The organism is Parvibaculum sp. (genome assembly GCF_045863935.1).
Taxonomy (GTDB): Bacteria; Pseudomonadota; Alphaproteobacteria; order Parvibaculales; family Parvibaculaceae; genus Parvibaculum.
On sequence record NZ_BTVP01000001.1, the window covers coordinates 78,620 to 134,025 of the forward strand.

53 protein-coding genes and 1 tRNA gene (1 of these 54 cut by a window edge) are annotated in these 55,406 nt (G+C 64.1%); 18 read left to right on the forward strand and 36 right to left on the reverse strand.

Going from position 1 to position 55,406, the window contains the following annotated elements; all coding sequences use genetic code 11:
- Nucleotides 1–495: YggS family pyridoxal phosphate enzyme (locus ACKUUH_RS00430; protein ID WP_407947866.1), on the forward strand; the 495-nt coding region annotated here is incomplete at its 5' end.
- Here the strand turns inward: ACKUUH_RS00430 and ACKUUH_RS00435 are convergent.
- Together ACKUUH_RS00435 and ACKUUH_RS00440 are read right to left on the reverse strand one after the other, a co-directional pair.
- Nucleotides 492–1,040, reverse strand: a complete 549-nt coding sequence (locus tag ACKUUH_RS00435; RefSeq protein ID WP_407947867.1) for a L,D-transpeptidase — start codon at nucleotides 1,038–1,040, stop codon at nucleotides 492–494. The genes ACKUUH_RS00430 and ACKUUH_RS00435 overlap by 4 nt on opposite strands.
- Before the next feature lie 53 nt (nucleotides 1,041–1,093).
- Entirely contained in the window at nucleotides 1,094–1,774 is a 681-nt protein-coding gene (locus tag ACKUUH_RS00440; RefSeq protein ID WP_407947868.1) for a hypothetical protein, read from the reverse strand.
- 234 nt (nucleotides 1,775–2,008) lie between these two features.
- On the opposite strand from ACKUUH_RS00440, the gene ACKUUH_RS00445 reads away from it, so the two are divergent.
- Nucleotides 2,009–3,892: a tetratricopeptide repeat-containing sulfotransferase family protein gene (locus ACKUUH_RS00445; RefSeq protein ID WP_407947869.1), complete on the forward strand. Its 1,884-nt coding sequence runs from the start codon at nucleotides 2,009–2,011 to the stop codon at nucleotides 3,890–3,892.
- Between the two features lie 7 nt (nucleotides 3,893–3,899).
- Nucleotides 3,900–4,586 (forward strand): response regulator transcription factor, encoded by a 687-nt coding sequence (locus ACKUUH_RS00450; RefSeq protein ID WP_407947870.1) that lies wholly within the window; start codon nucleotides 3,900–3,902, stop codon nucleotides 4,584–4,586.
- Nucleotides 4,587–4,596: 10 nt separating this feature from the next.
- Here the strand turns inward: ACKUUH_RS00450 and ACKUUH_RS00455 are convergent, their stop codons facing one another.
- Both ACKUUH_RS00455 and ACKUUH_RS00460 read right to left on the reverse strand, forming a co-directional pair.
- A complete protein-coding gene (locus ACKUUH_RS00455; RefSeq protein WP_407947871.1) occupies nucleotides 4,597–4,761 on the reverse strand; it encodes a hypothetical protein in 165 nt (54 codons plus the stop codon).
- An 89-nt stretch (nucleotides 4,762–4,850) separates the two neighbouring features.
- The gene (locus ACKUUH_RS00460) at nucleotides 4,851–5,315 is read right to left on the reverse strand and encodes an acyl-CoA thioesterase (RefSeq protein ID WP_407947872.1); all 465 of its coding nucleotides are present in this window, start codon (nucleotides 5,313–5,315) and stop codon (nucleotides 4,851–4,853) included.
- 105 nt (nucleotides 5,316–5,420) lie between these two features.
- Here ACKUUH_RS00460 and ACKUUH_RS00465 point away from each other — a divergent pair, with 105 nt between their 5' ends.
- Together ACKUUH_RS00465 and ACKUUH_RS00470 are read left to right on the forward strand one after the other, a co-directional pair.
- The gene (locus ACKUUH_RS00465) at nucleotides 5,421–5,906 is read left to right on the forward strand and encodes a Crp/Fnr family transcriptional regulator (protein ID WP_407947873.1); all 486 of its coding nucleotides are present in this window, start codon (nucleotides 5,421–5,423) and stop codon (nucleotides 5,904–5,906) included.
- Entirely contained in the window at nucleotides 5,903–6,373 is a 471-nt protein-coding gene (locus tag ACKUUH_RS00470; protein WP_407947874.1) for a PaaI family thioesterase, read from the forward strand. Before ACKUUH_RS00465 ends, ACKUUH_RS00470 begins: the two co-directional genes overlap by 4 nt.
- On the opposite strand, the gene ACKUUH_RS00475 is transcribed toward ACKUUH_RS00470, so the two are convergent.
- The 13 genes from ACKUUH_RS00475 to ACKUUH_RS00535 form a co-directional block, all read right to left on the reverse strand.
- Nucleotides 6,364–6,987, reverse strand: a complete 624-nt coding sequence (locus ACKUUH_RS00475; RefSeq protein WP_407947875.1) for a TetR/AcrR family transcriptional regulator — start codon at nucleotides 6,985–6,987, stop codon at nucleotides 6,364–6,366. The genes ACKUUH_RS00470 and ACKUUH_RS00475 overlap by 10 nt on opposite strands.
- Nucleotides 6,988–7,251: 264 nt before the next feature.
- The gene (gene xth / locus ACKUUH_RS00480) at nucleotides 7,252–8,058 is read right to left on the reverse strand and encodes an exodeoxyribonuclease III (RefSeq protein ID WP_407947876.1); all 807 of its coding nucleotides are present in this window, start codon (nucleotides 8,056–8,058) and stop codon (nucleotides 7,252–7,254) included.
- A 35-nt stretch (nucleotides 8,059–8,093) separates the two neighbouring features.
- Nucleotides 8,094–8,717 carry a hypothetical protein gene (locus ACKUUH_RS00485; RefSeq protein ID WP_407947877.1) on the reverse strand — a complete coding sequence of 208 codons (624 nt, stop codon included), beginning with the start codon at nucleotides 8,715–8,717 and terminating at the stop codon, nucleotides 8,094–8,096.
- 450 nt (nucleotides 8,718–9,167) lie between these two features.
- Nucleotides 9,168–10,550, reverse strand: coding sequence for an aspartate aminotransferase family protein (locus ACKUUH_RS00490; RefSeq protein WP_407947878.1), 1,383 nt, complete (start codon nucleotides 10,548–10,550; stop codon nucleotides 9,168–9,170).
- Between the two features lie 206 nt (nucleotides 10,551–10,756).
- Complete coding sequence (locus ACKUUH_RS00495; RefSeq protein WP_407947879.1) at nucleotides 10,757–12,139, reverse strand: glutamine synthetase family protein; 1,383 nt, start codon at nucleotides 12,137–12,139, stop codon at nucleotides 10,757–10,759.
- Nucleotides 12,075–12,959, reverse strand: coding sequence for a gamma-glutamyl-gamma-aminobutyrate hydrolase family protein (locus tag ACKUUH_RS00500; RefSeq protein ID WP_407947880.1), 885 nt, complete (start codon nucleotides 12,957–12,959; stop codon nucleotides 12,075–12,077). Before ACKUUH_RS00500 ends, ACKUUH_RS00495 begins: the two co-directional genes overlap by 65 nt.
- Before the next feature lie 112 nt (nucleotides 12,960–13,071).
- Complete coding sequence (locus tag ACKUUH_RS00505; protein ID WP_407947881.1) at nucleotides 13,072–13,752, reverse strand: LolA family protein; 681 nt, start codon at nucleotides 13,750–13,752, stop codon at nucleotides 13,072–13,074.
- Nucleotides 13,753–13,853: 101 nt separating this feature from the next.
- On the reverse strand, nucleotides 13,854–16,424 hold the full coding sequence (locus ACKUUH_RS00510) for a DNA translocase FtsK 4TM domain-containing protein (RefSeq protein ID WP_407947882.1): 2,571 nt from the start codon (nucleotides 16,422–16,424) through the stop codon (nucleotides 13,854–13,856).
- A gap of 116 nt (nucleotides 16,425–16,540) precedes the next feature.
- Nucleotides 16,541–17,770: an aminotransferase class I/II-fold pyridoxal phosphate-dependent enzyme gene (locus ACKUUH_RS00515; RefSeq protein WP_407947883.1), complete on the reverse strand. Its 1,230-nt coding sequence runs from the start codon at nucleotides 17,768–17,770 to the stop codon at nucleotides 16,541–16,543.
- Nucleotides 17,771–17,995: 225 nt separating this feature from the next.
- Nucleotides 17,996–19,252, reverse strand: coding sequence for an ammonium transporter (locus tag ACKUUH_RS00520; RefSeq protein ID WP_407947884.1), 1,257 nt, complete (start codon nucleotides 19,250–19,252; stop codon nucleotides 17,996–17,998).
- Nucleotides 19,253–19,708: 456 nt separating this feature from the next.
- Nucleotides 19,709–21,052 (reverse strand): ammonium transporter, encoded by a 1,344-nt coding sequence (locus tag ACKUUH_RS00525; protein WP_407947885.1) that lies wholly within the window; start codon nucleotides 21,050–21,052, stop codon nucleotides 19,709–19,711.
- Between the two features lie 63 nt (nucleotides 21,053–21,115).
- Complete coding sequence (locus ACKUUH_RS00530) at nucleotides 21,116–21,454, reverse strand: P-II family nitrogen regulator (RefSeq protein ID WP_407947886.1); 339 nt, start codon at nucleotides 21,452–21,454, stop codon at nucleotides 21,116–21,118.
- A 431-nt stretch (nucleotides 21,455–21,885) separates the two neighbouring features.
- On the reverse strand, nucleotides 21,886–23,220 hold the full coding sequence (locus ACKUUH_RS00535) for an ammonium transporter (protein ID WP_407947887.1): 1,335 nt from the start codon (nucleotides 23,218–23,220) through the stop codon (nucleotides 21,886–21,888).
- Nucleotides 23,221–23,631: 411 nt separating this feature from the next.
- On the opposite strand from ACKUUH_RS00535, the gene ACKUUH_RS00540 reads away from it, so the two are divergent.
- The gene (locus ACKUUH_RS00540; RefSeq protein ID WP_407947888.1) at nucleotides 23,632–25,857 is read left to right on the forward strand and encodes a PQQ-dependent dehydrogenase, methanol/ethanol family; all 2,226 of its coding nucleotides are present in this window, start codon (nucleotides 23,632–23,634) and stop codon (nucleotides 25,855–25,857) included.
- 62 nt (nucleotides 25,858–25,919) lie between these two features.
- Here ACKUUH_RS00540 and ACKUUH_RS00545 read toward each other — a convergent pair whose 3' ends face one another.
- The gene (locus tag ACKUUH_RS00545) at nucleotides 25,920–27,275 is read right to left on the reverse strand and encodes an amidase (RefSeq protein WP_407947889.1); all 1,356 of its coding nucleotides are present in this window, start codon (nucleotides 27,273–27,275) and stop codon (nucleotides 25,920–25,922) included.
- 95 nt (nucleotides 27,276–27,370) lie between these two features.
- Between ACKUUH_RS00545 and ACKUUH_RS00550 the strand changes: the two genes are divergently transcribed.
- A complete protein-coding gene (locus ACKUUH_RS00550; RefSeq protein ID WP_407947890.1) occupies nucleotides 27,371–28,600 on the forward strand; it encodes an FAD-dependent monooxygenase in 1,230 nt (409 codons plus the stop codon).
- A complete protein-coding gene (locus ACKUUH_RS00555; protein ID WP_407947891.1) occupies nucleotides 28,600–28,899 on the forward strand; it encodes a helix-turn-helix domain-containing protein in 300 nt (99 codons plus the stop codon). The genes ACKUUH_RS00550 and ACKUUH_RS00555 overlap by 1 nt, the downstream gene beginning before the upstream one ends.
- 3 nt (nucleotides 28,900–28,902) lie before the next feature.
- Here the strand turns inward: ACKUUH_RS00555 and ACKUUH_RS00560 are convergent, their stop codons facing one another.
- The 5 genes from ACKUUH_RS00560 to ACKUUH_RS00580 form a co-directional block, all read right to left on the reverse strand.
- The gene (locus ACKUUH_RS00560) at nucleotides 28,903–29,265 is read right to left on the reverse strand and encodes a gamma-butyrobetaine hydroxylase-like domain-containing protein (protein ID WP_407947892.1); all 363 of its coding nucleotides are present in this window, start codon (nucleotides 29,263–29,265) and stop codon (nucleotides 28,903–28,905) included.
- A gap of 6 nt (nucleotides 29,266–29,271) precedes the next feature.
- Complete coding sequence (locus ACKUUH_RS00565; RefSeq protein WP_407947893.1) at nucleotides 29,272–29,484, reverse strand: Trm112 family protein; 213 nt, start codon at nucleotides 29,482–29,484, stop codon at nucleotides 29,272–29,274.
- Nucleotides 29,485–29,503: 19 nt separating this feature from the next.
- On the reverse strand, nucleotides 29,504–30,187 hold the full coding sequence (locus ACKUUH_RS00570) for an LON peptidase substrate-binding domain-containing protein (protein WP_407947894.1): 684 nt from the start codon (nucleotides 30,185–30,187) through the stop codon (nucleotides 29,504–29,506).
- Nucleotides 30,188–30,200: 13 nt separating this feature from the next.
- On the reverse strand, nucleotides 30,201–31,112 hold the full coding sequence (trxA, locus tag ACKUUH_RS00575) for a thioredoxin (protein ID WP_407947895.1): 912 nt from the start codon (nucleotides 31,110–31,112) through the stop codon (nucleotides 30,201–30,203).
- Nucleotides 31,113–31,227: 115 nt separating this feature from the next.
- Complete coding sequence (locus ACKUUH_RS00580; protein WP_407947896.1) at nucleotides 31,228–31,761, reverse strand: prolyl-tRNA synthetase associated domain-containing protein; 534 nt, start codon at nucleotides 31,759–31,761, stop codon at nucleotides 31,228–31,230.
- A gap of 156 nt (nucleotides 31,762–31,917) precedes the next feature.
- Between ACKUUH_RS00580 and ACKUUH_RS00585 the strand changes: the two genes are divergently transcribed.
- From ACKUUH_RS00585 to ACKUUH_RS00605, 5 genes are all read left to right on the forward strand, one after another.
- Nucleotides 31,918–31,992: transfer RNA gene (locus tag ACKUUH_RS00585), tRNA-Gly, on the forward strand.
- Between the two features lie 56 nt (nucleotides 31,993–32,048).
- Nucleotides 32,049–32,546 (forward strand): YchJ family protein, encoded by a 498-nt coding sequence (locus tag ACKUUH_RS00590; protein WP_407947897.1) that lies wholly within the window; start codon nucleotides 32,049–32,051, stop codon nucleotides 32,544–32,546.
- Between the two features lie 498 nt (nucleotides 32,547–33,044).
- The gene (locus tag ACKUUH_RS00595; RefSeq protein ID WP_407947898.1) at nucleotides 33,045–33,296 is read left to right on the forward strand and encodes a hypothetical protein; all 252 of its coding nucleotides are present in this window, start codon (nucleotides 33,045–33,047) and stop codon (nucleotides 33,294–33,296) included.
- 299 nt (nucleotides 33,297–33,595) lie between these two features.
- Nucleotides 33,596–35,068 carry an MFS transporter gene (locus tag ACKUUH_RS00600; protein WP_407947899.1) on the forward strand — a complete coding sequence of 491 codons (1,473 nt, stop codon included), beginning with the start codon at nucleotides 33,596–33,598 and terminating at the stop codon, nucleotides 35,066–35,068.
- Nucleotides 35,065–36,492 (forward strand): MFS transporter, encoded by a 1,428-nt coding sequence (locus ACKUUH_RS00605; protein WP_407947900.1) that lies wholly within the window; start codon nucleotides 35,065–35,067, stop codon nucleotides 36,490–36,492. Before ACKUUH_RS00600 ends, ACKUUH_RS00605 begins: the two co-directional genes overlap by 4 nt.
- Nucleotides 36,493–36,549: 57 nt before the next feature.
- On the opposite strand, the gene purH is transcribed toward ACKUUH_RS00605, so the two are convergent.
- Nucleotides 36,550–38,163 carry a bifunctional phosphoribosylaminoimidazolecarboxamide formyltransferase/IMP cyclohydrolase gene (gene purH / locus ACKUUH_RS00610; protein WP_407947901.1) on the reverse strand — a complete coding sequence of 538 codons (1,614 nt, stop codon included), beginning with the start codon at nucleotides 38,161–38,163 and terminating at the stop codon, nucleotides 36,550–36,552.
- Between the two features lie 182 nt (nucleotides 38,164–38,345).
- Here purH and ACKUUH_RS00615 point away from each other — a divergent pair, with 182 nt between their 5' ends.
- Nucleotides 38,346–38,750, forward strand: a complete 405-nt coding sequence (locus tag ACKUUH_RS00615; protein ID WP_407947902.1) for a PaaI family thioesterase — start codon at nucleotides 38,346–38,348, stop codon at nucleotides 38,748–38,750.
- 1 nt (nucleotide 38,751) lies between these two features.
- On the opposite strand, the gene ACKUUH_RS00620 is transcribed toward ACKUUH_RS00615, so the two are convergent.
- From ACKUUH_RS00620 to htpX, 7 genes are all read right to left on the reverse strand, one after another.
- On the reverse strand, nucleotides 38,752–40,650 hold the full coding sequence (locus tag ACKUUH_RS00620; protein WP_407947903.1) for a heparinase II/III family protein: 1,899 nt from the start codon (nucleotides 40,648–40,650) through the stop codon (nucleotides 38,752–38,754).
- 54 nt (nucleotides 40,651–40,704) lie between these two features.
- On the reverse strand, nucleotides 40,705–41,367 hold the full coding sequence (gene rpe / locus ACKUUH_RS00625; RefSeq protein WP_407947904.1) for a ribulose-phosphate 3-epimerase: 663 nt from the start codon (nucleotides 41,365–41,367) through the stop codon (nucleotides 40,705–40,707).
- A 74-nt stretch (nucleotides 41,368–41,441) separates the two neighbouring features.
- Nucleotides 41,442–42,500, reverse strand: coding sequence for a glycosyltransferase family 9 protein (locus ACKUUH_RS00630; protein ID WP_407947905.1), 1,059 nt, complete (start codon nucleotides 42,498–42,500; stop codon nucleotides 41,442–41,444).
- The gene (locus ACKUUH_RS00635; RefSeq protein WP_407947906.1) at nucleotides 42,497–43,294 is read right to left on the reverse strand and encodes an O-methyltransferase; all 798 of its coding nucleotides are present in this window, start codon (nucleotides 43,292–43,294) and stop codon (nucleotides 42,497–42,499) included. The genes ACKUUH_RS00630 and ACKUUH_RS00635 overlap by 4 nt, the downstream gene beginning before the upstream one ends.
- Nucleotides 43,295–43,432: 138 nt before the next feature.
- Nucleotides 43,433–44,194, reverse strand: a complete 762-nt coding sequence (locus ACKUUH_RS00640; protein ID WP_407947907.1) for a class I SAM-dependent methyltransferase — start codon at nucleotides 44,192–44,194, stop codon at nucleotides 43,433–43,435.
- Nucleotides 44,195–44,238: 44 nt separating this feature from the next.
- The gene (locus tag ACKUUH_RS00645) at nucleotides 44,239–45,588 is read right to left on the reverse strand and encodes an RsmB/NOP family class I SAM-dependent RNA methyltransferase (RefSeq protein ID WP_407947908.1); all 1,350 of its coding nucleotides are present in this window, start codon (nucleotides 45,586–45,588) and stop codon (nucleotides 44,239–44,241) included.
- 56 nt (nucleotides 45,589–45,644) lie between these two features.
- Nucleotides 45,645–46,511, reverse strand: a complete 867-nt coding sequence (gene htpX, locus ACKUUH_RS00650; RefSeq protein ID WP_407947909.1) for a zinc metalloprotease HtpX — start codon at nucleotides 46,509–46,511, stop codon at nucleotides 45,645–45,647.
- Between the two features lie 124 nt (nucleotides 46,512–46,635).
- On the opposite strand from htpX, the gene ACKUUH_RS00655 reads away from it, so the two are divergent.
- The 3 genes from ACKUUH_RS00655 to ACKUUH_RS00665 all read left to right on the forward strand — a co-directional run bounded on the left by ACKUUH_RS00655 (nucleotide 46,636) and on the right by ACKUUH_RS00665 (nucleotide 48,147).
- A complete protein-coding gene (locus ACKUUH_RS00655) occupies nucleotides 46,636–46,854 on the forward strand; it encodes a DUF1674 domain-containing protein (RefSeq protein ID WP_407947910.1) in 219 nt (72 codons plus the stop codon).
- A gap of 39 nt (nucleotides 46,855–46,893) precedes the next feature.
- Nucleotides 46,894–47,628, forward strand: coding sequence for an extensin family protein (locus ACKUUH_RS00660; protein ID WP_407947911.1), 735 nt, complete (start codon nucleotides 46,894–46,896; stop codon nucleotides 47,626–47,628).
- An 81-nt stretch (nucleotides 47,629–47,709) separates the two neighbouring features.
- Complete coding sequence (locus ACKUUH_RS00665) at nucleotides 47,710–48,147, forward strand: thermonuclease family protein (RefSeq protein WP_407947912.1); 438 nt, start codon at nucleotides 47,710–47,712, stop codon at nucleotides 48,145–48,147.
- 161 nt (nucleotides 48,148–48,308) lie between these two features.
- Here the strand turns inward: ACKUUH_RS00665 and ACKUUH_RS00670 are convergent, their stop codons facing one another.
- From ACKUUH_RS00670 to ACKUUH_RS00690, 5 genes are all read right to left on the reverse strand, one after another.
- Nucleotides 48,309–49,169 carry an MBL fold metallo-hydrolase gene (locus ACKUUH_RS00670; protein ID WP_407947913.1) on the reverse strand — a complete coding sequence of 287 codons (861 nt, stop codon included), beginning with the start codon at nucleotides 49,167–49,169 and terminating at the stop codon, nucleotides 48,309–48,311.
- A 69-nt stretch (nucleotides 49,170–49,238) separates the two neighbouring features.
- A complete protein-coding gene (gene fic, locus ACKUUH_RS00675; RefSeq protein WP_407947914.1) occupies nucleotides 49,239–50,405 on the reverse strand; it encodes a protein adenylyltransferase Fic in 1,167 nt (388 codons plus the stop codon).
- A gap of 144 nt (nucleotides 50,406–50,549) precedes the next feature.
- A complete protein-coding gene (gene acs / locus ACKUUH_RS00680; protein ID WP_407947915.1) occupies nucleotides 50,550–52,493 on the reverse strand; it encodes an acetate--CoA ligase in 1,944 nt (647 codons plus the stop codon).
- Nucleotides 52,494–52,622: 129 nt separating this feature from the next.
- The gene (locus ACKUUH_RS00685; RefSeq protein WP_407947916.1) at nucleotides 52,623–53,900 is read right to left on the reverse strand and encodes a CaiB/BaiF CoA transferase family protein; all 1,278 of its coding nucleotides are present in this window, start codon (nucleotides 53,898–53,900) and stop codon (nucleotides 52,623–52,625) included.
- A gap of 44 nt (nucleotides 53,901–53,944) precedes the next feature.
- A complete protein-coding gene (locus ACKUUH_RS00690) occupies nucleotides 53,945–54,394 on the reverse strand; it encodes an N-acetyltransferase family protein (RefSeq protein WP_407947917.1) in 450 nt (149 codons plus the stop codon).
- Between the two features lie 766 nt (nucleotides 54,395–55,160).
- Here ACKUUH_RS00690 and ACKUUH_RS00695 point away from each other — a divergent pair.
- Nucleotides 55,161–55,406, forward strand: partial view of a creatininase family protein gene (locus ACKUUH_RS00695; protein WP_407947918.1) — the beginning only. Its footprint extends 501 nt past the window's final position; 246 of the gene's 747 nt are visible here — the first part of the coding sequence; the start codon lies at nucleotides 55,161–55,163; its stop codon lies beyond the right edge, outside the window.

Genomic DNA, 55,406 nt, shown 5'->3' on the forward strand with positions numbered 1-55,406 from the left:
CGCGCGCAGGAAGCAGCCCGGAAGTGGCCTGCATTGCGCGAACGATACGGCGACGTCGAGCTTCATCTGATCGGTCCCTTGCAGACGAACAAACTCGACGACGCGCTCGATCTCTTCGACGTCCTTCACACGCTGGACCGGCCAAAACTCGCGGAGGCGCTTGTCAAGGCGAGGGAGAAGGGGCGGACACTGCCCCGGCTCTTCGTGCAGGTGAATACGGGCGACGAACCGCAAAAGGCGGGCCTCGCGCCGAAGGACGTTGACGGGTTTCTCGGGCGGTGCCGCGAGGAGTGGGCACTCGAGGTCGAGGGGCTCATGTGCATTCCGCCGGTGGACGAAGAACCGGCGCTGCATTTCGCGCTGCTCGACAAGATCGCAAGGCGGAATGGTCTTGCCGGTCTTTCGATGGGCATGAGCGGCGATTTCGAAACGGCGGTGAAGCTTGGCGCCACGCATGTGCGCGTCGGCAGTGCGCTGTTTGGAACGCGGGCCTAGGCCTTCTCGATCCGCATCCGCGTTTCAGTTCCGCAGAGCGCAAGAACGCTCAGCATGTCGTCGAGCCGCAGGGCGACGCAACCCTCCGTCGGCTGCAACTCGCCCCTCTCTTCTCGCGCAAGATGAAAGAAGACGGCACTCCCGGCATAAGGAACGACGGGAGAATCATTGTGCCCAAGGACGACGACAAGGTCGTAGAGATGGTCCTCTCGCCACATGGTCTCGGCGCTTGCCGGATAAGGCAGGCGAACCGGACGGTTATAGGCGGGGTCTTCGGGCGCATCGCACCATCCGTCCATGGGCGAGATCGGAATGAGCGGCAGGGCCGTCGCGGGCGCTTGCACACGATCCTGACGGTATCTGAGTTCACGCAGAGGAAAAGTTCCAAGCGGCGTGCTGCCGTCGCCTTCCCGTTTTTTCGCGCTCACGCCGGTGCGGCCGAGGGCGCAGGGAAAGCGGAGATTGCCCACGCGCAATTCGCCGCAGGTGCTGCCAGGCGAGCCGGTCACGATGATTTCGGTGGCGATGTCTGCGGAAGAAGCCATGACCGCTACAGATTAGGGAGCGCGGCAGGCGGGGGCAATCGGGCGAAGCGGCCTTATCGCGCCGGTTCGGGGGTCTTCATGGCCTGATGCTTGTCGAGCGCGTCGAGCATGGCGCTGGCAAGATCGGCGGGCCGGCCGGTTTCGGTTTCGTCTGCCGTCGTCTCGACCTTGGCCGGATCGGCGAAGGAGCCGATCAAGGCCTGGAACGCCTCGGGGCTCAGCCGGGGGAGGGGGCTGGCGCCTTCGGATGCGGTCCCGTCCTGAGGGGGGAGCGCTGTTGGCACGATCGAAGCGGTCGTCAGCTCCGCGTCCGGCAGCGCCGGGGCGTCTTGCGATTTTTCCGCCACGCGCACGGCCGGTATCCCGGCAGGCTCTTCATCGCCGAACAGAGAGGCATAGATCCGATCGCCAATGCCGTCCTCGCCGTTGCCCGCGGCGGCGAGGCTCGCAACAGAGGCAACGAGGCCCAGGGGACCGCCCCAAAGGGTGCCGCCAGCGATGCGCGCATGGGCGCTGATGCCGTCCCCCGTCAGGCCCCGATAGACCTCGGAGACCAGCGGAATGTGCTGGAGGGGGTTCAGCGTATCGATGATGTCGCCGAAGGTGAGATTGCTGCCTTCGGGGGTCCGGCCTTCGGCGCGGGCCGTGCGCAGGGCATCGAAGGCCGCCGTGGCGAGATTTTGCTTGCCTGGGCGATGCTGAATGCCGATATGGGCTGCGGAAAAATCAGTCATGCTCCCTGAATGAGCAAGCATCGGGCCAGACAGGACATGGCGGTTTCCGGAGGCTCGTGATGCATATCAGGGGTCTCCGACGGCAGATTTTGCCGGGCCGGGGTGCCGGGGCGGCAAGGCTTGCGGTCCCTGTTGCAGTTCACTATCCCGTGCGTTGGTCGGCAGGGAGAGCTATGGCAAACTCCGCTCACACCGTTCCGGCGGCCATGACGGCCCCCTCATTGAAAGCGCAGCATGGCGAAAGACTTTCCTCCGAAAGGTCCGGCGAAACCGTTCAGTCCGGGCTTCGGGACGCAAGGTTCGTTCAAGCCGACGGTTGGCCTTCCGGCAAGCGCGGCTGCCGGCGGCTTTCGGCCAAGCGCAGGCCAGGTCGAGAAGGCCATAGGGCAGGACGACATCATCAAACTGCTTCGGCTTGGCGGCGGTCATCTCGCGGCAGGAAGACTCGAACATGCGAGTGCGGCGGCGGCAGGTGTGCTCAAGGCCGAACCCCGAAATCCCGATGCGCTTCATCTGATCGGGCTCGTTGCCCTGGGCCGAGGCGACGCTGAAAAGGCCGAGAAATTCATCGCCGCGGCTGCCGCGCTCATGCCCCGCCACCCCAATGTCTGGGTCAATCTCGGCAATGCGCAGAGAGATCAGGGGAAGGGGGAAGAAGCCCTTATTTCCTATCTTCGCGCCGAGGCGATCGATTCCGGCTATCCGGAGATTTATCTCAATCGCGGTCAGCTTTATCAGGACACGTCGCGCTATGAGGAAGCGATCGCTGACTTCGAACGGTTGATCGAATTGCGGCCCAACGAAGCCTCTTCCTATATGCGCGCTTCTGCGGCGGCGGCGGCGGCGGGCATGTTTCGTGAGGCGCTTTCCTTCGGCCAACGTGCGATGGCTGTGCTCGATACTGTGCCGCCGCAAATCAAGGCGATCGTCGCCACGACCCATGAGAGGCTTGGCGAACTTGACGAAGCCATCTCCCTTGCCAAGGAGGCGCTCGCTGGGGATCCGTCGAACGCGGCCGCGTTGCGGACCTGGTCGAAAGCGCGCCGCCGGCAGCGCAAGCATGATCACGCACTTCTGACCGAATTGAGGGAACGCCTGGAATCGCTGGATACCGGCGCTATCTCGCGGTCGGAAGCACGTCTTACTTATGCGGAACTGGCGCAGATTTGCGATGAGCAGGGCGATGCCGCGGCCGCATTTTCCTACTTCACCCGGATGAACGACGCGACGAGCCAGCTTCCGGAACTCAAACATGTGAACCTGCGCAAGTTCGCCGATGACGTTGAAAAGCTGATCGAGACGTTTGTGCCCGACTTTGTGAAAAGCTGGACGCCTGTCCCGGAAAACGGAAAGGAAGCAGGCCATGCTTCTGTGCCGGTTTTCCTTGTCGGGTTTCCAAGGTCCGGGACGACATTGCTGGATCAGATACTGGACGCTCATCCGGATGTGCAGGTATTCGAGGAGCGGCCGCTGCTCAGAGAGGTGCGAAATGCAATCGCGGGATATCCGCGAGGCATCGCGAAGCTGACGGAAACCGATCGGCAGGCTCTGCGCCAGGTATATTGGGAGGCCCTGCGCAAGGAAGGGGCGCTGCTCGAGCAAAAGACCGTCGTCAACAAGATGCCGCTCGACGCCATTCACGCCGGTCTTGTGCACCGCTTGTTTCCCGAGGCCCGCATCATCTTCGCGCTCCGTCATCCGGCAGATTGCGTGCTCTCCTGCTTCATGCAGGACTTCGTTCCGAACGGTGCCATGGTGAACTTCCTGACGCTCGAGGGGTCTGCGCGCTTCTACGACCGCGTGTTCACGCTCTGGCAGCGATATCGCGAATTGTTGCCGCTGAATGTTCAGGAGGTCCGCTACGAGAATCTCGTTGCCGATCTCAGGGCCGAGGTCGAGCCGGTGCTATCCTTTCTCGGACTCGATTGGAACGATGCTGTGAGCAATCCGGCAGCGCATGCGCTTGCGCGCGGAACGATCCGCACGCCCTCTTATTCGCAGGTGACGCAGCCGATCTATTCGACGGCGACCGAAAGGTGGCGCCGTTACGAAGAGCAGATGAAGCCGGTGCTTCCCATCCTGAAGCCGCATGTCGAGCGGCTTGGCTATTCCCTGTAGAGAGAGCATGAACGGAAAAAAGAAAATACTCGTTGTCGACGATGACGATACGCTGCGGGGATCGCTTGCCGAGCAACTTCAGCTTCACGAAGAATTTTCCTGTACCGCAGTAGCGACGGGAGCGGCTGGGCTCGATCATGTGCGGGCCAATCATGTCGATCTTGTGCTGCTCGATGTCAGCTTGCCGGACATGGACGGCCGGGAAGTTTGCCGGCTTATGCGCAAGGCGGGTGTGAAGGTGCCGATCATCATGCTGACGGGCGCCGACACCGACTCTGACACGATCCTCGGTCTCGATGCGGGCGCGAACGACTATGTCACCAAGCCGTTCCGCTTCGGCGTTCTGCTCGCTCGTCTCCGTGCACATCTGCGCAGCCACGAGCAGAGCGAGGACGCGGTCTTCAAGATCGGCCCATACTCCTTCCGGCCGAGCGCGAAAGTGCTGGTGGATGCTCAGGAAAAAAAGATAAGGCTGACGGAGAAGGAAACGTCGATCCTGAAATATCTCTATCGCGCGGGTTCCAAAGTGGTCGGGCGCGACACGCTTCTGGCGGAAGTGTGGGGCTACAATTCAGGTGTCACGACGCATACGCTCGAGACGCACATCTATCGCCTGCGGCAGAAGATCGAGCAGGACCCATCGAGCGCTGAAATTCTGGTGACGGAAGCGGGCGGCTACCGGCTCGTGCCGTAAGCGGGAAAGCTCACGCCCTTGCCGTCAGCGACAGGGTGACGACCGCGCCGAGCGTTAGCGGTGCCCCGATGAGTGCCGCGACAAGGAGGGCGCCCGGCCCCCAGACGATGACGGCGATCGCGAGCAGAAGCAGGATGTTGATAAGGAACAAGGTGGGGCCGTCTATGCGGTCCATTTGGGGCCTCTCGATCAGCACTGGAACGGACCATGTATCTGCCCCGCAAGCTGCCGCAATCCAAGCGGACCAAATGACGCAGCAGTGTCTCAGGCATCTCCTTCGACCGTTGCCGTAATCGTGTAGGTCGATACAAACTCGGGCGGCATTCGCGTCGCCCGGCCTGTCTCCACGTTGATGCAGACGAAATCGGTCAAACCGCGAAGCAGCGTCTCACCTGTATTTCCGTTGACCATCTGAAAGCGGCGTCTGAGCCTGAGCCGTCCGTCATTCCCCGTGATCCATGTTCCGACGAGAACCGTCTCGCCTTCGCGGCTGGCGGCAAGATATTCGAGTTCGTGGCGCCGGACGACCATGCCGCGGTTCAGCCGCGCATAGTTTGCGAAGTCCAGGCCGAGCGCTTTGGAGTGTTCCCAGGCGGTCTTCGCCATCCAGGTGAGGTAGACGACATTGTTCGTGTGCTGAAAATCGTCGATATGCTGGGGCTCGACCCTCGTCTCGAAGATGAACGGGTTCGGCCAATCCCAGGCGATCCCGGTATGCTTTCGTTCCATCGGACGCCACTCCCCGTTTTCAATCCGTCTGTTCTTAGCGTTCCCGGTGCCGCCGCGCAAACAGAGGGGTGGGACAGGTCGCTTTCCCTCCGCTATTCTCGGTTCATGAGTCTTGAACCCGCCGTCGCCCTTCTTCAACGCGTGGACCTTTTCGCCGGTCTCGACCCCGTGCGCCTCGAAGTTGTCGCCTTTACCTGTGAGCGGCGGGAATATGCGCCGGGCGATACGTTGTTCGATGTGGGCGAAGTGGCGGACTGCGCCTGGCTCATCCTTGAGGGCGAGGCGGCGATGCTGGCGGAGGGGGAGGGTGGTCCGCCGCGGGCGCTGCGGCTTGACACAGGCGATCTCATCGGCGAAACGGCGCTGTTCAATCCGGAGCGGCGGCGGACGCGCGTGAGAGCGGTGACGAGGCTGCTGACATTACGCATCGGGCGGGACATGTTTCAGCGGTTGCTTGGCGAGTTTCCGGAGATGGCTGGAGCGGTTGCCACGCGGCTTGCGAACCGGCTGGACGATGCCGGCGCCGATCTTCGGGTGCTTCAGGTGCAGTTTGGCCGCAATGGGAAAAAGGGCAAGGGACAGAAGGAATGAGCGATACGAAGCCGTCCGGCGACTGGCCGCCGAACATTCAGGCGGTGTTCAAGCGTATGGCGCCGGCGAGCCGCTATCTCGGACTTGAAATCCTTGAGGCCGACAAGGAAAGCCGCACGGTGAAAGTGGCCTTCAATGCCGGCCCCGATCTCTGCAACATGTGGGGCGGCATTCAGGGCGGCATGGTCGCGGCAATGCTCGACGATGTGATGAGCCTTGCCGTGGGGCTCGATCTCGAATGGGGTCAGATTTCGCCCACGCTCGAACTCAAGGTGTCGATGCTGAATGCCGCGCGCCCCGGCCGTATCATCGGGACGGGCCGCGTCATCAAGCGCGGAAAGTCGGTCGGATTTATCGAGGGGGAGCTCGCCGACGAAGAGGGGAGGCTTCTTGCAACGGGGAGTTCGACGGCGACTTTCGTGACGCTCAAGAAGAAGGTGCCGCAAGGCGAGCCTGCTCAGGCATAGCCGTTTCTGTCGAAATAGTGCCGCGCTTCCTTCGTCAGGTGTGTTTCGAAGAGCGCGAAGTGATGGCGGATACCGGCGTTCAGCGCCGCCTTGTCGAGCTTGAGCACGCGGCGCGTTTCGCGAAGAAAGCTCGGCCAGTAGCGAATCACCATCCAAACGTTGTCCGCAAGCGGAGCCAGTTCGTCCTCCGGCATATCGAGGTGCCGCGCTTCGATCATGTGACGGAAGAAGCGGATCAATATGCGCGTCGTCATGTCGTAGATCTGGTGGACGCGCTCCTCAAGTTCGGGCGATGCGCGGCCATATTCCGCCTGGTCGCGGTAGAGATACTGATAGGTCCAGACTTCCTCGAACATCATGCGATTGAGAAGCGCATAGTTCTCAAGCACCGTTTCCGGCGTGGAAGGAACAGAGAGGCGCTTGTCGATTAGCACGAAGAGCGCCAGCTGGTGTTCCCTCACAAGATCGCGTTTGGTGCGGAAGTGGTACCAGAGGTTGCCCTCCGAAATGCCGACCTCCTCCGAGATTCTGGCTGTCGTCACGGCGTCATAGCCGTTCTCGTTGAAGAGCCTGAGGCTCGCTGCCAGAATCCTGTCCTTGGTCTTGGGTGCCATGCCGTTTCGTTTCTTCGAGGGTTTTCTGCTTCGAGGGTATCCGCCGCTGCGCCAACGACAAAGGCCGCATCGGAGCGGCAAGGCCATCGAAGCGGCCAACCTGCCCCCTTGCGCGAATAGGGTCAACACCCTAATATGGGGTATCTACCCTAGCTAGAACCGACCACCGGAGGCCCCCAATTCCTCCGGATGGCGGCAGATATCGGTAGGAACCCCAGGAGCGGGCGGCGGGAGGCGTTCACCCCGAAAAGCTGGCCCCCCCAGCTAAAGCCTCAGCGTCGTGATTACCGGCGCATGATCCGACGCCCGCTCCCACCCCCTCGCATCCTTGCGGACCTTCATGGCGACAGGCGCATCAGAGAGCGCCGGCGTGACCCAGATGTGATCGAGCCGGCGGCCGCGATCGGCCGCTTCCCAATCCTTCGCGCGATAGCTCCACCATGAGTAGAGCTTCTCCGTGTCCGGCACGAAACGGCGCATCACGTCCACCCAGTCATGCGACGCGTAGAGTTCGTTCATGAGTTCCACTTCGACCGGCGTGTGGCTCACGACCTTCAGAAGTTGCTTGTGCGACCAGACGTCGTGTTCGAGCGGCGCGATGTTGAGATCGCCCAGCAGCATCATGCGATTCGCGGATTTCGATTTCTGCTTCTCGTAGAGGCGAATCATCTCGCGGAGGAAGGCGAGCTTGTGGGCGAACTTGTCGTTGATTGCCGGATCGGGCTCGTCGCCGCCCGCCGGAACGTAGAAATTGTGGATCTGCAAACCGCCCGGGACATCGAGGTCGGTCGCGATGTGACGGCAGTCACCCTTCTCGCAGAAATCCCGGCTCTCGATCTTCTTGAAAGGGATGCGGCTCAGCGTGGCGACGCCGTGATAACCCTTCTGGCCGTGAACGGCGATGTGCTCGTAACCCGCCTTCCGGATGTCCTTGAAGGGGAATGCATCGTTGATGCACTTGATCTCCTGAAGACAGAGTACGTCCGGGCTTTCTTCGGCGAGCAGCCGTTCGACCAGATTAATTCGTAGGCGGACGGAATTGATATTCCAGGTCGCGATCTTGAAATCCAACGTCTTGTCCGTTTCTTGTTTGATGTCGGGATGGGTCAGAAGATGTTGAAGGTGAGGCCCGCAATGCCGATCGGCCAGCGTCCCCGCGTGAAAAGCGCAAACTTGCGGCGGAAGGGATGATCGTCATCGCCGCCGGCGACAAGGGAAAGGGCGGCACCGTGAGCGGCATGAAGCGCGGCGCCCGCGGCGGCGTTCAACAGTTCCTCGTCCTCGACCTCCCAGAAATGCGCGGCGTCGTGGACCGCCATGCGCACGCGCTCACCGAGGAGCGCGGAGACGTGCGTCATGGCGATATTGAGCGCATCTTCGCTCAGATGATCGAGTGCATCGGTCACAAGTGCCGCGCGTAGCCCTTCCTCGGCTTCCCAATGCGCGGGGTCGATGTCGAGCGCCATGGCGGCGTCGGCCGCTTCCACCCAGTCGCGAAGGCGCGCGGGTTCGGCATCGGGAAAGCCAAGGCCGTCGAGATAGGAGCGCGCGAGCGCCTTGACCTCGCGGTCGAGAGGCCGCCCGAGCCGCGTGAACCAGGGCATGTTGACCGCTTCCTCGGCAAAGTGGCGCAGCCCGGCGAGAATGGGAATTTCCGCTTCCAGCGCATCGAGCTCCGCATCGGAGATCAGCATGTGCGGCTCGTTGCCGTCGTCGAAGAGGCGGGACATCGCGTTCTGGGCTCGCGCTTTTGCGGGGTGCGTGGAAGGGAGGCTGAGATTAGCCGCTTGGCGGGCCGGAGCGCAAAAAAGTTGCGCCCCAACCTTTAGTCCAAGGATGGCGGGGCGCAAAAAAAGTTGCGCCCCGCCGGGGGGAGGCGAGGCGCAACCGCGCGTCTTGCGCGTGGCGCCGGGAGGGGAAGACCGGCGCCGTAAGGGGGCTCAAGCACTGCCATGGGTGAGCGGGGGGCAGGTCACCCGGGCAGCTTCACGCTCGGCCCTCATGTCCAAGTAGATAGGTGCGACTTATCCCGGCTTCAATACGGTCTGTTTACAATCGTAAGCTGTAAATTAATGTCCCCGCATCTGACGGAAAACGAAGGAAAATCATCGGGTTAGAGATGGCCGTGCGGGGGGAGGGGCGCCTGCTGCGGCAAACCGCCGCAAGGCGCCCCGTCCCGTTCAGCTCACGCCCAGGTCCTTTGCCGTGAGGTCGATGCAGCGGCGGGCGAGGGAGAAGAGTTCGTCCATCTCGCTTTCGGTGATCGTCAAGGGCGGGCTCAGAACCATGGTGTCGCCGATCGCCCGCATCACAAGACCGTTCGAGAAGCAATGGTTCCGGCAGCGCGTGCCGACATCGAGCGTGTTGTCGAACTTCTGGCGCGTCTTCTTGTCCTTCACGAGCTCGATCGCGCCGATGACCCCGACGCCGCGGGTCCCGCCGACAAGCGGGTGGTCGCCAAGTTCGGCGAGCTTCTTCTGGAAATAGCTGCCGGTGGCGCCGCCCGCCTTCTCGACGAGCTTCTCCTTCTGCATGAGCTCGAGATTGGCGAGTGCGACGGCGGCCGCGACCGGGTGCCCGGAATAGGTGAAGCCGTGCGACCATTCATTGTCGGAGTTGAAGACGGCGTCGCCGACGCGTTTGCCGAGGCCCACGGCGGCGATCGGCTGATAGCCCGACGAGAGCCCCTTGGCCATGTTGATCATGTCGGGCTCGATGCCGAACGTGTCCGATCCGAACCAGTTGCCCGTGCGGCCGAAACCGCAAATCACTTCATCGACATGAAGCAGCACGTCGTATTTGCGGCAGATGCGCTGGATTTCTTCCCAGTAGCCCTTCGGCGGAATGATGAGGCCGCCCGCGCCCTGGATCGGTTCGGCAACGAAGGCCGCCACATTGTCGGCGCCCAGTTCGAGGATCTTTTCTTCAAGGCTTTGTGCGGTCTTGAGCCCATGCTCTTCGGGCGTCATGTCGCCGCCCTCGGCGAACCAGTCGGGGCAGTCGACATGGTGGAAGCCGGGCAGCGGCAGGTCGGCTTGCGGATGCATGTGGGTCAGGCCAGACAGCGAGGCCGCGACCATGGTGACCCCGTGATAGGCTTTCTTGCGGGCGATGAAGGCCTTCTTGTTCGGCTTTCCCTGAAGGTTCCAGAAATAGCGGATGATCTTCACCGCGCTGTCGTTTCCCTCCGAGCCTGAATTGGCAAAGAAGAAACGGTCGATCCCCTTCGGACAGACTTCCGAGAGCTTCTGCGAAAGTTCGGCGACATAGGGGTTCGTCGTCTGGAAGAAGCTGTTGTAGTAAGAAAGCTCCTTCAGCGCCTTGTAGCCGGCCTGTGCGAGTTCCTCGCGGCCGTAACCCACCTGCACGCACCAGAGGCCCGCCATGCCGTCGATCAGGCGGTTGCCCTCCGAGTCGTAGAGATAGACGCCCTCGGCATGGGTTATGACGCGGGCGCCTTTTTGCGCGAGGTCCTTGTGCGTGGTGAAGGGGTGGAGGTGATGGGCTGCGTCCATCTCCTGCCAGCGCTTGGTCTGATTTGAAATAGCGGCTGATTGCGACATTTCGCGTGCTCCGGTTCCGAATGAAAAAAGGCGGAAAAGCGCGGTCCCCGTGGACCACGCCGGAGCGGACTTACGGGTTGTAACCGATGCGCGCGCAGAGGATCAGCAACTCGCGCTTGGCGAGACGCATCCTTGCGGCAGGCGTGAAGGCGTCGCTGGTCATGGGACGATTATAGGGAACTCCCACCGATTTGCCAGTTTTGCGCTCACACGTTCAAGAGCAGGTGCTCCCGTTCCCAGGCGGAGATCACCTGCTGATAGGCTTCGTGCTCGGTCAGTTTCACGTCCATGTAGAGGGTGACGAAATCGGCGCCGAGCACTTCCTTCAGTTCGGACGCGGTGCGCAGATTGTCGAGCGCGTCGAGCAGGTGGCGTGGCAGCGCGTAGCGTTTGCTGTCATAGGCGTTGCCCGTCATCTCCTTGGTCGGCTTCAGGTCGTTCACCATGCCGATATAACCGCAGGCAAGCGAGGTTGCGATGGCGAGATAGGGGTTCGCATCGGCGCCCGGTACGCGGTTTTCCACACGCCGGCCCTGACGCTTCGCTTCGGGCACGCGCAAGCCCACTGTGCGGTTCTCGTGGCCCCAATGCGTGTTGATGGGGGCGGCGTGATCGCGAACGATGCGGCGGTAGGAATTGACGTTGGGCGCAATGAGCGCCATCGCGTCGGGCAGGAATTTCTGCAGGCCGGCGATATAGCCCAGAAACAGCTTCGTGTCCTTGCCCTGCTTCGTTGCGAAGAGATTGTCGCCCGTCTCCGCGCTCACGATCGACTGGTGGATATGCATGGCGCTGCCGGGCTCGCCCTCGTAAGGCTTGGCCATGAAGGTCGCATAGATGCCGTGGCGCAGCGCCGCCTGTCTCATGGTGCGTTTGAAGAGGAAGGCCTGGTCTGCGATCTCGAGCGGGTCGCCGTGGTCGAAATTGATTTCGACCTGTGCCGCGCCGGATTCGTGAATGAGCGTGTCGATGTCGAGGTTCTGCGCTTCACAGAAATCGTACATGTCCTCGAAGATCGGATCGAACTCGTTCACCGCATCGATGCCGTAGGATTGACGCGCCGTTTCCTGCCGGCCGTTCGCGCCGACCGGCGGTTCGAGCGGATAGTCGGGGTCGATATTCTTCGCCGCCAGATAGAATTCGATTTCCGGCGCGACGACGGGTACCCAGCCCTTCTCCTCGAAGAGCGCCACGACCTTTTTCAGCACGTTGCGCGGTGCAATGGGGACCGGTCGTTCGTCGCGATAGTTCGCGTCGCAGATGATCTGCGCCGTCGGCTCGTCGTACCAGGGAACCACGCGCACCGTCGCCGGATCGGGATCGAGAATGATGTCGGGTTCGATGTCGCCGAGGAAGTCGCTGTCGACATAGTCGCCGGTGACGGTCTGACCGAAGATCGACTCCGGGAGCTTCAATGAGCGATCGCTGAGCCCGGCGATGAACTTCCGGGTCGGAATGATTTTCCCGCGTGCGATGCCGGCCATGTCCGACACCATGCATTCGACTTCGGTAATGCGGCGGTCCTTAAGCCACTTGATCAGGTCGTCCGTGTTCTCGACCCTCTCGTCCTTCTCGCTGCCCATTGCCATGGGACACCACTCTTTCCTTTTCCGCGTTCGCGGCCGCTGCCTCGCGCACCGCGTCTCCAAAAGCCCGGAACAGCTTTTGCGATTCCGGGTTTTCCCAATACTTCCATTCCGGGTGCCACTGCACGCCGAGCGCGAAGCCCGTGGCGCCGCGCACATGAACGGCTTCCACCGTGCCGTCCGGCGCCCGGCCCTCCACCGCCAGGGCGTCCGCGAGCCGCGCCACGCCCTGCCCGTGCAGAGAATTTACCTCAATTGTCCGTGTGCCGAGCAGCTTTTCGAACATGCCGCCCTCCTCCAGCATGACGGCATGTGCCGGGCCATACTGCACATCCAGAGGATCGTTCTTGTCTTCACGATGATCGAGGCGGGGCTCGTAGCCGGGCTCCGAGGGGACCTCGTGGATGTGCTGATGCAGCGTGCCGCCATAGGCGACATTGAGCTCCTGGAAGCCGCGGCAGACCGCAAAGAGCGGCACGGCACGGTCCACGCAGGCGCGGATGAGCTTCAGCGTCAGCGCGTCGCGTTGGCGGTCCAGCAATACGCCCTCGCGCGGCGGTGTGCCGCCATATTCCTCCGGGTGCACGTTCGAATGCGAACCGGTGAGGAAGATGCCGTCGCAAAGGTCGAAGAGTTCTGCGAGGTGATCCCTTGCAGCGTCGAAGGGCTCGCGCGGAACAGGCAGGAGAATGGGCTGGCAGTCAGCGCCGCCATCGACGGCGGCGATGTACTTCTCGCCGGCCGCATGAAAGGGATGCGGTCCCAGCATCTTGACGTCGCAGGGGATGCCGACGATGGGACGCCGGCCTGATTTTCGGGTCATGCTCGTTCACAAGTACCACGCCGCCCCTGCCCGAGGTCAAGACAGGACGCGGCGCAACAAAAGAGATGTGTTGAGGATAATAGACGGGAAGCTCAGGCGCCAGCCACCGGGATCAGCGGTTTCCGCCGATTTCGGGGCGCTGGTCGTCCCGAAGGACGAAAAGCGAATTGTCGGCGCGGATGCCGGTCTCGACATTCCTCAGAGCGACCGTGGTCTGAAGGCCCTGCACATCGGTTACGACCCACTGGCGGAGCTGCATTTTCGGCCGGTCGAAGATCAGTGTGATCTGGCCCGGCGCCTCGCCGGAGCGATCGGCCAGCGCGATAAGGAGCGAGCCCGGTTGCTCCTCGACATTGAGCACGCGAGCTTTTTCCTCAAGGTTCACATTCTTCGCGAGAATGAGACCCAAGGGCGTCGAGGCGATCGGATAACGCTGCGCGGCGGCGGCGCTGTCCTTTACCGCAACCCAGGTGCCGTCCGCGACGACGAGGAGATTTTCCGGCGGCGCATATTCGAAACGCAGTCTGCCCGGGCGGCGGAGATAGAACCTGCCCTCGGCGACCGAACCGTCGGGACCCACCTGCAGGAAGTCGCCTTGCAGGTTCTCGAGAGACGAGAGATAGGCGCTCGCTTCCGCCAGCGCCACGCTGTCTTCCTCGTTGAGCGACGTCTCGGCCCGCGCCGACCGCCCCCCTGCCGTCAGGAAGGCCACAAAGAGGAGGCCAAGTCCGACAAGGGCTGCGGCGAGCAACATGCGCTGCCGGTAGCGGTGGTTCTGATCCAAGTCTCTCATGAGGGAAATCATGGCTGCTCTTTGTGGCGAAATATTGAGCCCCAAAGGGCCTTTTGGCGGCGTCCGGTTAGCGCGGCGTTAACGGCGGAATCGCTCTTTCTTCAGTGATCGCCGATGAGAACTTCGCGCTTTCCCTGATGATTTGGCGGGCTCACGACGCCTTGTTCTTCCATAAGCTCGATCAGGCGCGCAGCCCGGTTGTAGCCGATCTGGAGGCGACGCTGGATGTAGCTCGTCGAGGCGCGTTTGTCGCGCGCAACGATCGCGACAGCCTTGTCGTAGAGATCGTCGCCAGACCCGCCGCCGCCATCCAGCGCGAAGGGGTCGTCGCCCTGCTCTTCCTCGGCGGTAATTGCCTCGAGATATTCGGGCACGCCCTGCTTCTTGAGGAAGGTCACGACCTTCTCGACTTCCTCATCGGCGACGAAGGGACCGTGCACGCGGCGAATGCGGCCGCCGCCCGCCATGTAGAGCATGTCGCCCTGGCCGAGAAGCTGTTCGGCGCCCTGCTCGCCCAGAATGGTGCGGCTGTCGATCTTGGACGTCACCTGGAAGGAAATGCGTGTCGGGAAGTTCGCCTTGATCGTGCCCGTGATCACGTCGACGCTCGGGCGCTGTGTCGCGGTGATGATGTGAATGCCGGCGGCACGCGCCATCTGCGCCAGACGTTGCACGGCGGCTTCGATTTCCTTGCCCGCCACCATCATGAGGTCGGCCATCTCGTCGACGATGACGACGATGAAGGGCATGGGCGAGAGGTCCATCTCCTCTTCCTCGTAGATCGCCTGACCCGTTTCCTTGTCGAAGCCGGTCTGCACGGTTCGGACCAGCACTTCGCCGCGCTCATTCGCCTCGATAACGCGCGTGTTGTAGCCGTCGATATTCCGTACACCGACCTTCGACATCTTGCGGTAGCGGTCTTCCATCTCCTTCACGACCCATTTGAGCGCGACGACCGCCTTTTTCGGTTCGGTGACGACGGGCGCGAGGAGATGCGGGATACCGTCATAGACGGAAAGTTCAAGCATCTTCGGGTCGATCATGATGAGCTTGCACTGCTCGGGCGAGAGCCGGTAGAGGATCGACAGGATCATGGTGTTGATGCCGACCGACTTGCCGGAGCCGGTGGTGCCTGCGATCAGGAGATGCGGCATGCGCGCGAGGTCGGAGAGCACGGGCTCGCCGCCGATGTTCTTGCCGAGCGCCAGCGTGAGCTTCGAACTCGAGTTTTCATATTCCTGCGTTTCGAGCAGCTCGCGCAGATAGACCATCTCGCGACGCGCATTCGGAAGCTCGATGCCGATGGCGTTGCGTCCCGGCACGACGGCGACACGCGCTGAGACGGCGCTCATCGAGCGGGCGATGTCGTCGGCAAGCGAGATCACGCGCGACGATTTGATGCCCGGCGCGGGTTCGAGTTCGTAGAGCGTGACCACGGGTCCCGGCCTTACGGAGATGATTTCGCCCCTGATGCCGAAATCGTCGAGAACGGACTCGAGCAGGCGCGCGTTCTGCTGCAGCGCATCGTCGGTGAGCTGCGCCGAAACGCCGGAGCTCTTCGGCCGCGTCAGGAGGCTCAGCGGCGGCAACTGGTAGTCGCCCGCCGGTTCGAGCGGCAATTTGGGTTGCGCCTCGCGGGCGGCGCGGGTCGAGGGTTTGGACGGTTTTACCACGCTGCGGTTGACGCGCGGGGCCGGCTTTTCCGACCATGCCGGTTCGACCCGTTCCTGTTCCGCGCGCGCTTCGCGGCGGCGGGCGCGGCGCTCCTTCGCGCTCTCCTCTTCAACGCGGCGGCCAAACTCACCGAGGCGGCCCTGACGCGCGGCTTCGATTTCTTCCGATGTGAGCGGCGCATAGTCGCCCCGCCGCATCAGGCGGTCGGCCGCATCGCTCACCCGGTCGCCAACCGCCCACATGAGAATGCGCAGGCGGCTCGGTTCCACATCGGGCCTGCGCGGACGCGGCGCTTCTTCCTCGGCGCTTGCGCGCCGGCGCGGCCGGGCGCTGCCGGTGTAGCGGCGCTCCTCGACCTCTTCCGGCTCGGCGCGCCGCAGGGTGCGGATGCGCGTGGCAGCGGTGCGAAGATCGGCCAGGGAGGTGTCTGTGGCAAAGAGCGACAGGAAGAAAGCGAGCGGCGCGGCGATGAGCGCCGTCAACGTGTAGGCGGCCCCCTCGCCCGTCAGCGGCGCAAAGAGGCTGAGCCCGAGCGCGGCGAGCGCATTGCCCAGCACACCGCCAAGTCCAAGCGCCAGCGGCCAGAAGGTGAAACGCGGCAGCGCGCCGAGAAGCATCGCGGTTGCCAGCGTTGCAGCGAGCCAGGCCGCGACGCGCAGGACGATATGCGAGGAGACGCGATGCGAGAAAGCGCGGATGCCCCAGACGAGCGGCGGCACCAGAAGCAGGATCGAGGCGAGCCCCAGCGTCTGCAACAGCACATCGGCGACATAGGCGCCGGGAAGTCCCATCCAGTTCTCGGGCGCGCGGGTCGGCGGCGTCGCGTTGTTGTAGCTCGGGTCGTCAAGCGACCAGCTCAGCACCGAAAGCAGCCCGAAGCCCGACACAATGATGAGCGCGATGCCCGCCCCTTCCACGACGCGGCGCAAAAGGAAGTCGTTCACTGCCGGCGGCAGATAGCTCAGGGGATTGACGAGCCACCGTCTCACGCGCTGCATCCTCCGATCGCCCCTCGGGGCCTGCCGCTTCCGCGAAGCCGCTCCGGATTTCTTGGCCGTCTTCTTGCGCGCCTGCTTGCCACCGGCGGACCGGCCTTCCCTTGCGGAGGAACCGATCACAGAACCTCCGCCATGCGCGCAAGCGCTTCCTCGGTTTCGGCCACGCCGTCGACAAGGGCGACGCGAATATAGGCGGTGCCGGGGTTGCCGCCCGGGCCGTAAGGTGAATCTTCGCGCGAGAGGTAGGCTCCCGGCAACACTTTCACGCCGGCTTTCGCCCAGAGTTCGCGCGCGGCCTTTTCGCCGTCACCGACGTCGAGCCAGAGAAAGAAGCCGCCCGGCGGCCGGTAGAAGCCGAACCGGTTGCCGAGCACGCGTTCGGCAGCGTCGATTTTCGCGCGGTAGAGATCGCGATTGGCGGCCGCGTGGGCGTCGTCGCTCCAGCAGGCGGCCGACGCCGCCATCAGCGGCAGCGGCACTTGCGGCGCGGCGATATTGCGGAAATTACGGAAGCGCTGCATGAGCGCGCGCTCGCCGGCACAGAAGCCCGAGCGCAGACCTGGCAGGCTCGAGCGCTTCGACAGCGAGTGGAAGACAATGATATTGGCGAAGGGATCGCCCCCCTTTGCGTCCATCCCCAGGGCCGCCTCCAGCGCCCCGGCGGGCGGCTCGCGGTCATAGATGTCGGCATAGCATTCGTCGATGGCGAGCACGATGGCGTGCTCCCGTGCGAGCGCGATCAACCGCTGCAGATAGCCGAGGCTCGCAACCGAGCCTTGCGGGTTGGCGGGGCTGCAGAAATAGATCATCGCCGTGCGGGCAAGGAGTTCCTCGGGCAGGGCCTCAAAATCGGGAATGAAGCCCGTTTCCCTCGTCGCCGCGATATAGACGGGCTCGGCGCCCGCCGCGAGTGCCGCGGCCGCATAGCACTGGTAGAAGGGGTTCGGCATCAGGATCGCCGGCCGCTTCCCGGCCTTTTCGGGCGGCGTCGCGATCTGGGCGATGTTGAAAAGCGCTTCCCGTGTGCCGTTCACCGGCAGGATCTGCGTCTCGGGGTCGAGGGCGCGGCCCGTGCCGATCTCATCCGCGATGCCATAGCGGCGGCCGAGCCAGCCGGCGGCGGCGTTGCGGAATTCGGCGGTTCCGACGATCGGCGGGTACTTGCCGAAAAGAGCGGATTTCCGGGAGATTTCCTCCATCACGAATTTCGGGAAGGGATGTTGCGGCTCGCCCAGCGACATGACGAGCGGCGGCCTTCCCGGTTCAATCCCTTCGATCAGCGCATTGAGGCGCGGAAAGGGGCTGTCCGGAAGGCTCTCGAAGCGTGAGGAAGGGCTCGCCGTCATGGGAATCGCGCAAGGTCCTGGGGCGCACCGGACCCGCGATACAAAATGTGCGGAAACCGGGATAAGCGGAACGGCGCGATCTTAGCTTCCAGAGGCGGGCCGGTCCAGTCACCCGAACCGGCCCGCGCCGTGGAAAAAGCTGTGGAATTCCCGCACCTTATCCACAGAATCGCAAGCAGCCGCTTAACGAAGCCTTAAAAGTGGGGCGCGGGAACGCCGTGCCGGTCACCGGGGTGCCATGTCCGCTTCGGGGTTTGCGCCGATCTTGTGGATCGAAAGGTCGGCGCCGCGATGCTCTTCTTCCTCGCTGAGCCTTATGCCGATGAGGGTCTTGAGGACGGCATAGAGCGCTAGGCCCGCAATGCCCGCATAAAGGGCACCGCCGAGAGAGCCGGCGAGCTGGCTGAGGAAGGTCACGCCGCCGAGGCCGCCCAGTTCCGTGAGACCGAAAATGCCCGCGGCAATACCGCCCCAGAGGCCGCACAACCCATGAAGCGGCCAGACGCCGAGCACGTCGTCGATCTTGAAGCGCGCCTGACAGGCCTCGAACATGACGACGAAGAGCGCGCCCGCGACGCCGCCGACAACGAGCGAACCGAGCGGGTGCATGATGTCCGACCCGGCGCAGACCGCGACGAGGCCCGCAAGGGCGCCGTTATGGATGAAGCCCGGATCGTTCCGTCCGACGGCAAGCGAGACGAGAATGCCGCCCGCCATGGCGAGGAGCGAGTTCATGGCGACAAGGCCGGAGACGCTTTCGAGCGACTGGGCGGACATCACATTGAAGCCGAACCAGCCGATGCAGAGCAGCCAGGAACCCAGCGCCAGCCAGGGGATCGAGGATGGCGGAAAGCCGACAAGCTTGCCCTCCTTCGTGTAGCGGCCCTTGCGCTGGCCAAGCATCACGACCGCGCCGAGCGCGAGCCAGCCGCCGACCGCGTGGACGACGATTGAGCCCGCGAAGTCATGGAATGGGGCGCCGAAGGCCGCTTCGAAGCTCTCCTGAAGGCCGAAATTGCCGTTCCAGACGATGCCTTCGAAGAAGGGATAGATGAGGCCGACGATGACGGCGGTCGCCATGGCTTGCGGCCAGAACCGGGCGCGCTCCGCGATGCCGCCCGAAATGATCGCCGGGATGGCGGCCGCGAAAGTGAGCAGGAAGAAGAACTTCACAAGCGAGGCCCCTTGCGGCGCGAAGCTCGCGCCTTCGGCGGCCTCGTTGCCGTTCAGCACCGCGGCGCTGAAGAAGAAGCCGACGCCATAGGCGACCGCGTAGCCGATGAAGAAATAGGCAATGGTCGAAACGGCGAAATCCGCCAGGATCTTCACCAGTGCATTCACCTGGTTCTTGTGGCGCACGGTGCCGACTTCCAGGAAGGCGAAGCCCGAATGCATCGCGAAGACGAGAATTGCACCCATGAGAATGAAAAACACATCGGCGCCGGCGCCCGAGACGGCGCCAGCGGATTCTATCGGATCCATGAAGGTCTCCCCTTTCCTTGCCACCACACATCCGCCTGGCTTTTCGTTTGCCTTGTCCGGATGCTCCCGCCGCGCTTTGTATCTCCCGGGGGAGCCGCGGCCTGATTATTCAGCGAAGTGCACAATCAATATGCATGCCACTCGGCTGCATTTTGTCGAGGCACGTGAGATCAAGGACTTAGCGGAGGGGATAGAAAGCAGGAGCGGGACAGACGGGTTTTCTGCCTAGCAATTGATCCCTATCCGGAGGCAAACGGATTAATTGTTATGCAGAATATCCGTGCTCCGGCTTCGGCTGCCATGTACCGGCACGCGCGGCTGCATAAAAAAGAGCCCGCAGAGGGGATCTGCGGGCTCAAGTCTTGCCGCGAACGCCCGGAAGTGGTGGCAAGGGGTTCGCGGCCGTGGGAGAGAAGCGGGGCCAGAGGGAAGAGGCCCCGCTCCGAGAGATGCGCGTTAGCGGACCGTGAACTCCGGATAGGCTTCGACGCCGATTTCGGCCTTGTCGAGACCCATCATTTCTTCCTCTTCCGAGCAGCGGATGCCGATCGTGAAGCGCAGTGCGAGCCAGAGCACGAGGCTCGTCACGGCGACGAAGATGCCGATGGAGATCACGCCCGTCGCCTGAGCGGCGAAGTTCGTGTCGGCGTTGGTCAGCGGAACCGCCATGGTGCCCCAGATGCCGCAGAAGAGATGGACGGGGATCGCGCCCACCACGTCGTCGATGCGGAGCTTGTCGAGGAGCGGAACCGTCAGCACCACGATCACGCCGCCGATGGCGCCGATGGCCAGGGCCCAGCCCAGGGTCGGTGCGAGCGGCTCAGCCGTGATCGACACGAGGCCGGCCAGAGCGCCGTTCAGCGCCATGGTGATGTCGACCTTCTTGTAGAGGAGCTGCGTCAGCAGCATCGCCGCGACCACACCGGCAGCCGCCGCCATGTTCGTGTTGATGAAGATCGTCGCCACCGCATTCGCCTCGTCGGGCGAACCGAGCGCGAGCTCCGAACCGCCGTTGAAGCCGAACCAGCCGAGCCACAGGATGAAGGTGCCGAGCGTTGCGAGCGGCATGGACGAGCCGGGCATCGGATTGACGCCGCCGCCCTTCACATACTTGCCGATACGCGGGCCGAGCACGAGCGCGCCCATCAGAGCGGCCCAGCCGCCCGTCGAGTGCACAAGCGTCGAACCGGCGAAGTCGGAGAAGCCGAGTTCGCTGAGCCAGCCGCCGCCCCACTGCCAGGCGCCCTGGATCGGATAGATGATGCCGGTCAGGAAGACGGTGAAGACCAGGAACGGCCACAGCTTGATCCGCTCGGCCAGCGTGCCCGAAACGATCGAAGCGGCGGTCGCCACGAAGACCATCTGGAAATACCAGTCGGAAGCGGATGCATAGCCCGAGCCATCGCTTGCGACGCCGCCGCTATCGTCCACACCCCAGATCGAGATGGAGCCGAAATAGCCGCCATCGACGCCCGAATACATCAGGTTGTAGCCGACGAGGTAGTACATGATGCCGGCGATGGAATAGAGCGCGATATTCTTCGTGCACTGCATCGCGACGTTTTTGGAGCGGACCAGACCCGCCTCAAGCATTGCGAAGCCGGCCGCCATGAACATGACGAGGAAGCCGGTCATCAGGAACAGCAAGGTGTTGAACACGTATGCCGTATCGGGCGCGCTGAGCGCAAAGGCCTCTTCGGCCACTTCTTCGACTTCCTGCGCGAAGGCAGGCGCCGACATGGCCAGTACGGCGAGCCCCGCCATCCCCGCCATGCGAATGTATCGTCCAGTCTTGGTCATCGTTCCTCTCTCGTTAGAGGGTTGCCTTCCCCAATTACGAAAGCCGCTTAGTCAGTACAGAGACTAAAGAGCTTCCGCGTCCGTTTCGCCGGTGCGGATACGCAGCACCTGCTCGACGGAAATCACAAAAATCTTGCCGTCGCCGATCTGGCCGGTTTTTGCCGCACCGCTGATCGCGGAGACGACGCTGTCGGCCTGGTCGGTCGCAACGACCACTTCAATCTTGAGCTTTGGCAGGAAGTTCACCGCGTACTCCGCGCCGCGATAGATTTCGGTCTGGCCCTTCTGCCGGCCGTAACCCTTTACTTCCGTCACGGTCAGACCCTGGACACCGATCGCCGTCAGGGCTTCTCGGACTTCGTCCAGCTTGAATGGCTTTATGATCGCCATAACGAGCTTCATTTGAGTTTCCTCTTTTCTGCCGCCGGATGGGCCTCGTGCCGCCGGCGTTTGTCCGCCCGGTCCCAACGCCGCCGTGATGAATGAAGCGGGCGTCCGGGCTCAAGCTCACACCTACAATCAAGAACCGTGCCGCGCGTGATTACTGTGGATGCGCCGTTGAATCGTCACGGAATCCGCAGCTTTGCGGCAGATGTTGTGGCGTTGTGCCGCTTCTCGCGGAGGGCATGCCCAGATGGCTGCCCTTCGATGCACAATTTCTGTGCAACAGCATTCGCAACAGTCAGTCTACGGAAATATGACGACGACGCAGATCGTCTTGCGCATCTGCATCACTTACACATCTTCCACTTGCGCAAGCATTCCTGCGAGGTGCCGGCAAAACAAAAAGGGCGCCCGCGAGGGGCGCCCTTTCTCTCGTATCGCGATGGCGTCTAGTGGATCACTTCGCCATGCAGGCTGATGTCGAGACCTTCGACTTCCTCCTGCGGCGACACGCGCAGGCCGAAGAAGAGGCGCGTGAGCATGAGGAGAATGAAGGTGCCGATGCCGCAATAGACGATGGTGACGACGATGCCCTTGATCTGCACGCCGACCTGCGCCCAGTTGCCGTCGATGGCGCCGACGGGCGCGTCCGCGCCGGTGATGGCGGCGGTGGCGAAGACGCCGGTGAGCACGGCGCCGACAATGCCGCCGACCGCGTGAACGCCGAAGACGTCGAGTGCGTCGTCATAGCCGATCGCACGCTTGAGGCTCGTCGAGGCGAAGTAGCAGATCGCGCCTGCGGCGAGGCCGATCCAGAAAGCACCCATCGGATCGACGAAACCGGCCGCCGGCGTGATGGCGACGAGACCGGCCACAGCGCCGGTTGCGAGGCCGAGCAGGGTCGGCTTCTTGTGCATGATCCACTCGACGACCATCCAGGTGACGGCGGCCATCGCGGCGGCAATCTGCGTCACCGCCATCGCCATGCCGGCGCGGCCATCGGCGGCGAGTTCCGAACCGGCGTTGAAGCCGAACCAGCCGACCCAGAGCAGCGAGGCACCGATCATGGTCAGTACGACATTATGCGGCGCCATGTTTTCCGTGCCGAAGCCCTTGCGGGGACCGAGCACGAGGCAGGCGACGAGGCCCGCGATGCCGGCATTGATGTGAACCACCGTGCCGCCGGCGAAGTCGAGCACGCCGTCCTCGGCGAGGAAGCCGCCGCCCCAGACCCAGTGACAGACGGGCGAGTAGATGAACAGTGCCCAGAGCACCATGAAGACCAGCATGCTGGAAAACTTCATGCGGTCGGCGAAGGCGCCGGTGATGAGGGCGGGGGTGATGATCGCGAAGGTCATCTGGAAGGTCATGAAGACGCTTTCGGGGATCGTGCCCGACATGGCGTCGACGCCGAGGCCCGACAGGAAGAGGTTGTCGAGGCCGCCCACCCAGGCATTCATCGCGCCGCCGTCGCCAAAGGCGAGCGAGTAGCCCGCCGCCATCCAGACGACCGACATCACGGCGGCCATGGCGAAGTTCTGGGCCGTCATGGCAACGACGTTCTTCTTGCGGACCATGCCGCCATAGAAAAGGGCGAGGCCGGGGATCGTCATCAGCAGGACGAGGGCCGTTGCGGTGATCATCCAGGCGGTGTCGCCGCTGTTGAGAACGGGGGCTTCTTCCTGGGCCAGGGCGGCTCCCGCCGTCGCCAGAAGGCCGAAAGAGGCTGCCGCCGTGCCGAGAGCACCGTTCCGGACACGCCTCCATGCAATATTGCTGGTCATTGGTCTCTCCAGTTATGCGCCGGGCAGAGCTTCCGGCTTTTCCGCGCAGCCTGCCCGTCTCCCGGCGGACATCGGATCCTGCGCTTGGCGCCTCTATCTCAAGAAGTGTGCCGGAGGGGCCTCCATCGGCTATCCCCATGAATTTTCGATGAAATCTTGTTCGGGCGCTGCCGCTCGGAATGGCAGCGGGTAGATCTTTCGCTCATTTTCTAGGCATTTCTGCATCATTGCTCAAATAATGATCACAATGCCTCAGGAGAGTTCAGCAAAAAATCGGCGCCACAGCAATCGCGCCGCAGTATGGGGTGGGTTTCCCGGCCCTGGCGCTTCGGTTAATGTCTTTGCAAAAAGGCGGAGCGGCGCTCCGCAAAACGGTGGCGCGCGGCGCCCATCAGAGGGACGGGGAGGTCCATGGCGGATTTAGCAAAGAAGTGGCCTGTGGCGGTCAATGCCGCTGCAGGTCTGGTGCTGGCAGGGCTCATCGGCTGGCAGTTCATTGGCGGCGGGGCGGAAGAAACCGCGCCGGTGGCCGAAGCTCCGGCGGCGGAGGCCGGAACGGGCGAGCTCCCGGTGCCTGCGCCCGCGGAGAAAGCGGAAGGGGCGGTGGGCGTCGATCTCGAGCGCATCGCCAATGCGGATGAAGAGCCGGGCAACTGGCTCGCTCACGGCCGCACCTATAGCGAGCAGCGCTTTTCGCCGCTCGACCAGATCACGCCGGAAAATATCGGCGAGCTTTCTCTCGCCTGGTCGCTCGACACCGACACGACGCGCGGCCTCGAGGCGACGCCCATCGTCGTCGATGGCACCATGTACATGTCGTTGAACTGGGGCATCACCATCGCGGTCGACGCGAAGAGCGGTGAGGAACTCTGGCGCTTCGACCCGGAAGTGCCCGGCGAGTGGGGCCGCTATGGCTGCTGCGACGTCGTCAATCGCGGCGTCGCGGTCTGGAAGGGCCGCGTCTATGTGGCGAGCTTCGACGGACGTCTTTTCGCTCTCGACGCGAAAGACGGCTCCGTCGTCTGGGAGGTGAACACGGTTCCGGGCGCACCTTACACGATCACCGGCGCACCGCGCGTCTTCAACGACAAGGTCGTGATCGGCAATGGCGGCGGCGAATATGGCGTGCGCGGGTTCATCACCGCCTATGACACGGAAACGGGCGAGCAGGCCTGGCGCTTCTACACCGTGCCCGGCGATCCTTCGCTCCCCATCGAGAACCCCGAACTCGAAGCCGCGATGCCGACCTGGAAGGGCGGCGAGTGGTGGAAGATCGGTGGCGGCGGCACCGCCTGGGACTCGATGGTCTACGAGCCCGAGAGCAACACGCTTTATGTCGGCACCGGCAACGGTTCGCCCTGGACGCGCGAAATCCGCTCGCCCGGCGGCGGCGACAATCTCTATCTCTCGTCGATCCTTGCGCTCGACGCGGATACGGGCCGCATGAAGTGGCATTACCAGACGACGCCCGGCGACAACTGGGATTACACCGCGACGCAGCCGCTCATGCTCGCCGATATCGAGATCAAGGGGCAGTCGCGCAAGGTCATCATGCAGGCGCCGAAGAACGGCTTCTTCTATGTGCTCGACCGCACGAGCGGCGAACTCATCTCGGCCAACCCCTTCTCGACCGTGACCTGGGCGAGCCACATCGACATGGAAACCGGACGTCCGGTCGAAACGGGCGAGGGTGAGTATGGCGACAGGACGGCTTTCGTGCTGCCCTCGGCCAACGGTGCGCATAACTGGCATCCGATGGCCTTCAGCCCGCAGACCGGCCTCGTCTACATTCCGACGCAGGATATCGCCGGCATCTATTCGCTGAGCGAACAGTGGAAGACCGAGAAGCAGTTCACACCGAAAAAGAACTGGTGGAACACCGGCATCGACTGGACGGACTACGTCGACGCCATCATCGCGCTGCCGGAAATCCCGATGGAGAAGGGTTACCTGAAAGCCTGGGATCCGGCGACGGGCGAGGTGAAGTGGCAGGCGGAATATCCTGCGCCGCTCAATGGCGGCGTGCTGGCGACCGCGGGCAACCTCATCTTCCAGGGTACGGCCGACGGCTACTTCCATGCCTACAAGGCCGATACCGGCGAGCGCGTCTGGTCGCAGCAGATCCAGACCGGCATCGTCGCCGCGCCCGTCACCTATACGGTCGATGGCGAGCAATATGTGTCGGTGCTTGCGGGCTGGGGCGGCGTCAACATCGTCTCGGGCGATGCGCGCACCTCGGCTGCCGCGAAATACGGCAATGACGGCCGTCTGCTCACCTTCAAGATCGGCGGTGGCAAGGAACTGCCGCAGCTCGCGCTGCGCGACCAGTCGATCCCGGACTGGCCGGCGCTCACCGCTTCCGAAGAAGAGGTGCGGCATGGCGAGGTGACCTACGCGACCTATTGCATGCTGTGTCACGGTGCGCTCGGGATTTCGCCGGGCGTCACGCCGGATCTGCGGCGCATGAACGAAACGACACGCGAGCACTTCCAGGACATCGTGCGCGGCGGCATGCTCTCGGACAATGGCATGGCGAGTTTCGCCGACCATCTGTCGGAAGCCGATGTCGATGCGGTCAAGGCCTATGTCCAGAAGCGCGCGCTTGAGGACAAGGCAAGGCAGCAGCCCGTGAACTGATCGAGGGTCACACGAAACGAAGAGCCCCGGAGAGCGATCTCCGGGGCTTTTTCATTCGGCGCTCAGCTCAGCGCGCGTTCAACGGCGAGCGCGAGCGACAGGAGCCTTTCTTCCGCATGCGGAGCGGATTGCAGCATCATGCCGATCGGAAGGCCGTTGTCGTCGTTCCCGCAAGGCAGCGTCACCGCGCAGACGCCGAGCTGGTTGCCCATGGTCGTGTTGCGGAGCGCCATGCGGTTCGCGCGGCCATAGGCTTCGCCGCCGGACAGGAGTTCGGCGATGGGCGGCGGGGCAATCGCCACGGTCGGCAATATCACGGCATCGACGCCCGCCGTTGCCGCGAAATAGCGAGCCGCGATTTCTTTCCGTTTAAGATCCGCGCGCACGAGGTCGCCCGCCTTCAGCGCCGCGCCCGCCATCACACGCTCGAAGACGGGGCGGTAGATGTCGCTCTCGTTCGAGGCGAGCATCTCCCCCCATTGCGCATAGGCTTCGGCGACGAGGCGGCTCGCCTTCGGGTCCCAGGCAAGCGCGTGCACTTCGTCGAGTTCGGGCAGCTTTTGCTCCACGATCCGTGCGCCCGCCTTCACGAGCCGGCGGATGCCGGTGTCGAGCGCGCTCGTAACCTGCGGGTCGAGACCGGACCAGCCGATGCCGCCCGGCAGCCAGAGCGTCGTGCGATTGAGATCGAGCGGCGCGAGCGGCCTTGCCTGACGTCCCTCGAGCAAGGCGAGAAGGGCGGCCGCATCCGCGACGTCCCTCGCGAGCGGCCCCACTGTGTCGAATGTCGGAGAAAGCGGCACGGTGCCCTTGAGCGGCAGGCGGCCCGCCGTGGTCTTCAGGCCCACCAGCCCGTTCCAGGCGGCGGGAATGCGCACCGAACCGCCCGTATCCGTGCCGACGGCGCCCGCCGCAAGCCCGCGCGCGAGCGAAACCGCCGCGCCCGCCGAAGAGCCGCCCGGCACGCGCTCGACTTTTCCGTCATGCGGATTGGCGGGCGTGCCGAATTTTGGATTGATGCCGAGACCGGAAAAAGCGAGTTCGGTCATGGTGGTCTTGCCGAGGCAGATGGCGCCGGCCCGCGTCGCGCGCGCGAGCACTTCGGCATCCTTCTCCGGCACGCGGTTCTTCAGCGCCAGCGAGCCCGCCGCCGTCGGCTCGCCCGCGACATCGAACAGGTCCTTCCAGGAGAGCGGCACCCCGTCGAGTGCGTGGCGGCGCAGCCCCCGCTCCGCCCGGTCCGCCGCTGCCGCCGCCTCGGCGCGGGCGCGCTTCTCGAGAAGGCGCACATAGACGCGCCGGTCTGGATCCTCGAGGCCTGCACGTTCGAGAAAATCTTCCGTCACCTCGCGCGGATCGGCTCTGCCTTCCTCGAAGCTGCGGCCAAGCTCAAGCGCGGTCATGCCGGCGAATGTCATGTCGTTACTCCTTCTGCGCGGGAGACTAGGGGCCATGCGCCCCTGCGTCCATCCGGCGCTTGCCTTTGGGGACCAAGCGGACGATCTTGCCTTTCATGACCCAGAGACCGGACAGCGACATTCTCATCGTCGGCGGGGGGCTTGCCGGCCTGCCGCTCGCACTCGCCTGCGCGCAGGGCGGGCTCACCGTCACCGTGGTCGACGTGCTCGATCCGGCGACGGCCACCGGCGCCGAATTCGATGGCCGCGTCTCGGCCATCGCCTTCGCCTCCTGCCGCATGTTCGACCGTCTCGGCGTCACGAAGCATCTGCAGGGCCAGATGCAGCCGATCAACGACATCATGGTGTCGGACGGGCGCGTCCGGGAAGGCGCCTCGCCCTTCTTCCTCCATTTCGACCACAAGGAAATCGGCGACGAACCGCTCGGGCATCTGATCGAGAACCGCCACACGCGCATCGCGTTGCAAAAGGCGGTGGCGGACGAACCGCGCATCCGGCTCATTGCGCCCGAAAGCGTCGCCCATATCGACTACGGCTCGCAGGTCACGGCGACGCTCGGCAATGGCGGGCGGGTGACGGCGCGGCTCTGCTTTGCGGCGGACGGACGCGGCTCGCGCACGCGTCAGGCAGCGGGCATCAAGACGGTCGGCTGGGATTACGGCCAGACCGGGATCGTCTGCACGGTCGAACATGAATTGCCGCATGAGGGCGTTGCGCAGGAATACTTCCTGCCCGGCGGACCCTTTGCGATCCTGCCGATGGTCGGCAACCGCTCCTCGCTCGTCTGGACGGAGAAGACGGCGGACGCGAAGGCGATCCTCGCGCTCGACGACGATGCCTTTGCCGAGGAGATGCGTGTGCGCTTCGGCGACTATCTGGGAGAATGCGCGCCCGCCGGCCCGCGCTGGTCCTATCCGCTGACGCTGCAACTGGCGCGCGACTATGTGCGCCCGCGCCTCGCGCTGGTCGCTGATGCCGCGCATGGCATTCATCCGATTGCGGGGCAGGGGCTCAATCTCGGGCTGCGCGATGTGGCGGCGGCGGCGGAAGTCGTGGTCGATGCGGCGCGGCTTGGTCTCGACATCGGCTCGCTCGACGTGCTGGAGCGGTATCAGCGCTGGCGGCGCTTCGACAATGTGGCGCTGTCCTTGCTGATGGACGGGCTCAACCGGCTCTTCTCGAACGATATCGGCCCGGTGCGCCTCGCGCGCGATCTCGGCCTCGGCATCGTCGGTCAGATCCCGCCCATGCGGCGCTTCTTCATGCGCCATGCGGGCGGCGTCGTCGGCGACCTGCCGCGGCTGCTCAGGGGCGAGGCGGTGTGATGGGACCTGCTCACACAAATGGTTCGGATGTTGCTGCGTATGACGCGGCGAAGCGGCGCCTCAAGGCAGGCGAGGACGAACTTGTTCCGGCCGAGATCGTCAACCGCCTTCTCGACGGGGAGAATCCCGTTCGCGTTTGGCGGAGCTATCGGGGCATGACGCTTGCGGAACTTTCGAAAGCAGCCGGAATCAGCCAACCTTATCTCTCGCAGATCGAGAATGGCAGCCGGGACGGAACGGTGTCGACCATGCGGGCGCTGGCCGATGCGCTGGGCGTCGATCTCGACGATCTTATCTAAACCTCACTCCCGGCTGAGCCCCTCGCGTTCGAGCGCGGTGAGGTAATCCGTCCAGAGCTTGCCGCTGTCGCGGCCCAAACGGTAAAGCGTTTCCCAAGTATAGAGCCCGGTGTCGTGGCCGTCGTCGAAGACGATGCGGACGGCGTAATTGCCGACGGGTTCGAGTGCTTCGATCGCCACATTCGCCTTGCCGGGCACCGTCTTCTTCTGGCTCGCGCCATGCCCCTGCACTTCGGCGCTCGGGCTTTCCACCCGCAGCAATTCGGCGGGCAGGCGGAAGGCCGTGCCATCCTCGAAGGCAACTTCGAGAACGCGCTCCTTGCGCTTCAGCTTGATACCGGTCGGCCAGGGTCCCGCATCGGTCATGTCACGTCACTCATCGTCGAGCGAGCGCGCCTCGTCCGTCAGCATGATCGGAATGCCGTCGCGGATCGGAAAGGCGAGGCGGGCCTTGTCGGAAATCAGTTCCTGCTTCTCGCGATCGTAGCGCAGCGTCGATTTCGTCACCGGGCAGACGAGGATTTCGAGAAGCTTCGGATCCACTTCCATCTTCGGCGCGCGCGCGGCTTCCTGTGTGTCGCTCATGATTCCTGTCCGTCTTTCATTATTGTACGGGCGCATCGCCGGAGGCGAGTTCGTGGAGCGCCTTTTCGGTGAGCGCGATCAGCATCTGGTTGCGGTCTTCGAGTGTCTTCGCCTCGAGCAGCGCCTGCTTCTCGCGCGGCCCATAGGGGCTGACGGTGCAGAGCGAGTTCACCAGCGTCTCGTTCGAGGAGAGGCGGATCGCCCGCCAGTCGGCCTGCAACTCATGCGTTTCGAGATATTCCTTCAGGATTTCGAGAAGCCGTTCGCGGCTCACGGCGTCCTGGCCGTGCCCGGCGACGAGGTCGTCGGCAAATTCCTCCCACGCTACTTCGCATTGCCGGTAGGGCGTCACGGCCGCGAGTTCGTTCACTATGCGAAAACGCGATATGCCGGTCAGCGTGATGACGATGCGACCGTCGCCCGTTTCCGCGAAAGAGGTGATGCGGCCGGCGCAGCCGATGGCGCAAAGCTTCGGCGTCTTGCCTGGTATCTGCGAGGCAAGGATCGCCTCGTCGCCATCCGGCTGCACCATGCCGATAATGCGTTCGCCGCGCAGCGCGTCGTCCACCATCTTCAGGTAGCGCGGCTCGAAGATGTTGAGAGGCAATTGCCCCCGAGGCAGCAATATCGCGCCGGCAAGCGGAAAGACGGGGATCGTCCCCGGCAGGTCCGCCACGCTGCGATATTGATCCGTGAGCCCCATATTTTCCTTCGTTTCAGCTGAAGAGAATGGAGGAAAGCCGGCGGCGCCCGCTCAGCGTCACCTCGTGTTTCGGGCCATAGGCATCGAAGAATTCGACAAGCTGCTTGCGCGCCGCCTGCTCGTTCCAGTTGCGGTCGTATTCGACGCTGATGAGAAGCTGGTCGACCGCGCCTTCCTTGTCGCCGCGCGCGTTGAGCGCAAGCGCGAGGTCGAAACGCGCCTGATGGTCCTTCGGATTGGCGTCGACCTTTGCCTGAAGTTCGGCGATGTCGCCGAGATCGCCCGCCTTTTCGGCCAGCGAAAGGGCGGCTTCGGCGGCGGCGAAATCGGGATCGTTCCGCCCGTCGGGACGGACAAGGGCCAGTATCTGGCGTGCGCGGTCGAGATCGCCCGCCTCGATGTAGCAGCGCGCGAGGCCGCCGACCGCGGCCGGATTGCCCGGTTCTTCCTGCGCGGCCCGCGCGAAGGCCTGCGCCGCGCGCGAGAGGTCGCCGGCCTCATGGGCCTCGCGGCCGATCTCGATCAGCTCTTCGGCGGGTGAAGGGCCGGTATCGCCCGCAAGCCCCGCAATGAATGCCTTCACCTGGCTTTCGGGCAGCGCGCCCATGAAGCCGTCGACCGGCTGGCCGTTCTTGAAGGCGTAGACCGCCGGGATCGACTGGATGCGAAGCTGCTGCGCGACGGCCGGGTGATCGTCGATGTTCATCTTCACGAGCTTCACCGCGCCGCGCGATGCCTTTACCGCGCTTTCGAGGACGGGCGTCAACTGCTTGCAGGGGCCGCACCAGGGCGCCCAGAAGTCGACGATGACGGGAACATCGCGCGACGCCTCGATCACGTCGCGGGCGAAGGTTTGCGTCGTCGTATCGACAATGAGGCCGTCCGCAGCCTCCGCGCCGGCGGTATTTCCGATGATCGGTTCCATGAGCCGTTCCAAGCCTGTCGTTATGCGCTCTCTGCCGCCCGCTCCACCCATAAGATGGAGCGGCGGCGTTTCGAAACAATGGTTTAGCGGCTCGCCTCGCCCTTGCGCAAGCGCGCTAGTCCTGGCCTGCCGCCACCAGATCGAGGATCAGGGGCTCATGCCCCGTTTCGCGCAGGAATTTCAGGAAATTCACGCGCGAAAGTCCCGTGGTCGCGGTGTTCTCGAGCGGGTGGTAATGGAGCCGCTCATGGTCAAGCATGGGTGCGTCCAGCACCGGAGTGACGCGGCCTTCCCGGTCGTTCACGAGGGCGAAGGGTGTCACGGAGCCGGGGCGCACGCCCAGCACCTCCCACATCAGTTCCGCATTGCCGAAGGAAAGCCGCGCCGAGCCGATGGGTCGCGAGAGGCTGTTCAGCTTCAACTCGCGATGCTCCTCCGTGACGATGAGGAACAGGCGGCCCTTCTTGTCCTTGAGGAAGAGGTTCTTGCAGAAGGCACCTTCGCGCTCATGCGGTGGCCATGAGGCGCGGTGGGCCTGCGCTTCCTCGACCGTGTGGAGGGCGGGGTGCTCGCGGGTCTCGTGGGGGATGCCCCTTTCCCCGAGCCAGGCGAGGAACTGGGCCCGGGTGGTGAGTTTCGGGACCGTCATGCCTCCTGATTGGCACGGCGCGCGGCAGCCTGCAAGCGGGCGTTAACCCGGGGCCACGGCTGCAAAATTCGGCTCTTGCAAAGGCTCAAACGATAGGCCATAAAACCGCCCTCACAGGCGGGTGGGGCCATCGCGGTCCGTCCGGCTGACCTGGATGCGGGCGTAGCTCAGGGGTAGAGCACAACCTTGCCAAGGTTGGGGTCGTGAGTTCGAATCTCATCGCCCGCTCCAACAAGAAGCCGCCGTCAGGCGGCTTTTTCTTTGCGCGTTCTTTGCGAGGTTAAACGATGACTGAGGCTTCCGCCGCCTGTCCCTGCCGTTCCGGCCTCGATTTCGCGCAATGCTGCGAGCCCTATCTCAAGGGCGCGAAACAACCTTCCACGCCCGAAGCGCTGATGCGCTCGCGCTATTCGGCCTTCGCCACCGGCAATATCGACTATCTCGAGGAAACGCTGCTGCCCGGCACGCGTAGCGATTTCGACCGCGAGGGTGCGGCGCAGTGGGCGGCGGCGAGCGAGTGGACCGGCCTTGAAGTGCGCACCGTCGAAGGCGGCGGCCCGGGCGAGGATGAGGGCATCGTCGAATTCGTCGCGCATTTCCGCCAGCACGGCGAGGACCGCGTCCACCACGAAACGGCAAGCTTCGCCCGCAAGGATGGCCGCTGGTGGTATGTCGACGGCATCATGGGCGTGCGCCCGCGCCGCGTCGAAAAGGTCGGCCGCAACGATCCCTGCATCTGCGGTTCCGGCAAGAAATACAAGAAGTGCTGCGGCGCCGCGGCTTGAGCCGTATCAGAAGAAGTCGTAGCCGAAATCGTAGCGCAGATGCCGTGAGAGAATGCGGCGCAGGATTTCCTCTTCCTTTGCCGAAAGCCGGATGCTTGCGCGTTCATCCTCGTCGGACACGGCTTTGGGCGCCGCGGGATCGAGCCGCGCCGCACGGCCTCTCGTGTCGACACGGCTTCGGCGGCCGCAATCGCGGCGGGCGTCAGATCGATACCGTAGTGCCGGGCAACCTTGTCCACCCATTCGCCCGGCGCCTCGATCGCGTCCTCATAGCGGATCAGCATGTTCTGCCCTGGACGCGCGGCCAGCACGTCGCCCCAGTGATTGAAGAACTGGATCGACCACCAGATGTCGGCGTGCTCGCGGCGCTGCCAGGGATCGCCCTCCACATAGTCCGTGAGCGACAGGCCCCGTCCCGCCGGCAGATCGTTCAACCATTTGACGTAGATCGACTCGAGCGCGTGGCGGATGTCGCGCACGAGCACCACCGTGCGGGGAATGTCGAACAGCAGGTGCATCAGCCTCCATGAGAACATCACGGAAGGAATGGTGTGCGAGACGGCGATCTTCGGGACGCCCGCGATCGGCTTCTGCTTCGCCGGCCCGATGATCGCGTCGCGGCCGGGCCCGCTGCTGAAGGCAGGCGGCTCGATGCCATATTGCTCGGCGAGCGCATGGCTCAGCATGAAGGTGAACCACTGCGTGCCGGAATTCTTTGCCGAGACGAAGAAGCCGTCCACGTGGCGGTAATGCAGCATGTGGAAGTTGCCGGTATCGGCCTTGAAGTTCGTCCAGGCGGCGGCGAGGTCCTCGTGTGCCAGGCCGTTATAGCCCGTTCTCCTGCGCGGTGCGGGCTGGAACCCCTGAGCGCTTCCGATTTCGCGTGCCGGCATGCTTTCCCTCTCCCCACTCCGTCCGATCGAGGTTTCCCTATAGCATTTTCGTGCGGCGAGGCCATCCGGACCCGTTCCCGCCTTTTCCCTGCACCTCAATCATGCTCCATTAGCGGAAGCCCCGTCAGAGGGCAGATTGCAAGGAGGGGGCGAGGAGTGAGTGGTGTCGACAAAAGGTCCGAAGCGGAGCCCATTCGCGTTCAGGTGCCCGGACAGGCGAGCGCGCAGCTCCTTTCCGCCGATGGCGGCGAGGCGGCCGACGGGCGGGGCCAGCTCAGCTGGGCGCTGTTCGAATGGGCGCGCAATCCATACGTCATCCTCATCACCATCTATATCTTCTCGCCCTATTTCACGAGCACGGTGGTGGGCGATCCCGTTCGCGGCCAGACGATCTGGGGCAACATCAACGGCATTGCCGGGTTCTTCATCGCTTGCCTGGGCCCCATCCTCGGCGCGATTGCCGATACCGGCGGACGGCGCAAACCGTGGATCGCCTTCTTCGTCGCACTCATGGTGCCTGCCATGTTTGCGCTCTGGTGGGCCATGCCGGGCGAGGGCGGGCTTTCCGTTCTCACCATCGCCGCGCTCATCGTGCTGATCGCCGTCGCCTTCGAATTCTCCGCCGTCTTTCACAATTCGATGCTGCCCGCCGTCGCGCCGCATGAACGGATCGGTTTTCTGTCGGGTCTGGGCCTCGCGCTCGGCAATGGCGGCGCGCTCATCATTCTCTGTTTCATGCTCTGGGCCTTCATGCTGCCCGGCGCGGTCGGCTGGAGCTTCGTGCCCGAGGCGCCGCTTTTCGGCATCGATGCGAGCGCGCATGAAAACAGCCGCATCTCCGGACCCATCGTCGCCGTCTGGCTGCTCGTCTTTTCGCTGCCGCTGCTTTTGTGGACGCCGGATGTGAAGGGCGCCAGCGTGCCGGTCAAGCTTGCGATCCGGCGCGGCTTCGGTTCCGTCGTCGGCACGGTCCGGAAGCTCCGCCACTACCGCAACATCGCGATCTATCTCGCCGCGCGCATGTTCTACAATGACGGCAAGACGGCCGTGCTCGTCTTTGGCGGCGTCTATGCGGCGGGTGTTTTCAAATGGGGGGCGCTCACGCTCACCGTCTACGGGATCGTGCTTTCGATCTTCGCCGTCGGCGGCGGTTTCTTCGGCGGCTGGCTCGACGACACGTTCGGCTCGAAGCGCGCGATCCTCGTCTCGATCGGCGGCACGGCGCTTGGCGTGCTGCTCGCCGTTTCGATAACGCCGACCGAAATCTTTTTCCTGCCCTATGACGCGGCGTCGGCCGAACCGGTCTGGTCGTTGCCCTTCTTCGCGACGTGGCCCGAACTCATGTATCTCATCGTCGTGCTCCTCGTCGCGATCTGCATCACGGCGGCCTATGCGAACAGCCGCACCATGCTCGCGCGCATCGCGCCGATTTCCAAGATGTCGGAATTTTTCGGCATCTATGCATTGTCGGGCACGGCGACGGCCTTTCTCGGGCCGCTTCTCGTCGGTGCGGCAACGCATCTCTTCCAGAGCCAACGCGCGGGCTTCGCGTCGGTTCTCCTCCTTCTCGGCATCGGCCTTGCCGGTATGCTGTTCGTGAAGGAAGAACGCGCGGAGGCGGCGGAATGAGTGCTGCGATCGTCGAGGGAGCGGTGCCGGAGCTTCGGCCGCCGCACGATACGGGCGGCGGGGAGCCCGCATCCAATGTCGCGCAGGGTGCCTGGGTGCTCTATGAATGGGCGAACCAGACCTACTTCTCGCTCATCACCATCTTTCTCTTTCCGCCCTTCTTCACCGGCGTTCTCGCCGCGAACCCCATCCAGGGCCAGGCCTATTGGGGCTATGTGCAGGCGGTCTCAGGCATTTCCATCGCGCTCATGAGCCCGCTCCTCGGCGCCATGGCGGATGCGGCGGGCCCGCGCAAACCCTGGATCGTCTTTTCCATGCTGTTCTGCGCGGCCGGCTGTTTCGGCCTCTGGTTCGCCGTGCCGGGGCAACCGCTGCTGCCGGTCGCGATCGCGCTCATCGTCGCCGCCATCGGCATGGAGCTCACCATCATCTTTGCGAATGCCATGCTGCCGACCATCGCGTCCGACCGGCGCATCGGCCTTCTGTCGGGTATCGGCATCGGCGTCGGCCAGCTTGCCGCCATCGTCGCGCTTATCCTCGTGCTTCTCCTGCTGCAACTGCCGGGCGAGGTGCAGGCACCCTTCATTCCCGACGAGCCGCTGTTCGGCCTCTCGAAGGAAGCGCATGAGACCGACCGCATCGTCGGGCCGATTTCCGGCGTCTGGTTCGTCGTCTTCATGCTGCCGCTTCTTTTCCTCGTGCCGGATCAGAAGGGGCGCGGCCTCGGGCGGCGCGCGGCGGCGAAGGCGGGCGTCATGCGTCTGTGGAGCACGATCCGCTCGGTCCGCCATTTCCGCAATGTTGGTCTCTATCTCGTTGCGCGCATGATCTTCTATGACGGCATGACGGCGATCTTCGTCTTCGGCGGTATTCTCGCCTCGTCGATCTTCCATTGGGGCGCGATGGAGATGGCCGTCTACGGCATCTGGGTGACGCTCTTTGCCGCCTTCGGCGCCTTTGTCGGCGGCTGGGTCGATTTGAAGATCGGCTCGAAGCGCACGCTCGTCTGGGCGCTCATCGGCGTCCTCCTGACCTTCCTGCTGCTGCTCTCCTTCGACCGCGACCGGATCTTCTATGTCGTGGAAGTCGCCGTTGCGCCGGACGCCAAAGCCTTCTCGACGCTGCCGCAGCAGCTCTTCCTGCTCACCGTCGGCCTGTTCGGCATGATGGTCGGACCGGTCATCGCCTCGAGCCGCACCATGATGGCGCGCATCTCGCCAAGGGAAATGATGACGGAGTTCTTCGGTCTCTTCGCCCTTGTCGGCAAGGCGACGGCCTGGATCGCGCCGCTCCTCATCGGCATCGTCACCGAGGCGACGCAGAACCAGCGTTATGGGCTCATGGTGACGGCGCCGATGATCCTTGTCGGCCTTCTGCTCTTCCTCTTCGTCAAGGAAGAGCGCGCGACAAGCGTCGTTCACTGAGACACGAAAAAACCGCCGCGGCTTGCGCCGCGACGGCTCTTCGGAAAACGATACTTCTCAGTGCCGGAAGTGGCGCATGCCTGTCATGACCATGGCGAGGCCCTTTTCGTCGGCGGCCGCGATCACTTCGTCGTCGCGCACCGAGCCGCCCGGCTGGATCACCGCCGTCGCGCCCGCTTCGGCCGCCGAGAGCAACCCGTCCGCGAAGGGGAAGAAGGCATCCGATGCAACGACGGAGCCAATGGTGGCGGGCGTCTTTTCGCCGGCGGCTTCCGCCGCGTCCTGCGCCTTGCGCGCGGCGATGCGCGCCGAATCCACGCGGCTCATCTGGCCCGCGCCGATGCCCACCGTCGCGCCGTTCTTCACATAGACGATCGCATTCGACTTCACATGCTTGCAGACGCGGAAGGCGAATTTGAGGTCGGCCATTTCCTGCGCGGTCGGCGCGCGCTTCGTCACGACCTTGAGATCGAGGTTGTCGATGCGTCCATTGTCGCGCGACTGCACCAGCATGCCGCCAGCGACCGCCTTGAAGTTGAGGCCCGGCGCGCCCGCATCCGGCAGGCCATGCGTGATCAGCAGGCGGAGGTTCTTCTTCTGCCCGATGATGCGGCGTGCGTCCTCGTCGGCATCGGGCGCGATGATTACTTCGGTGAAGATGCGCGCGATCTCTTCGGCCGTCTCGCCGTCGAGGGGCATGTTCGCGGCGATGATGCCGCCAAAGGCCGAAACCGGGTCGCAGGCCAGCGCCTTGCGGTAGGCGTCGGCGAGCGTTTCGCCGGTTGCGACGCCGCAGGGGTTCGCATGCTTGATGATCGCGATGGCGGGCGCGAGCTTCGGATCGAATTCGGCGGCGAGTTCGAAGGCGGCGTCCGTGTCGTTGATGTTGTTGTAGGAAAGCTCCTTGCCCTGCAACTGTTCGGCGTTCGACACGCCGGGGCGGTTTTCGCCCGTCACATAGAAGCTCGCGATCTGGTGCGGGTTCTCGCCGTAGCGCAGCGTCTGTTTCAGGCTGCCGCCAAAGGCGCGGTAGTCGGGCGCCGTCTCGCCGATCGCGTCCGCCATCCAGTTCGAGATCGCCGCGTCATAGGCCGCCGTGCGCGCATAGGCCTTCTGCGCAAGCTTCGTGCGCAGCGCGAGCGAAGTGCCACCCTTCGCGCCGATTTCGGAAAGCACCGCTTCGTAGTCGGCCGCGTCCACCACGACGGCCACATAGGCGTGGTTCTTCGCCGCCGCGCGGATCATGGCCGGACCGCCGATATCGATATTCTCGACGCATTCGTCATAGGCCGCGCCCTTCGCCACCGTCGCTTCGAAGGGATAGAGATTGACGACGAGGAGATCGATGCCGCCGATGCCGTGCTCCTTCATCGAGGCGGCATGGTCCGCATCGTCGCGGATCGCGAGCAGCCCGCCATGGACCTTCGGATGCAGCGTCTTCACGCGCCCGTCCATCATCTCGGGAAAGCCCGTCAGGTCCGACACGTCCTTCACCGGCAGCGCCGCCTCCTTGATCGCCTTCGCCGTGCCGCCGGTCGAAACGAGTTCGACGCCCGCCTCGTGCAGTGCGCGGGCGAACTCGGCAAGGCCCGTCTTGTCGGAGACGGAAATGAGGGCGCGGCGGACGCGCTGGACGTCGGCGGCTTTCGGGTGGGCTTTCAGGGATACCATGGGGACGGGGCTCCGGTGGGCGGCGGGAATGGCCGGGGCAATAGCATGAAGCGGAGCGGGGGCCAAGGCGCGGCGGCGGAATTGGCCCCATATCCTTCCGGCAAATGGCTGTCGGCCCGGGCAAGGCCGGGAGATAGGCTCCCGCTCCGAAAGAGGCCGAAACCCAAAGGATTCCCCCCCGGATGAGCCCAAAACCCGACATTTCCTATCTGCCCTTCGCGAAGCTTCTCGGCATCGAACTCGTGGAGGCGAGCCCCGACCGGGTGGTGGCGACGCTCGCCGTCGGCAAGGAACTCTGCACGATCCCCGATATCCTGCATGGCGGTGCGATCATGTCGCTCGCCGATACGGCAGGGGCGGTGGCCACCGTGCTCAATCTCTCCGGCGGGGCAACCACGACGACGGTCGAGAGCAAGACCAATTTCCTCGCCCCCGTGCCGCTTGGCGATGTCGCGACGGCGACCTGCGAACCCTTCCACAAGGGCGGGCGGCTGATGGTCTGGCAGACAAAGGTCACGCGGGGCGATGGCCGCCTCTGCGCGGTCGTCACGCAGAGCCAGATGGTGCTCGAGGCGAGGAAGGGTTAGTTCACTCCCCCGGCGGAAGCTCCAGATCGGGAAGTTCCGGCACCTCGGCGTCCTCGCGCTTCGGATGCCCTGCATTGCGCGTCGACAGGCGCCGCCAGGCCCAGTTGACGCGCGCCTCGCCCCGGAAGACGCGGCCCGCCACCACGATCTGCTCGGCGCGCCGCGTCGTGTCGCCGGAGCCGAGATAGACGCTTTCCTCGATCGCGATTTCGCATTCGCCGCCGCCCGAGCGCGCGCGGAACTGCCAGCCGTCGCCGTTCGGCAGCAGCACCAGCACGTTGGTCCTGTCATGCGCGAGCGAGACGCGGGCGTCGGGATGAATGTGGAAACGGATGGTGAAGCCGGGGTCTTGCGGCATGCGGTGCCGGAAGAGCGACTGCCAGGGCATGCGGCGGCGCGGTGCGGCGGCGGTATCGAGCCTGTCCTCGCCCCGCAGGTCCTCGCCCGTCGCCGACAGGAAGAGGCGGCGGTGATGGATGAGGCCGAAAAGACCGGCATAGCCGTCATGCGCCGTCTCGAGCCAGACGCCCGCTTCGTTCTCGTTGCGGCGGCTTTCGACCTCGACGGGGCCTTCCATCACGCGGGGCCCGAGAAGCCGCCGCGACAGCTTCCCCTTCAACATGCGCGCCGAGGAGGTGTCGGCAAGGACGAGCGTCGAATGCGCCGCCGTCGCGCGGCTCGCTGCTTCCCAGTCCGGCCCGAGCACTTTCGTCGCGCCGCAATTCACGATCATGCGGGCGCGGCCCGCGCTCATCTCGAAGGAGAGGCAGCCCGCATGCGCCTCATGGCTGAAGGCGCCGGGCGGCGGCGGTCCGGTATCGGCAACGAGGTTCACAGGTCCGGCAGCCAGGCGCTGATAGCCCGAATGCGGTGCGAAGCCGAAGGGGCGGCCCTTGGCGTCGTCGCGTTCGAGGGCGGCGTCGATCGCGCCTTCCGGTCCTTCCGTCGAACCGTTGAAGAGGGCGAGCTTGCCATCGCCGTGCCGGAAGAAACGCAGCATCGGCGTCATCCGGTCGATGGCGTCGCGCACAGGCTTGGGTACGTCGATGCGGCGCGCGGAGAGCGCGTCGCGCAGCGACAGAAGATCGAGCAGGATCGACAATTGCGCCGACGGATTGCGGCTCACATGGCCGCCATCGGGCAGGATCTGCCGGTCGAGTTCGCGGCAGAGAAGTTTCAGCCCCTTCGCCAGCCGCTTGTGGCCTTCGGAGAGGCAGAGGCCGGAAAAGGCGAGGCCCATGGCCGCCGTGATGCGCGGCTCGCCGGCCGGCGCAATGGCGGCGACGCGGGCGAGGTGGCGCGCCTGCCTCGCCATGTTGCGCAGCAGCGTCGAGCGGTAGACGAGTTCCGATCCGTCGATGATGAGCGCACCATTCGCGACCCAGGACATAAGGCGGCGCCCGATGACCTGTGGCCGCCAGGCGATGGGATGCCAGTTGCCCTCGGTTGAAATCCAGTCGGCGACGAGCTTCTGCGCATAGCGCCGCGCCGTGTCGCCGGTGCCGGTCTCGTTCGCGGTCGTGAAGTGGCGCAGCCAGGAAAAGCCGTGCAGCTCCTCCGCCCAGGTTTCGCTCGGCGGATCGGCGGCGAAGGGCGATGAGCCGCCCGGTGCGCGCACCTGCCCGCCGGGCAGGAACCAGCGGCCCTGAAAAAGCGCGTCGGCCTGCGAGGTGCGTCCGGGCCGAAGCTCGGACGGATAAAGCACCATGTGGTCGGGCATGGGCCCGAGCAGCGTCTGGCCGTAGACCCATGTGTTGAAAGCGCGGGCGAGCGCGGCATCGCGCGCGCGGACGAGCGCCGCGCCTGCGAGATCGATCGTGCGGTTGCCTGCGGATGCAGGCGTGCGGCGCATGACGGCGCTGCGTCCTTGCTCTGCGGTCCTCGCACGCGTCTCGGCCATTGGAGACGGCCCTCCGTTCACGCGCCCTCTATCCCCGTTTCCGGCGCCGCCCGTTCAGGCGTCACCGCGCAATGCCGCAATGTTCTTCGCATAGGCGGACGGCCCGCCCTTGAAAGTCGCTGTGCCTGCCACAAGCACTGTCGCGCCGGCCGCGATGGCGCGGGGCGCGGTTTCGAGATTGATGCCGCCATCCACTTCCAGTTCGACGTCCGGCTTCTCGGCATCGATCCGCTTACGGATGATTTCGATGCGCTTCAACTGGCTCTCGATGAAGCTCTGCCCGCCGAAGCCGGGGTTCACCGACATGACGAGCACAAGGTCGATGTCGCCGAGGAGCGGCCAGAGCAGTTCGAGCGGCGTGCCCGGATTGAGCGAGAGCCCCGCCTTGCAGCCCGCCGCCTTGATCGCCTGGATCGTGCGGTGGGGATGGGGGCCTGCTTCCGGGTGAAAGGTGATGATGTCGGCGCCCGCCTTCGCGAAGCCCTCGATATAGGGGTCCACGGGCGAGATCATGAGATGCACGTCGAAGACCTTGCCGGAATGCGGCCGAAGCGCCTTCACGACGTCGGGGCCGATGGTAATGTTCGGCACGAAATGCCCGTCCATCACGTCGACATGGATGTAGTCGGCGCCGGCTTCCGTGATGGCGCGCACTTCCTCGCCGAGGCGGGCGAAGTCGGAGGCCAGAATCGACGGGGCGATCTTGATGCCGCTCATGTGAAATCCGATGCCGGAAACAGGTGACGAGCGGACTTCGGGCGTGACGCCCGGAAATCCGTATCCGTCAGTGCTTAACAGCTAGATTCGCGGGGTGCAAGCAGGCCCGGCCGGCTTTGCCCGAGCACCTCGTCGAGGGCGCGGGCGACCCTGTCGAGCGGAATCCGGTCATGTTCCGGCCCGCCGAAATCCTGCGCCCAGAAGGTCGTGAGGTGGGGCGTCCGGGGGGCGTATTTCGCGGGCGAGTGGCGGCCGTAGAGCAGGATCAGCGGCACCTCGGAAATGGCGAGCATGTGGCCGAGGCCGGAATCGTTCGCGACCGCCACGTCGAGCCGCCGCCCGAGCGCGGCGACGAGGAGGGGACCCTTCGGCGCGCCTTCCGGCGCCTCGTCCTCGGGGAAGAGCGCGTCCGGCACGCCCTGGCGAATATCGTCCAGCATGAAGCGCTCGCTCGGACCGACGAAGAAGACGGGCCGCAGGCCCTTCGCGCTTGCCTGCCGCGCCAGGGCGATGAAGCGGTCGAGCGGCCAGCGCTTCGTTGGATCGCCAGAGCCGGGCGCGAAGCCCGCATAGCGTGCGCCTTCGGGCAGCAGCGTTGCGGCAAGTGCCACGTAAGCCTCCGGAACGACGATTGCCGCCGGATCGCGGATGGCGTGTCCCCCTGAGGCAAGCTCGACGAGGCGCAAAAGTCCGTCCACGAAATGCGCGGGCTTCTTGCGCGTCCATGTGGCGTCGATCCGTTCAGGCTTCACGCCGGAAAAAAGGTAGTCCGCCGCGCTTGCGATGAAGAGCTTCGGCTTCAGGGCGCGCTTCACGGCGAACGAGCGCCAGGCGACCGTCTGCGTGTCGATGGCGATGTCGATTGCGCCCGTTCCGATGCGGCGCGGCACGGCGAGCTCGCCGACGGACGAGCCGATCTCCGTCTCCTCGATCACGCGCGAGAGATAAGGCGCGGCGAGATCCTTCAGCACACCCGCATAGGCGGTTTTCCTCGCCGCGACCCAGACGATTTCGGCATCCGGGAAAGTGGCGCGGAGGCTGCGAAGAAAAGGCAGCTTGAAAAGCCCGTCGCCAAGAAGTTCGCCGCCCGAAAAGACGGCGATGCGCGCGATGTTCTCCGGCGCGTCCGTCATGCGGGCTTGCGATAGGCGACGAGCGTCGTGCCTTTCAGATGCGCCAGCGGCAACTCGCGGCCGAGTTCGTTCAGCGCCTTGAAGACACCGGGGCAGCGCGGCGAATAATCGTGCCACAGAACATAGCCGCCGGGCGCCACCATGCGCAGCGCCTTGGTGCTGTCGCTCTTCACATAAGAATAGGAATGCGCTCCATCGACGAAGATGAGGTCGATCTGTGCCGCGTAGGGCGCTTCGTCGAATTTCGCGCTGTCGCCGAAATGCTGCGCCACCTTGTGGGCGACTGGCGTGTCCTCATAGTAGAACTTGTCGTAGTGGGATTCGCCAAGCGCGATCTTGCGCCATTTCTCCGCATCCGGATCGTTTGCGTCGAACTCGTAGCTGTCGTCGCCATCGGCAAGATAGGTCAGCGTGTCGACCTTCGCATCGTCCGGTGCGTTGCGCGCGAGCACATAGGTGGTGCGTCCCGTCGCCGTGCCGAATTCGAAGATGCGCCTTGCCTTCTTCGCCAGTGCGCCAAGCACCCATGTTTCCGTGTCGTTGATGCTGGCGAGCGCGCCGGCCTGGCCGATGAAGGAGATCTCGGAGGCGCGGTTCGGGCCGAGGCCGGTCGATCTGAAAACCTCGTCCCATACGTCGATGGCGACATGCGGCACCGGCGGCTTGCCGAAATTCGGACGGAGCTTCATGCGCACGCGCTGGCGCAACGCGTAAGACAGCGTCGCCGCGAAGGCGCCCGCGAAGACCACGGCGAGCACCACGAGCGTCCAGAAGAGAAAAGGCGAAACAGACATTCTATCCCCGGCTGTTCCGGGCTGCCCCGGCAAGTTCGGGCGCCGCGCATGGCTCGCACGGCCTCACCCAATCCGCCTCAAGATACCGGGGTCCCGGGAAAACGCCAGAAAAACGAAAGCCCGCAAAAAGCAAAGCCGTCACAGCTTGCGGGCGAGCACCTTGAGCCGCGACTTCGCGCTCCAGACGAAGCGGATCACCTCGAAGCCGTGATCGGTCAGGAAGCGGCGCATCGCGGCCTTCGTGAAATAATGGAGGTGCTGCGGCGGAAAGACTTCTTTCCAGGCCGGGAAATCCTTCGGCACGGACCAGTGGCCTGCGTCCGGCGTGGTGAGATAGAGCAGCGCGCCGGGCTTCAATCTCGCCTTCATCGCTTCGAAATAGGCATGCGGGTCGGGCAGGTGCTCGATCACCTCGATCATGAAGGCGAAGTCGAAATCCTTCCAGTCCGCGGGCAGGCTTTCGACGGCCCCCGCATGGTAGTGGCCGCCCGGATATTCCTTCCGCGCGAGCCCCACGCTTTCCTCGTCGATATCGACGCCATAGGCCTCGAAGCCGAGCCGGTTCGCCGCTTCCACGGCGGTGCCGATGTTGCAGCCGAAATCGATGAAGCGGGTTCCGCGCGCGAGGTGGCGATAGCGTTTGATCTGTTTCATCGCGCGCAGGATCTTGCGCTCCGCCTTCGCCGAATAATGCGTGTTCGAGAGATATTTCTCGTAGATCGCGGCGATTTCGGAAAGGGGCGGCGTCGGATAGACGAAGTGGAATCCGCACTCCGTGCAACGGAAGATGCGATAGCCGGAGGATATGCCGGCGGGGCGAAAGGAGCGCCCGCCGCAGATCATGCAGCTCGACGGCTCAAGCGCCGTCGCGTCCGTCGTCACGGGTTCAGTCAGCGTCACGGATTCCCCCTGGAAGAAGTAGCGTCAGACTGCCGCCCACCCCCTCATCCGTCAACAAGGGAATGGCGAGGTTGACGGCGCTTCAGGCGCGCGGCGTAGAAGCCGTCCATACCGCCTTCGATGGCGAGGTGACAAGGCAGGCTTCTCAGGTCTCCTTCACCTGTGACGATCTCGGTTATACCGCCGGTCTCCTGCGGCGAAACCGGCACGCGCTCGAAGTCTTCATGCGCCGCAAGGAAAGCGCCGATCTGCCGGACACCTTCTTCGGGTTCCAGCGAACAGGTGCAATAGACGAGCGTGCCGCCCGGCGCGAGGAGCGTTGCGGCATGCTCGAGCAGGCGCGCCTGCAGGGCGGCAAGCTTGTCGCGGTCGGCGGGGGATTTGAGGCGAAGCACATCGGGATGGCGGCGTGCCGTGCCGGTCGCGGTGCAGGGCGCGTCGAGCAATACCGCGTCCCATTGCCGTCCGGGCGCGTAGGTCGCGGCGTCCGCCACGACGGTTTCGGCCGTGAGGTGAAGCCGCGAGAGATTCTGGGTGAGCCGTTCGAGGCGCGGCTTCGAGCGGTCGAGTGCGGTCACGCGCGCACCCATCGCGGCAAGCTCCGCCGTCTTGCCGCCCGGCGCGGCGCAAAGGTCGAGCACCTCGCGGCCCGCCACGTCGCCGAGCAGCCTGGCGGGAAGCGCGGCGGCCACGTCCTGCACCCACCAGGCGCCTTCGTCGAAACCCTGCAACTCCTCGATGCGGCCCGCATCGTCGAGGCGGAGCGTGCCCGTCGGCAGGACCTGCGCGCCGAGCCTTTCGGCCCAGGCGTCGCGCTCGTCCGCCTTCTTCACGCTGATGTCGAGCGGCGGATCGGCATAGTGCGCGCGGATGATCGCGCGCGCCGTTTCCTCGCCATAAGCGGCGACCCAGCTCTCCCAGAGCCAGTCCGGCGTATCGAGACGCTCCGTATCGAGACTATCGAGCATGGCGTCGCCCTCACGCGAGAGGCGGCGGAGCACGGCGTTCACCAGCGCCTTGAAGTGACGGCCCGCATCGTCGCGCGAGGCGGCTTCCACGTTCATGCCCACGGCGGCGTGCGCGGCGACGCGCAGGAAGAGGAGTTCGGCCGTGCCTGCCCGCAGGATGTTCCGCGTGGGCCCCGCGCGGTTCGGCAGCTCCTTGTCGAGGCAGCGCGCGATGAGGGTGTCGATCGTCCCGAGGCGGCGCAGTGCCGTCGCCGCGATGGCGCGGGCAAAGGCGCGGTCGCGCGGCTCGGCCCGCGCAAGGCGGCCTGCCGCCGCTTCGCGCGCAAAGGCCTCGTCGAAGGCCTGCTTTTCCTTCAACACGGCGGTCAGAAGAGCCGCCGCCCCTTCGCGGGCGGCGAGCCCGGGTTCGTCTGTCCTGGCTTTCATGCGCGGCTTTAGAGCATAGTCGCGGCCGCCGCGCAAAGCGGTTGACGCGCGATAATTCAGCCCCAGGGACGGCGCGCCGCCTCACCCATGGTCTGTGCGAGCTGCCGCAGCGCCGAGATGCGGTTCTCCGTCGCGGGATGGGTCGAGAAGAGATTGTCGCGGCCGCGTCCGTTCAGCGGATTGACGATGAACATATGCGCGGTGGCGGGATTTGCCTCCGCCGCCTCGTTCGGCGCGCGGCGGGCGGCGGCGTCCATCCTCTCCAGCGCGGAGGCGAGCCAGAGCGGGTTGCCGGAAATTTCCGCGCCGCCCGCGTCGGCCGAATATTCGCGTGTGCGGCTGATCGCCATCTGCACCAGCGCGGCGGCCATGGGCGCGAGAATGGCAAGCGCCAGCGTGCCGGCGATACCGGGGCCGTTGTCGCGGTTGCCGCCGAAGAAGAACGCGAAATTCGCCAGCATCGAGATCGCGCCGGCAATCGTCGCCGTCACGGTCATGGTCAGCGTGTCGCGGTTCCTGATATGGGCGAGTTCATGCGCCATCACGCCGGCGAGTTCTTCCGGCGTGAGCATGGCGATGAGGCCGGTCGTCGCGGCGACGGCGGCATGCTCGGGATTGCGCCCCGTCGCGAAGGCGTTGGGCTGCGGGGTGTCGATGATGTAGGTCGCGGGCATCGGCATGTTCGCGCGCCGCGCGAGTTCCTTGACGATGTGCACGTAATTGGGCGCAACCGTCTCGTCCACACGCCGCGCCTTGTACATGCGCAGCACCATCTTGTCGGAATTCCACCAGGCGAAGAGGTTCATGGCCGCGGCGGCGAGAAAAGCGATCGCCGCGCCGCCCGCGCCGCCGATCAGATAGCCGAGCCCCATGAAAAGCGCGGTCATCGCCGCGAGAAGCATGAAGGTTCTGATCGTGTTCATCGGTGGCGTCTTTAACCTCTCCGGTTTGCTTTGCTTTCGGGCGGCCGCTTCCGGGGTGGAAGGGTCCGCCTCGCGGCTTTATATGTATCCTGATCGTGTCCGGTTCAAGAAAGGCGGGTCTCTCATGGCCGATGAGGAAAAGCCGCAGGGCGGCGGCGAAAGCGGGCCTGCGCCCCGCAAGGTGCTCTCGCCTGCTGCGAAACGCGCGCTTGCCGAGGCCGAGGAGCGCCGGCGCCTCGCGGATGCTGAGCCTGCCCCTCCGCGCGAAATCGCCGGGCGCGGCGGTGCCGAACCCACGCGCTATGGCGACTGGGAAGTGAAGGGCATCATCAGCGATTTCTGACGGAAATCCGGGGGCCTGCATCCGGACCGGGGAGTGAACTTGCCCGAAAGACCTTCGCCCCGCCTGCGCCGCGCCCTCATCGCCGCCGGCCTCGTCTTTCGCTTCTTCCTCTTCTTCGGCGGGCTCGCCCTTGCCGTCTGGTTCGCCTTCATTCATTTCCCCGACGCCTACAATCCCTTCGTACCGCCCCGGATCGAGGAAAAGCCGAACATCGTCACGGGGCTGAAGCTCAGGGGCCTCGCAAACGAATACGACATTTGCGTTTCCGTCGTGCGCGCGTCGGGCGCAAAGGCGCGCCGCGACAGCATCGCGTCGGCTTCGGAAGGCTGCGGCATGGCGCAAGGCCTCCATCTCGAACAGTCGCATATCTCTTATGGCGGCGGCATTGAGCTCACTTGTCCCGCCACAGCCGCGCTTCTCATGTGGGAGCGCCATGTCGTTGCACCGGCGGCGCAGGAACATCTCGGCTCGGAGATCGTGCGCGTCCGTCATTTCGGCACCTATGCCTGCCGGAACGTGAACCATGCGCAAGGGGGGCGCCGCAGCGGCCATGCGCGCGGCGACGCGATCGACATTGCGGGCTTCGATCTCGCCGACGGGCGGCGCGTCAGCGTGCTTGCCGATTGGGGCAAGGAGACGCCGGAAGGCCGCTTCCTGGCCGATATACATGAAGGCGCCTGCGGCCTCTTTGCGACCGTGCTCGGGCCGGATTACAACGCGCTCCACGCCAACCACTTTCACTTCGAAATGGCGCGATGGGGCATCTGCCGGTGAAGGGCAGGGCTTGCAGAGCCGGAGGGAAAGGAATAAAACCCTTTCCATAGAAGGAATAAATTCCTCCAGTCCGGTTCAGTCATGCGTATCCCGATCGTCATTCTGGTGCTTCTTTCCAGTCTGCTCCCCGTTCATGCCGTCGAGCGGCTTCAGGGCCCCGTCGAGGCGGAAGTCCTGCGCGTCGTCGATGGCGACACGCTGGTCGCGCGGGCCCGCATCTGGCTCGGCCAGACGGTCGAGACGCATGTCCGCCTCGCGGGCGTCGATGCGCCGGAACTCCGGGGCAAATGCGCCGAGGAAAAGGCGCGGGCGCTTGCCGCGCGCGAGGCCCTTCTCCGTCTCGTCGGCGAAGGCCCGGTGATGCTGGCCGATATCGAGAGCGACAAATATGGCGGCCGCGTCCTTGCCCGCGTCGCGACCGGCGCGCATGACGATGTTGCCGCCGCGCTGGTCGAGGGCGGCTTTGTCCGCGCCTATGGCGGTGGCGCACGCTCCGGCTGGTGCGGCGCGGAAGGCTGACGCGTCAGAACAGCAGATAGATCAGGATGATGATGGGAATGGGCACGCCGATGGCCCAGAGCAGGATGCCGCGCATGTCTCTCTCCTCCTTCGTGCCCCAAGGTCCTTGTCCCCAAGGTCCCTCCGGGTAAGGAACGAGCGAGAAGGCGCGTCGGTTCCCCTCAGCCGACCTCGAGCCTGTAGCTTTCGCCGTCGCGCTTCACGAGGCCAGCGGCCGGCGTCGCGAAATGCGTGCCGATGACGAGGGTCGGCCCGTCCGCCATTTCGGCGAGGAAGGCGTGGCGCGTTTTCTCCGCCATGTCGCCATCCGTGTCGAAGGCGCTGCGCCAATCCGTCTTCGCCATCTGGCAGGGGTGGTGCATCAGGTCGCCGGTGATGACCGCGCTCTCGCCCTTCGAGGAGATGACGATGCTGACATGGCCCGGCGTATGGCCGGGTGTCGGCCGGAGCCGCACTTCCTCGCAGACCACATGATCGTCGGCGACGAGATCGGCGAGGCCCGCCTCGAAGACCGGCTGCACGCTGTCGGCGAGCACCGGCGCATTGTCCTCATCGTCCTCGTTCGCCCAGAAGTCCCATTCGCGCTTGCCGATCAGGTAGCGCGCCTTCGGGAAGGTCGGCACCCATTTGCCGCCCTCGAGCATGGTGTTCCAGCCGACATGATCGACATGGAGATGCGTGCAGAGAACGATGTCCACGCTCTCGCGCGTCCAGCCCGTCTTCTCGAAATCCTTCAGGAATTGCGTCTGCAGCTTGTTGAAGAAGGGATTGCCGCGTTCCTTGTCGTTGCCGACGCAGGTGTCGACCACGATGCGTTTCCTGGGGGTTTCGATCAGCAGTGCCTGGATCGCGACGCGGATATGTCCTTCATCGGTCGCAAAATGCGGGCGCAGCCAGCCGATCTCCTTCACCGCGTCGGGATAGGCCTTCTCCACCATCGAGCCCGCGCCACCGCCCGGCAGCGCCACCTCGACCTCCACCACGCGCGTGATCTTCACGTCGCCGATTGTCCAGTCCGCCATGATTGTCCCTCCCTGACCCGAAATGCGAAGATGGTCAGGTAGGGACGCGGGGCGGCAGGTGCAAGAGGCTCAACTTTTGGTGCGTAACAATCTGCTTAGATCGACGTCGAGTTCCGGAGGAGGCGTGTAGGGCTCGACTTCGTTGCTTTCCGACGTAAGGAGTGCGTGCAGTGCCGGATGGACAAAGAGCTTCTCCCGCCCGACCTTGGCTTCAAATAGCACGCCTATATCCGCCAATCTTCTGAGATAGGTCGATGCCGTTTGGCGTTTGGCCAACCCTGCATCGACAATGTTCGAGATGCGGCAATAGGGCTGCTCGAATATTTGTTCGATGAGTTCGTGCGAATAAATCTGGGGTTCCGCCCTTTTTATGTAGTCAGTGGCGATTTGCTTCAGATGCCGTATTGCCCGGATTTTCGATGTGGTCCAGGAGGAGGTCTCGGCGACACCGTTCAGGATATATATCAGCCAGTCGGTCCAGTTTCCTTTCGTCGTGACTTCCTGAAGTAGCCTGTAGTAGTCGATCTTGTTACGGATGATATGCCGGCTCAGGTATAGTACCGGCAGATCGAGCAGCTCCTTTTCGATGAGATACAAGACGTTCAGAATGCGGCCTGTGCGTCCATTTCCGTCCGTAAACGGATGGATGGCTTCGAACTGGTAATGCATGACCGCCATGCGAACGAGGGGATCGAGGCCATCCTCTTCATCATGAATAAAGCGTTCCCAGTTGGCGAGAAGCTCCCGCAGCTTTGGCTCGCCGACGGGCGGTGTATAGATAATCTTGCCGGTTGAGTCGTTCTGGAGGGCCGTGCCGGGAATTTTTCGAATCTCCATCTGGACATTTTTTATCGTGCTGCAGATGTCGAGCGCGGTGGCTGTGGAGAGTGGGCGTTCCCGAATCCTCATATATCCGGTCCGGAGCGCGCGCCGATAGCGCAGGGCTTCGCGCGTGGGGGGGTCGGCCTGCGCTTCATGACTTGCCTCGGAATAGCGAAACAGCCTGTCGGTTGTCGTGACGATGTTCTCGATTTCCGAGCTCGCTTGGGCTTCCAGTGTTGGAATTGTGTTGATGAGAATGGCCTGATTGGGGATGAGTTCGGCCGCCTGCTTCAATTCTGCCAGCGCGGCACGTGCCCGCACGCATGCCTTGAGCACTTCCTTCGTCTCAACCTCGGCCTTGGGAGGAAGGAGGGGAAGATCATTATAGGGCTTATCTGGGTGCCAGCTTTTCATATGTCGATAAATCCCGAATTTATCGACATGTTCGGACAATATGTCCGAGGCGTCAACATATCCGTCTCATCTGTCGGTAAATCGCTGTATCGTCGACAGGTCAACAGAATAGGGGGCACTTTAGCCCCCTATTTACTATATATGCTACCCCGCCTTGTTCTGCCGGTTATGCACGAGATCGTCGACCACGCCCGGATCGGCGAGCGTCGAGGTGTCGCCGAGATTGGAGAAATCGTCCTCCGCGATCTTGCGCAGGATGCGCCGCATGATCTTGCCGGAACGCGTTTTCGGCAGGCCCGGCGAAAACTGGATCAGGTCCGGCGAGGCGATGGGGCCGATTTCCTTCCGGACCCAGGCCACGAGTTCCTTGCGCAGTTCTTCCGACGGTTCCTCGCCCGCGTTCAGCGTCACATAGGCATAGATGCCCTGGCCCTTGATGTCGTGCGGATAGCCGACGACGGCGGCTTCGGCGACTTTTGCGTGAGCCACAAGCGCGCTTTCGACTTCCGCCGTGCCCATGCGGTGGCCCGACACGTTCAGCACATCGTCCACGCGGCCCGTGATCCAGTAATAGCCGTCCGCGTCGCGGCGGCAGCCGTCGCCGGTGAAGTAGCGGCCGGGATACTGGATGAAATAGGTCTCGACGAAGCGCTGGTGATCGCCATAGACGGTGCGCATCTGGCCGGGCCAGCTATCGTCGATGCAGAGATTTCCCGCCGTCGCGCCTTCGAGCACCTTCCCCTCGGTATCGACCACCACGGGCTTCACGCCGAAGAAGGGCCGCGTCGCCGAGCCGGGCTTCAAGGCCGTCGCGCCCGGCAGCGGCGAAATCAGGATGCCGCCCGTTTCCGTCTGCCACCATGTATCGACGATCGGGCAGCGCCCGTCGCCCACCACGCGGTGATACCAGAGCCAGGCTTCGGGATTGATCGGTTCGCCGACCGAGCCCAGCAGGCGCAGCGACTTGCGGCTCGTCTTCTTCACCGGCGCATCGCCCTCGCGCATCAGCGCGCGGAGCGCGGTCGGCGCGGTGTAGAAGATGTTGACGTCGTGCTTGTCGATCACCTGCCAGCAGCGCGAGGCGTCGGGATAATTCGGCACGCCCTCGAACATCAGCGTCGTCGCGCCGTTCGCGAGCGGCCCATAGACGATGTAGCTGTGTCCCGTCACCCAGCCCACATCGGCCGTGCACCAGTAGATGTCGCCGTCCTGATAGTCGAAGACATATTTATGCGTCATCGACGCATAGACCATGTAGCCGCCGGTCGTGTGCAGCACGCCCTTGGGCTTGCCGGTCGAACCCGACGTATACAGAATGAAGAGCGGGTCTTCCGCGCTCATTTCTTCCGGCGCGCATTCGGCGGAAACCTTCGCCGCTTCTTCGCCATACCAGACGTCGCGGCCCTTCTCCATGTTGACGCTGCCGCCGGTGCGCTTCACGACGATGACGCTCGTGACGTCCGGGCACTTCTTCAGCGCCTCGTCGGTATTGGCTTTCAGCGGAATCTTGCGTCCGCCGCGCAGGCCTTCATCCGCGGTGATGACGCAGTTCGACGCGCAGTCGGCGATGCGGCCGGCAAGGCTGTCCGGCGAGAAGCCGCCGAAGACGACGGAATGGATCGCGCCGATGCGCGTGCAGGCGAGCATGGCGTAGGCCGCTTCCGGGATCATCGGCATGTAGATCGTGACGCGGTCGCCCTTCTTCACGCCTTGGGCTTTCAGCACATTGGCAAAGCGGCAGACTTCCCCGTGAAGTTCCCTGTAGGTGATCGACTTGTGATCCGTTGGCTCGTCGCCCTCCCAGATGATCGCGACCTGGTCGCCGCGTTCGGCCAGATGCCGGTCCACGCAGTTCACGCTCGCGTTGAGCGTCCCGTCCTCGAACCACTTGATCGAGACGTTATGCGGATCGAAGCTCGTGTTCTTGACCTTCGTATAGGGCTTCATCCAGTCGATCCGGAGCCCCTCGCGCCGCCAGAAGCTCTCCGGGTCGTTCACGCTCGCCTCGTACATGTTGCGGTATTTCTCCGCATCCACGATGGCGCGCTTCTTCCACTCGGCGGGAACGGGGAACAGGTCGTCGGACATGGAGGTCTCCCTGAAAGGCGCGTGTGTTTTCGTTTTTCCCATTATGTCCGCCGCGCGTGACGGGAACAAGGCGCGCCTGTCTTTCTTCCTTCTTTCCCGCAGGAGGAGGGGGCAAGAGAAGGCGTTACGTCACCCCTTCGCGGCATCTCCGGCAAGCGCCGCGATCTCATCCGCGCTCATCCCCGCTTCCCGGAGCACCTCTTCCGTCTGCTCGCCGAGGCGCGGCGGGTGGCGGCGAATGCTGGAGGGGCTCTCGCTGAAACGCACCGGCGGCTTCAGCGCGAAATAGGGCCCGGCATGCGGGTGGTCGTAGCGGGCGAAGAAATCGACCGCCTTCAGATGCGGATCGTCCTGCAGATCGTCCAGCCGGTTCATCTTCACGGCAGGGATCGACAGCGGCTTCAACAGCGCCAGCCATTCCTCCGTCGTCTTCGTCTCCGTCGTCTCCTCGATCATCGCATAGAGCTCGCGGATATGGACGGTGCGCGCCTTGTAGTTGTTGAAGCGCGGATCGTTGATGTAGTCGTCGCGGCGGCCTGCCAGCTCGAAGAACTGTTCCCACTGCTTGTCGGAATAAGGCAACAGGCCGATATGCCCGTCCTTGGTGCGATAGGGGCGGCGGTCCGGATTGGTGATGCGGCCATAGGTCCACTGGCCCGTCGGCGGATCGTAGACATGGTCGTAGAAATGTTCGGCGAGCACGAAGGAGGTAACGGCTTCGAGCATCGGCACTTCCACGAACTGCCCTTCGCCGGTCCGCTCCTTGTGGAAGAGCGCCGCCGTCACCGCCTGCACCATGAACAATCCCGACACCTTGTCCGCCATGATGGTCGGAATATAGCGGGGCTTCGGGTCGCCATCCATGCGGCCGAGCAGGTCCGCCGCGCCCGAGCCTGCCTGAATGAGGTCGTCGTAAGCCGGCAGGCCTGCGTAAGGCCCGTCCGAGCCATAGCCTGCCGCATGCACGAAAATGATGTCGGGCTTCACCGCCTTCACGTCTTCATAAGCGAGGCCGAGCTTCTTCATCGCCGCATAGCGGATGTTGGAGGTGAGCACATCGGCGGTGGCGACGATCTTCAGCAGCGCCTCGCGGCCCTCTTTCGTGCCGAGGTCGAGCAGCACGGAGCGCTTGTTGCGGTTGATGGTGAGGAAGATGGGGCCGAGGTCCGGCGCCGCGCCTTCGGGCATGTGCCCCGGCCAGCGCATGATGTCGCCGCCCGCGCCGCCGCCGCCGGTCGGCGAGGGCGCTTCCACCTTGATCACGTCCGCGCCCATGTCGCCCAGGATCTGCGTCGCATAGGCGCCGAAGACGACGGCGGTGAGATCGACGATGCGCACGCCTTTCAGCGGGCCCTTGTTCTCGGTTTCGAGGGTCTTGCTCTTCTTTTCGTTCGCCTGGTCGCTCAACGCATTTCCCCGCTCGTCGTCTTCTTGTTCTGCATGGCACCTCTTTACGGGCGCCACTCATACAATATGTCGGGCAGACATTCCTCATTGTCCGCGCCTCTGGTGCGGCGCGTCTCGGTCAGTCCGTGGCGCTCATAGAAGCGCCGGGCGCCGAGATTGGCCTGAAACGTCCAGAGGGAAAAGCCTTTCGGCATCTCCTCCTTCGCCCTGGCGAGAAGGAGGGTGCCTGCCCCTGCGTTATGCGCGGGCGGGTCGACATAGAGATGGTGGAGCCAGTCGCCGTCCTCTTCCCGGGCAAGCGCAGCAAAGCCCATGATCTCGCCGCCCTGCTCCGCCACCCAGACCTCGCTCCGCTTCACCATGCGGCGGATGAAGAGCCGCGTCTCCGCGTCGCTGTGCAGGCCGGCGTTCAGATAAGTCATGGTCCTGCGCGCGGCGAGAAATATCTCCGCGATCTCCTGCCAGTCGTCTTCGCTCGCGCGGTGGATGTGCATGGGGGAGGTTGTAGCGCCGCTGCGGATACAAAAGAAAGTCGTTCAAATAAAATACGTCATGCCCGGCCTTCTTGGAGTTCAAAGGAGGGCCCGGGCAAGACGATTGTAGGAAGGTTCGTTGGTGCTATGCGTCATGAACAGCAAGCTTCATGGAGACGACCATCAATTTGGTTCGAACGTTGTGCGGTGGTAGATTGACATGGCTCAACAATGCCAGTGGCGCAGCGCATGATTGCATTGTCCTTTATTGTCTTGGTCGGCGGGTATTTTATCTCGGAAGCGATTGCAGGTGTTCTGTTTGAACTCGCGTCTCGTTCCACAATGCCCGGGACGAGACGATGGCAGGTGGAATCGTGCCCCGCGAAGTACAACGTTTATAAGGGGGAGCCGAGCCCGGAGCATTTCACGCGAAGCGGCATTCGCGCTATTGAATCCGCCAGAAAGGTACGGAGGGTATACAGAGTTTTGGCGCTCATTTCGTTCCTCGTACTGGTGACATTGAAGCTTTGGCGCTAGCAGGCGGCGCCTTGCTCGACCCCGCCCAGCGGCACCGATCCTCTCACTCTTGTCTTTGCCGGGCTTGACCCGGCAATCCAGGAGGCGCCGAAGGCGCATTCCTCTTCGTCAGCTTCCTTCGTGAAAAGAGACGGCGCGTTTCACGCGCCTTCTGGACCCCCGGGTCAAGCCCGGGGGTGACATGATGGAGGGACGGAGGGAGCAAATCCCCCGATTCCACATTCTCTCCCTTCTCCCCTATGCTCTCCCCATGCTGCTGCATCATTCGAGCTGGCCGGAGATCGAGGCCTATCTTGAAAAGTCGAGAGGGATCGTGATCCCCGTCGGCTCGACGGAGCAGCACGGGCCTTCCGGCCTCATCGGCACCGATGCCATCTGCCCGGAAGCCATCGCGAGCCGCGCGGGTGCGGAAGCGGGCTTCCTCGTTGGCCCCACCTTCAATGTCGGCATCGCCCAGCACCACCTCGCCTTTCCCGGCACGATGACGCTCCGCCCC

Coding starts and splice junctions, on each gene's coding strand:
- ACKUUH_RS00435 (WP_407947867.1), bottom strand. CDS start 1,040: ATGGCTTCTTCCGCAGACATCGCCACCGAAATCATCGTGACCGGCTCG.
- ACKUUH_RS00440 (WP_407947868.1), bottom strand. CDS start 1,774: ATGACTGATTTTTCCGCAGCCCATATCGGCATTCAGCATCGCCCAGGC.
- ACKUUH_RS00445 (WP_407947869.1), top strand. CDS start 2,009: ATGGCGAAAGACTTTCCTCCGAAAGGTCCGGCGAAACCGTTCAGTCCG.
- ACKUUH_RS00450 (WP_407947870.1), top strand. CDS start 3,900: ATGAACGGAAAAAAGAAAATACTCGTTGTCGACGATGACGATACGCTG.
- ACKUUH_RS00455 (WP_407947871.1), bottom strand. CDS start 4,761: ATGGACCGCATAGACGGCCCCACCTTGTTCCTTATCAACATCCTGCTT.
- ACKUUH_RS00460 (WP_407947872.1), bottom strand. CDS start 5,315: ATGGAACGAAAGCATACCGGGATCGCCTGGGATTGGCCGAACCCGTTC.
- ACKUUH_RS00465 (WP_407947873.1), top strand. CDS start 5,421: ATGAGTCTTGAACCCGCCGTCGCCCTTCTTCAACGCGTGGACCTTTTC.
- ACKUUH_RS00470 (WP_407947874.1), top strand. CDS start 5,903: ATGAGCGATACGAAGCCGTCCGGCGACTGGCCGCCGAACATTCAGGCG.
- ACKUUH_RS00475 (WP_407947875.1), bottom strand. CDS start 6,987: ATGGCACCCAAGACCAAGGACAGGATTCTGGCAGCGAGCCTCAGGCTC.
- ACKUUH_RS00485 (WP_407947877.1), bottom strand. CDS start 8,717: ATGTCCCGCCTCTTCGACGACGGCAACGAGCCGCACATGCTGATCTCC.
- ACKUUH_RS00490 (WP_407947878.1), bottom strand. CDS start 10,550: ATGTCGCAATCAGCCGCTATTTCAAATCAGACCAAGCGCTGGCAGGAG.
- ACKUUH_RS00495 (WP_407947879.1), bottom strand. CDS start 12,139: ATGGCAATGGGCAGCGAGAAGGACGAGAGGGTCGAGAACACGGACGAC.
- ACKUUH_RS00500 (WP_407947880.1), bottom strand. CDS start 12,959: ATGACCCGAAAATCAGGCCGGCGTCCCATCGTCGGCATCCCCTGCGAC.
- ACKUUH_RS00505 (WP_407947881.1), bottom strand. CDS start 13,752: ATGAGAGACTTGGATCAGAACCACCGCTACCGGCAGCGCATGTTGCTC.
- ACKUUH_RS00510 (WP_407947882.1), bottom strand. CDS start 16,424: ATGCAGCGCGTGAGACGGTGGCTCGTCAATCCCCTGAGCTATCTGCCG.
- ACKUUH_RS00515 (WP_407947883.1), bottom strand. CDS start 17,770: ATGACGGCGAGCCCTTCCTCACGCTTCGAGAGCCTTCCGGACAGCCCC.
- ACKUUH_RS00520 (WP_407947884.1), bottom strand. CDS start 19,252: ATGGATCCGATAGAATCCGCTGGCGCCGTCTCGGGCGCCGGCGCCGAT.
- ACKUUH_RS00525 (WP_407947885.1), bottom strand. CDS start 21,052: ATGACCAAGACTGGACGATACATTCGCATGGCGGGGATGGCGGGGCTC.
- ACKUUH_RS00530 (WP_407947886.1), bottom strand. CDS start 21,454: ATGAAGCTCGTTATGGCGATCATAAAGCCATTCAAGCTGGACGAAGTC.
- ACKUUH_RS00535 (WP_407947887.1), bottom strand. CDS start 23,220: ATGACCAGCAATATTGCATGGAGGCGTGTCCGGAACGGTGCTCTCGGC.
- ACKUUH_RS00540 (WP_407947888.1), top strand. CDS start 23,632: ATGGCGGATTTAGCAAAGAAGTGGCCTGTGGCGGTCAATGCCGCTGCA.
- ACKUUH_RS00545 (WP_407947889.1), bottom strand. CDS start 27,275: ATGACATTCGCCGGCATGACCGCGCTTGAGCTTGGCCGCAGCTTCGAG.
- ACKUUH_RS00550 (WP_407947890.1), top strand. CDS start 27,371: ATGACCCAGAGACCGGACAGCGACATTCTCATCGTCGGCGGGGGGCTT.
- ACKUUH_RS00555 (WP_407947891.1), top strand. CDS start 28,600: ATGGGACCTGCTCACACAAATGGTTCGGATGTTGCTGCGTATGACGCG.
- ACKUUH_RS00560 (WP_407947892.1), bottom strand. CDS start 29,265: ATGACCGATGCGGGACCCTGGCCGACCGGTATCAAGCTGAAGCGCAAG.
- ACKUUH_RS00565 (WP_407947893.1), bottom strand. CDS start 29,484: ATGAGCGACACACAGGAAGCCGCGCGCGCGCCGAAGATGGAAGTGGAT.
- ACKUUH_RS00570 (WP_407947894.1), bottom strand. CDS start 30,187: ATGGGGCTCACGGATCAATATCGCAGCGTGGCGGACCTGCCGGGGACG.
- trxA (WP_407947895.1), bottom strand. CDS start 31,112: ATGGAACCGATCATCGGAAATACCGCCGGCGCGGAGGCTGCGGACGGC.
- ACKUUH_RS00580 (WP_407947896.1), bottom strand. CDS start 31,761: ATGACGGTCCCGAAACTCACCACCCGGGCCCAGTTCCTCGCCTGGCTC.
- ACKUUH_RS00590 (WP_407947897.1), top strand. CDS start 32,049: ATGACTGAGGCTTCCGCCGCCTGTCCCTGCCGTTCCGGCCTCGATTTC.
- ACKUUH_RS00595 (WP_407947898.1), top strand. CDS start 33,045: ATGTCGAACAGCAGGTGCATCAGCCTCCATGAGAACATCACGGAAGGA.
- ACKUUH_RS00605 (WP_407947900.1), top strand. CDS start 35,065: ATGAGTGCTGCGATCGTCGAGGGAGCGGTGCCGGAGCTTCGGCCGCCG.
- purH (WP_407947901.1), bottom strand. CDS start 38,163: ATGGTATCCCTGAAAGCCCACCCGAAAGCCGCCGACGTCCAGCGCGTC.
- ACKUUH_RS00615 (WP_407947902.1), top strand. CDS start 38,346: ATGAGCCCAAAACCCGACATTTCCTATCTGCCCTTCGCGAAGCTTCTC.
- ACKUUH_RS00620 (WP_407947903.1), bottom strand. CDS start 40,650: ATGGCCGAGACGCGTGCGAGGACCGCAGAGCAAGGACGCAGCGCCGTC.
- rpe (WP_407947904.1), bottom strand. CDS start 41,367: ATGAGCGGCATCAAGATCGCCCCGTCGATTCTGGCCTCCGACTTCGCC.
- ACKUUH_RS00630 (WP_407947905.1), bottom strand. CDS start 42,500: ATGACGGACGCGCCGGAGAACATCGCGCGCATCGCCGTCTTTTCGGGC.
- ACKUUH_RS00635 (WP_407947906.1), bottom strand. CDS start 43,294: ATGTCTGTTTCGCCTTTTCTCTTCTGGACGCTCGTGGTGCTCGCCGTG.
- ACKUUH_RS00645 (WP_407947908.1), bottom strand. CDS start 45,588: ATGAAAGCCAGGACAGACGAACCCGGGCTCGCCGCCCGCGAAGGGGCG.
- htpX (WP_407947909.1), bottom strand. CDS start 46,511: ATGAACACGATCAGAACCTTCATGCTTCTCGCGGCGATGACCGCGCTT.
- ACKUUH_RS00655 (WP_407947910.1), top strand. CDS start 46,636: ATGGCCGATGAGGAAAAGCCGCAGGGCGGCGGCGAAAGCGGGCCTGCG.
- ACKUUH_RS00665 (WP_407947912.1), top strand. CDS start 47,710: ATGCGTATCCCGATCGTCATTCTGGTGCTTCTTTCCAGTCTGCTCCCC.
- ACKUUH_RS00670 (WP_407947913.1), bottom strand. CDS start 49,169: ATGGCGGACTGGACAATCGGCGACGTGAAGATCACGCGCGTGGTGGAG.
- fic (WP_407947914.1), bottom strand. CDS start 50,405: ATGAAAAGCTGGCACCCAGATAAGCCCTATAATGATCTTCCCCTCCTT.
- acs (WP_407947915.1), bottom strand. CDS start 52,493: ATGTCCGACGACCTGTTCCCCGTTCCCGCCGAGTGGAAGAAGCGCGCC.
- ACKUUH_RS00690 (WP_407947917.1), bottom strand. CDS start 54,394: ATGCACATCCACCGCGCGAGCGAAGACGACTGGCAGGAGATCGCGGAG.